This window comes from Chthoniobacter flavus Ellin428, from assembly GCF_000173075.1.
Taxonomy (GTDB): Bacteria; Verrucomicrobiota; Verrucomicrobiia; order Chthoniobacterales; family Chthoniobacteraceae; genus Chthoniobacter; species Chthoniobacter flavus.
In genome coordinates, this window is sequence record NZ_ABVL01000002.1 from 1 (window position 1) to 57,049 (window position 57,049).

The following is a 57,049-nucleotide window of genomic DNA, read 5'->3' on the forward strand; positions in this document are numbered from 1 at the left end:
TTGGGCGATCCGAGGCAACAGTTGGACGCGCTCGGAGGAACAACTCGCGCACCGCCAGCAACTCTGCACCCAATATCCCAAACTGGGCCGGGCCATGATGTTGCGCGAAACCTTCCAGGACGTGCTGGCCGGCGAAGATGCGGTGGCCCTGCGCTGGTGGGTGACTCGTGCCAGACGATCTCGATTGGTCCCCTTTCGCAAACTGGCCGACAGCGTCATGGAACATTGGGACGGGATCGTGGCTTTCCTGGAAACCCGTGTCACCAACGGCGTGATCGAGGCGATCAACGGTCTGCTCCAACTGGCCAAACGCATGGCTCGCGGCTTTCGTTCTTTCCGCAACTTCCGCCTCATGGCTCTGCTCAAAGCCGGCCGCCTCCAACTTCACCTCCCCTCCCTTTCACCCACTTAAAACAGCGAAGCGGCCATTTTAAAGATCACGCCGCGGTTGACGTTGCCGCCGGTGGTGGTCGTGCCGTAAAAGTTGCCATCGGAACCCTGCAGTAATCCTGCCTTCGGAGCCCCTCCATCATTGAGGACGCTCCCGTCCTTGAATTGGTGCAAAATGGTAATTACCCCCTGCGGAGTGATTCGGAAAACATTTCCATAGCCGGAGACGCCTGCATTGGAAGTAGTGCCATAGAAATTGCCGTCGCTGCCTTGAATGAGGGGAGCCTCTGGAAACTCGCCATCGTGGTCGACGTTGGCATCAGGAAAGGAATGCAACGTGGTGGTCGCACCTTGTGGCGTCATCACGAAGACGGTGCCACCACCAATCGGTCCGCTGTTGGAAGTGGTGCCGTAAAAATTCCCGTCGGAGCCTTGAATCAGGGAGGAGGGATGGCCGCCATCGTCCACTGGTGAGCCAAAGCTATGCAAAAAGGTGTAGACGCCTTGGGACGTGATCTTGAAAACGGCTCCGGTGCTTCCCGCGCCGCCCGCTTGGGTGGTTCCATAGAAATTGCCATCGGTCGCCAGACACAAAGGTCCGGAAGGAAGATTGCCATCCTTCGTGACGCCACTGTTTCCGAAGTCATGCAGAATCGTGACCACGCCCTGCGGTGTCATTTTGAAGATCGTTCCCGCATAGTTACCCAGCGCGTTGACGGTGCCTCCCTGATAGGTGGTTCCGTAGAAATTGCCGTCCGGGCCCTGCGTGATGCCCACGGGAGACGTCCCGTCCAAGGGAACACTGCCGTCACCGAAGTGATGCAGAATCGTGATCGCGCCCTGCGGTGTCATCTTGAAGATCGTGCCCTTGCCGGCACTTCCCCCATTTCCGGTGACGCCATAAAAATTGCCATCGCTCCCCAGGATGACCGCAGAAATGGGGCTGGAGCCGTCGTTGGTCACAGTACCGTCGGTGAAAGTATGCAGGACGGTCATCGGCGACGCGCCCAAAGTCTGGATCAGCGAGCGCAGGCTGGGCACGCCGCAGCCTGTGACCATGTCGTATCCTGGACCGGCGGCGAAACCGTTATTTCCGCTGGTGATGTCGCGGAAGTTATCCGTACCGAGCAGCGGGTATACTTTCGGCCCCATCGAGCCGAGCGGTGAAAGATTGGCATTGATGCGGACCTGGTTGAGGAGCGCGGCGAAACCGGCCCATGTCGGGCAACTCCAGCTCGTACCACCCGCTATGCGAGGCGCTCCGTTGAAATACACATACGCACCGGTGGTCGGATCGGCGACCGCGGCGACATCGGGAACCGCGCGTTTGGTGCCGGCAGGAAGGCCAGTGCCGGTTTGCCACGCTGGCCGGTCAAAATAAATGCTGGTGCCGCCGCCGCTCAGGGACCAGGCGGTTTCGGAAGCGACTGCGCCGCCGCCGTTGGTGAAAGCCAGGGTGGTGCCACCGACTGCGGTCACATTGGGATCCGTGGCCGGGGATTCCGCCTGGGTCGGCCCAGTACTGCCTTCCGATTGGTCCGGCGTGGAGCCACCGTCGCCGGTGGCGGCAAACACCGTCACGCCGGCGCTGGCCAGCTCCGTAAAGTACTGCGCATCGGTCTGCACCTGGCTGCTGGTGGTCACGGTTTCGCCGATGCCATAACTCAAGGATACCTGGTGAATTCCATATTCCGGGTGAGCGGTGACGTCGGCGTAGATTTGCTGGTAGGCTTGATCGACATGATTGAGCTGGAGATCCGTAGTCGCGTAGACGCGGACCTTTGCCGAAGGAGCGATGGAGCTGGCCCATTCCGTATCGAGCGTTTCCTCACCTGAGGGAGACGGCAGCGTGCCGGCTACGGCCTGGATGAAGCTGATGTTATCGAGGGTTTGGGTAATATGGTTCGCCGTCCAAAAGGCAGTGAGGTCGCTGGTTGCGGGGAAGGTGTCGATCACGATGGCGATCGTTTGTCCGGAGCCGGTGACATTGTTCGGGGTGAAAGTCCGATTGTAGGCGGTGAGCACCTCGTTCGGGCCATAGGGAGCCATGCCCGGAAAAGTGTAAGACGCCGGTTGCATCACCAGATGCTTGTGCGCTCGCAGATGGGGCTGCAGCCCGTGGATGCCTACGACGAGAGGAGCGATCCCGGACGGCACGCTGGGCGCACCGACGGCAGAGCTGAATTCATGGCCCTCGACGGCCACGCGGGCAAAGCGGGTATGAAGCGCGCCTTCAATTTGCCGCACCGTTCCGCGCGCGAATACTGCGAGGCGGTAGGAATCCTGGCCGGTGATTTCGAATCCCTGATCAGCGAGCCAGTGGATCACCTTCGCATAGTCGGCGGCGGAGGGATGATATTTCTTCGCCATCTCCGCGGGAGAAATGATTTCGCCGCGGGAAACGCGTGCCTGCAGGTCGGCGAAGTTCCGCATTTTCAGCGAGACTTCGAATTCGAGCCTGGCATCACTCTCTGCCTGGCTCAAGACCGTCCGCGCGATGAATGCCTTGCGCCGGTTCGGAGTTGCTCCCGCCGGGGTGGTCGGCACTTCCCGGATGCTGTCGGGAAGGGATGTGGTGCTGGGGACAGCAGCTTGGTCAGCCAACGGCTGGCCCAGCCAGAGGGCCATGACGAGCGTGCACAGCCCAGGCGACAGCCAACGGCAGAATTCGTTTCCGGTAGAGCGATTAAGAACGCCGTCCGACTTCCTTGAGACCTTGCAATGTTTCATTCGTAGTCCTTTTCGAGCGCGCCTTCTTACGCGAAATCGCGATAGACTCAAGAAATCTCGGAGCCTCGCCCTGCCGAAATGGTCCTGAGTTCGAACGTCTGATTCCCTCCCTTTGCTCCGGTGGGATGACCGTGCTGGCGGCCTAGAGCGAAAGAAAGTTCTTCAGCAGCTTTTTGCCTTCGAGGGTGAGGATGGACTCGGGATGGAATTGCACGCCGTGGATGGGAAACTCACGATGGCGCAGGCCCATGATTTCGCCTTCGGCGGTCTCGGCGTTGATTTCCAATACCGCCGGGAAGGTCTCGCGTTTGACGATCAGCGAATGATAGCGCGTGGCTTCGAAGGGGTTGGGCAGGCCGGCGAAGACGCCCGTTCCCTTGTGGAGAATCGGCGAGGTTTTGCCGTGCATGAGGCGGCCGGCGCGGATGACGTCGCCACCGAAAACGTGGCCGATGCATTGATGGCCGAGGCAGACGCCGAGCAGGGGAGTCGTGGGACCGAAGCGTTTGATGACTTCGTTGCTGATGCCCGCTTCATTCGGCGTGCAGGGGCCAGGCGAGATGCAGATGCGCTCGGGTTTGAGCGCGGCGATTTCGTCGAGGGTGATTTCGTCGTTTCGTTTGACGAGAAGATCGGCGCCCAACTCTCCGAAGTACTGCACCAGGTTATAGGTGAAGCTGTCGTAGTTATCGATGACGAGAAGCATGGGAAAGAAGGAGGTTCTTAATCCTTAATCCTTGTTCGTTAATCGTTAATCCTCAGGTTTGGCATCGGATGTTAAAGGCTAACAGACGGGATTAAGGATTAACGATTAAAGATTAGGATTAAGAGATCTGTTCGCCCGGGCGATAGCGGCCATCATACCCATGGCTTTGTTCACGCACTCCTGATGTTCGGACTCCGGTGATGAGTCGGCGACAATGCCGGCTCCGGCCTGCACATAGGCTTTGCCGTCCTTGAGGACAACGGTGCGCAAAGCGATGCAGGAGTCGCTATTGCCGTCGAAACCGAAATAGCCGACGGCGCCGGCGTAGACGCCGCGTTTGCTTTTCTCCAGTTGGTTGATGATCTGCATGGCACGGACCTTGGGCGAGCCGCTGACCGTTCCGGCGGGAAAGGTGGCCCGCATCACGTCGTAGGCGCTGCGATCGGGGCGCAGAGTGCCATGGACGTTGGAGACGATGTGCATGACGTGGCTGTATTTCTCGATCGTCATGAAGTCGCTGACCGTCACCGTGCCGAATTGCGCGGCGCGGCCGACGTCGTTGCGGGCAAGGTCGACGAGCATGAGATGCTCGGCCCGCTCCTTGGGATCGGCGAGGAGGTCTTTGGCGTTGGCGTCGTCCTCGGCGGCATTGGCCCCTCGGCGGCGGGTGCCGGCGATGGGACGAATGTCGATGCGGCCGTCGATGGCGCGGACGTGGACTTCGGGAGAACTACCCACGAGGGAAAATGCGCCCGCCTGCCCTGAGCCTGTCGAAGGGGCGAATTTCAGGCAGAACATGTAGGGCGACGGATTCACGAAACGCAGCGCGCGATAAAGCGTGAGCGGGTCGCCTTGATATTCGGTCTCGAAGCGCTGGGACGGAACAAATTGGAAGATATCCCCGGCACGGATGTATTCCATGCCGTCGCGGACCATCTGCATGTACTCGTCGCGCGTGGTATTCGCCGTCGGCGTGACCGGTTGCGGCTCGTGATCGACGAAGATCGGCGGGAGATGCGTGGGTTGGTTGAGCTTGGCCACGAGCGCAGTGATTTTCTCCGCGGCTTGCGCATAGGCGGCTTCGATATTGCCGTCGGCGACGAAGGCATTGGCGACGATCCGCAGACGGCGGGTGCGGTGATCGAAGATGATCAGCGTCTCCGCGAGAAAGAAGAAGCTCTCCGGGAGATTGAGCTCATCCTTCGGCGCGGCGGGAATGGTCGGTTCGAAGAACCGCACCATGTCGTAGCCGAGATAACCGACGGCACCGCCGGCGAAACGTGACTCCTCCAGCGCGGGCGAGGGGACGAAGGTGTAATGCTTCATCAGCGCCTCGAGCTCGTGCAGCGGGTCGCGCGTGGTCTCGAATTCGCGGACCTGGCCGTTATCGGTAATGCGAATCGTGCGACCGCGGCTCTCAAAGGTGATCCGCGGCTGACCGCCGACGAAGGAATAGCGGCCGGCCTGGTCGCTTTTCTCGACCGACTCGAAGAGGAACGAGTATCCGCCGTCGTCGATCTTCTGGAAAGCGGAGACCGGCGACTCGGCGTCGGCGATGAGTTCGGTGAAAATGGGAATCAGGTTCCCGCGTTTTGCCAACTCGCGAAATTCGGCGAGTGAGGGCTTGAGCGGCGTATTCATTTTGAGGCGTAAGTTTTTTCGGGATCGAAGAGTTTTTCTTCCGTGATCTCGAGCGGCGTACCTTCGGGCGAATAGGCCTGGAAAAAGCAGCTCTCGAAACCGGTGTGGCAGGCGCCGCCGATCTGCTCGACCTCGAAGAGGAGCGTGTCGGCGTCGCAATCGACGGCCCAGCGGACGACCTTCTGGGTGTGACCGCTGGTCTCGCCCTTGAGCCAGAACTTCTGTCGGGAGCGGCTCCAGTAGTTCATGAAGCCGGTCTGGAGCGTGGCCTCGAGCGAAGTCGCATTCATCCAGGCCATCATCAGCACCCGCTTGGTTTTCACGTCCTGAACAATGGCGGGGATGAGGCCGTCGGCGGTGTATTTCAGATTTGGGAGAGTCATGGTGTGAAAATGAAGGAAAGGTTAAAAAAGCGAAAAAAAAGCCCGACGATTCGGACTGGAATCATCGGGCGAAAGTTCGGCGCGCAGGTGGCGACGACCCGGTTCGCGCGGAGAGCGCGAGCCGTGGGCCCGTCTAGAGTTGCCACCAATGCAGAGTGAAATTCACGGGCTTCGTATAAGCGCGGCTTACAGGGGGCGCAAACACTTTTTTCCACCTCTGATTTTCTCATTCTTCAGAGCTACTGGCCAAAGGCACAAAAGTAGCTACACTTTAAGGCGACGTATGCTGAGCACTGCCAGTCCGCCGACACTATCATCTGAAGAGCAGGAGCAGATTCTGCAGACCATCGAAATGTTCGAGGTCATCACGCAGGCGAATCCGCAGGATTGCCAATCGATGGACATCCTGAAGGATGCGTACCAGCGTGTCGGGAAGCAGAAGGAAGCTCTGCAGGTCGCCCGCCGCCTGGCGGACACCTATGTGGAATTGGGCCAGTTTTCCGCCGCGATGCTCGAATATGAGGGCATCCTGCAAAAGGAGCCGGACAATGGGGAAGTGATCGTCGCCCTCGGCGATGTGGAGGAGAAGCTGCAGAAGAGCGGGCAACTGAAGCCTCCCGCCGCGATGGCCATGCCGTCCGCGCAGGCCACGCCTTCGGTGCTGCAGCCGCCGCCTGGGCTCGCTGGTGGTTTGCCTTCCGGCACGATCCCGCCTCCCTCTGGCATCAATCTCGATTTTCGCACTGTTTCTTCCGACGGCGGAACGCTGATGACCACGGCCGCGACGATGCGGCCCGAGGGCGGCCACAGCATGCGCCTGGCCGGTGGCCATGGAGAACAACTCAATATCAACATGGCGGACGACGGGAACGAGGCCCTCGCCAAGTTCCTGATCCAGCACCGGCTCGTCACCGAGGAAGTCGTGAGTTCGGCCCTCGAGCGCGTGCAGAAGAAGAACAAGGATCTCGCTCCGAACGTGGCGGCGACCTCGCTGGTCGATGAAATTTCCCGCCGCGGCGCGATTGAGCAGGAGGCACTACTGGCCAGCATCGTGGATCGCTCGAAGTTCGCCTACATCCCGCTCGAATACTACGACGTCGATCGTTCCGTCGTGAAGATGCTGCCGGAGAGTCTCAGTATCGGCCGGTTGATTGTCCCGTTCGATATCATCAGCCGCACGGTGATGATCGCGATGGCCAATCCTTTTGACTCTCTCGGCAAAGAGGCGGTGCAGCAACTCCTGGACTACAACGTGCAATGGCACCTGGCCTCACCGCAGGCCATTTTGAAGGCGCTGGGCGACACTTACCGGATTGAAAAATGAGCATTAAGTCTTTTGGCGAACGCATCGCGGATGTCTTGATCGAGGATGGGTTGCTCCTGCCCAGCCAGCTTGCCGAGGCCATGGACCTGCAGAAGAAGCAGGGCGGCCGGCTGCTCAAGCTGCTGACCGACAAGCAATACGTCACTGAGCAGGACATGGTCATCTCCATGGGCCGCTGCCTGGATGTTCCGCCGATCAATCTTTCCAAGGTCCGTGTCCCGGAGAACGTGCAGGAGCTTGTGCCGAAGGACATGGCGCGCATGTACAAGCTCGCTCCCGTGTGCAAACTCGGGAACAAGCTGTTCGTGGCGATGGCCGATCCGCTGAACGTGCTCGCGCTCGACGACCTGCGCCAGCGCACGAAGCTCGAGATCGTGCCGATGATCACGACGGAGCGCAGCGTGACCGAGGCGCTCAGCGGCGTGGGCAGTGCGGGCTCGCAGATGGACCAGGTGCTGAAGGAAGCCGCCAACCAGGCGCAGGCGGAGGCGAACGTCGAGGAGGTGAAGCAGAAGCGCGAGGAAATCGATCTCGACCGGCTCGCGGTGGAAAGCGAGGACGCGCCGGTGGTCAAGATCGTGAACCTCATCCTCGTGCAGGCGCTCAAGGAGAAGGCTTCGGATATTCACATCGAGCCCTTCGAGAAACAGCTCAAGCTGCGCTATCGCGTGGACGGCGCGCTCGTCGAAGCCAGTTCGCCGCCGAAGGCGCTGCAGTTGCCGATCGCCTCGCGTATCAAGATTCTCGCCGGCCTCGACATCGCCGAACGCCGTCTGCCGCAGGACGGTCGTTTCCGTATTCGTGTGTCGGGCAAGGAAGTCGATCTTCGTATCTCGGTTCTCCCGACGACCTATGGCGAGAAGATCGTTATCCGTCTCCTCGACAAGGGCGCACTTTCCGGTTCCATCGACCAGCTCGGCATGGACGAGTACACCCTCGGCATCTTCAGGAAGGCCGTCGACGCGCCGCACGGGATGATTCTCGTCACCGGCCCGACCGGTTCCGGCAAGACGACCACGCTGTATTCGGTGCTCAGTGAACTGAACAATCCAGAATACAACATCGTCACCGTCGAGGACCCGATCGAATACCAACTCTCGGGCATCAATCAGGTGGCGGTAAAGGCCGACATCGGCCTGAGCTTCGCCGACGCCCTGCGCTCGATTCTGCGTCAGGATCCGGACATCGTCATGATCGGTGAGATTCGTGACAACGAAACCGCCGACATCGCGGTGAAAGCCGCGCTCACCGGTCACCAGGTGCTGTCCACGCTCCACACGAACGACGCCGCAGGCGCCATTTCCCGTTTGGACGACATGGGCATCGAGCCGTTCCTCATTTCGTCTTCGGTGCTGCTCACCTGTGCGCAACGTCTGGTCCGCCGGGTGTGCCCGAACTGCCGTGAGGAGTTCCAGCCCGAGCCCGAATTGCTGGCCAAGCTGGAGATTCAGGACGACAACACGACCTTCTATCAAGGGGCGGGCTGCGACCGCTGTAAACGCCGTGGCTACGTAGGCCGCGCGGCTATTATCGAGGTGTTACCCGTCTCGGAAACCATCCGCCGCCTGATTATTAAACGTGCCTCGGCAGCAGTCATCAAAAATCAGGCCGTGAGTGAGGGAATGAAGACCCTACGTATGGTCGGGATTGACAAAGCCCGCGAGGGAGTTACGACGTTGGAGGAAATTCTGCGGGTAACCGCAGAAGACCACTAACGTCCTCATGGGGTTATTTGACCATCTTTTCAAAAGCAAAGCACCGGCCGGTGAAGAAAAGGTGGTAGGGCATGCCCTGGAGGGGGATGCCAAACCGACCGAGGGAGGGCCGCGTACGCCGACGCCCCAGAAGGCGGACCCTTCCGCCTTTCTGCATCCCAAGAACTACGTTCCGCGCGGGGCGCCCGGGCTGACGCCGGCTCCGCGCTCGGGAATTTCCAAGCCCGCCGATCGCAAACCGGTCGTGGCCTCGACCGTGGCACCGCCGCCGGCAGCGGACGAAATCGTGCTCACGCTGGGTGATGTCCTGTCGCGTATCCCCACGCAATTATTGAAGCCCGGGATGCATGACCCGAAACGGGAACTGCGCTTCAAGATCAACGACCTTTCCTCGGATATCGCTCGTGGCCGCGCCGCTGTCCCACTGTCGCGCATCTCGCAACTGGCTCCGGAGATTTTTGCCAAACAAGTCGGTCCGCACGAGGACATGGAAATCCGGTTGCCGCTGCAAAAGCTGGTCGAGCAGATCGGCCTGCTGCGTTCGCAGCCGAAGACCTCGGTAGTGGAAAAGGTCGAGCTCCCAGCCATTGCCGCGAGCGCGCCGCCGGCCGCGAAGCCGGTCGTGCCGATTGAGGTCCAGGTCGAGGCGACGAGAGTGGAACCGGTGGCGGCTGTTCCCACGCCTGTGGTGGTGCCGATGGGGACGGAATCGGTCGTGCGCGTAGTGACGCCACCACCTCCGCAAGCGCCGCCGATCGTTCTGGCCGAACCGGTCGCGGTGCAGAAACCGATCGAATTGAAAGCGGTAGTGGAGCAGGCGCCCGCGGCTCCCGTCATTCTTGGTCCGCCGCCTGCTGTGCAAATGACGCCGGTTTCGGTGACTCCCGAGCCGCCTGTCATCACTCCTATTCCCGTTCCGGTGTCTGTTCCCGAGCCTACGCCACTACCGCCGTCACTCGCTGAGGTGAAAGTGGCCGTCAAGCCGATCGAGCCGCCGGTCGTGTTCGAAAACGGGGAGATCTATGTCCCAGTCGCGCCCGCTCCGCCTGCGCCTGCGCTCGTTTCCTCGGTTCCTCTCGCACCCACTCCACCCCTGGCATCCGCTGCGCCGGTTGGACCACCGCCTGTGGTGATTGAGCCGCCGAAGGTCGCCGAGCCGCAGAAGATTGTCATCGACTGGGGTACGGATGTGCCGGCGAAAGCCGGGGAGCATGTGGATTCCGGCACGCCCGAGATCGAAATTGAGCAGCCCCTCGAGTCCTCTGGCGATGCGCCGAAGCTCGCGCCCATCGAGTCGCCGGATATCGATCCGGATGAGGAGAAGATTCACCTGAGCCTCGCCGCGATTCTCAAGCAATGCCCGCGGGAAATCATCGTGAGCGAACTGCCACAGGTGGATGACAGTGTTCGGATCACGCTGCCATTTGCGCCGATCGATCGTCAATTGATCAAAGGCCACGTGGAGATCAGCGCGCTTCGCTTCATCGTTGCGCTGCCGGAAATCTATCACAAATATTTCATCGCGAAGGTCGGCGTCAAAGTGCCGATTCCGCTCGAGGAAGTTTTCCAAAACCTGCCGTCGCCGAAGCAGGAACTCACACCGGTGAATCCCACGCCACCGCCCGTGGTGCTGGCCCCCGCCGCGCCGCCCGCTCCGGTGATTCCGGCCCCGCCGATCGCCGAAGTCGCACCGGCGCCGAAGGCGGAGGAACCGGTCGTTCCGCCCGCGTTGCCGGCGCCGGCCGTTGCGGCCGTCGAACCGAAACCGGAAGAGGCGCCCAAGCTTGGGGACGCGAAAGCGGTCGAATCGTCAACGCCGCCCATTGCTGTCGAGCCGCCGCCGTTGCCGGTCGTTCCGGCGGTCGCTGAGGAGGAAGCGGCACCCGACCTCGCCACGGAAACAGTTTTGCCGGCAGCGGATTTGCCCGAGCGTTTGACGGCGGAACAAGCGACCATGCCGTCCGTGCCGCCCGCGGTGGAAGTGACGCCCACTCCTGTCGAGCCGCCACCGATTCCCGCTGTGGCGGCAACTGCGGCTTCCGAGCCACCGCCGGTTGCGTTGGCGGCGGAATTTACGCCGCCGCCGTTGCCCGTTCAGCCGAGCGCGGTCAACGCGGCCCCGAGCAGCGATGCGCCGGCCAGGCTCGTTTTGCAGCCGCCGGTGTTCCGGCCGCATTTCGTTCCGCCGCCAATCTTTGGATTTACGCCTTCGTCTTCGCCTGCGCCGGAGCCGGAGCAGCCGGCGAAAGTCGAGCCGCCATCGGTGCTCGCTGGGCTGGCGGAATCGCCCGCCGCCGCGGCCACTCCCGCGAATGCGGCTACTGCGCCGGGGACTGTATCGGTTGTTGCAAAAGAAGAGACAGCCGCTGCTTCCGCACGGGAAGTCACGTCTCCAGCGGTGGCTCACGAGACCGGCGTTACGCCTGCTGAATCAACTCCGACGGCAATGCCTTCCGATTCCGAACCGAGCGCGGAACTGATTGCTCTTGCCGACGAACATAATGCGCCCGACATCGCGCATTTCTCCGACGAGCCCGTGCCTTTCGCGGATCTGGCGGAAAGCCTTGCCCACGAAACCACCTACGCCCCGGCATTGGCTGAGGTCGTGCATGTGGACATTCCCGGTGCGGAACCTTCAGCACCCAAGGCGTCCGCCGAAGCCTCCGGGAAAGCGGCCCCGGAAAAGCCCGCAGGCGAGGAAGAGCACCGTGAGTTGCCAATCGTGGAAGGCCTGGCGGTAACCGCCGTCGCGGCTACGATCGCCGAGCACGTCCCGCTGAATTTCCGTGAGACGGTGGCACCAATCGAAGAGCCCAAGGCATCCGAATCGACTGGACCACATGCCGGGACACCTGCGCCGGTCGAACTCAAGGCCGAAGAGCCCGTTGCCGCCGCGGAAGAAGTGCCTGCTCCCGCAGCCGTGCCGACCGAGGAAGAGCCCACTGCATCCACACCGACGGAGCCGTCCGCTGCCGCGACCCCGCCACCGCCGCCGCATCCGCTTTTCCCACTGCCGAAAATCCCGGCTGCGCCGGTGCATGTTGAAGTCCTTCCGCCGCCCTCGCTGCCACTCCGGCGCTTCGATCAAGACGCCGTGCAGGCGCTCTTCATGACCGAGGAAACGCTCGACCTGCCGAAGATCAGCCACCTCGCGGCGGCGCTGCCCGGCGTCTATGCGTGCGTCATCGCCACGCGCGACCAGGCCTCCACCGGCGGCACGTTGCCCGATGGCTTTGATTTGGCAGCGTTGCTCGGTCTTGCGCCGCGCGTCGGCGAAGCGGCCGGCCGCATGCCGATTGGGCAACTCAAGCACTTCACCCTTTACGGCGACGCATACTCGGTGAGTTTCTTCGAGCGCAATGGCCTGAGTCTTTGCGCCGTTCACCGCCCGCGTTCCTTCGTCCCCGGTGTCCGCGAAAAGCTGGTGGCGCTCGCCGACGAGCTCTCGCGGTAGAGTTTGCCGCCGTTTGGAGATACCTGCGTGCCTCTGCTATGATGCAGTGGAAACTTGGAGACTTGGAGTCCCCGGTGATTTCATTTAAGGTCATCCCTTGAGCAGATCGGATGGCCGTATGCCGCGGCCAACGCGTCTGCTGTTCTCCCCATGAAACCCTCCATCAATCCCATCGCGGGGCTCGGACTGGCGGCGTGGATGTTTGCCCTCGGGGGCAGTGCCGTAGCTGCCGAGTCACCGGAACCGAAGTTCACCGCCATCACGCTCGATGATCACATCCAGATCGGTTACGGCCTCGCCATTGCCGATGTGGATGGCGACGGCCATCCCGACATCCTGCTGGCGGACAAAAAGCAATTCGTCTGGTATCGCAATCCCGGCCCGAGTCAGGCGCGTGACCCCGCCGCCTGGCACAAGTACCTGCTCGCGGAAAATCTCACCGAAGACGACAACGTCTGCATCGCCGCGCAGGACATCGATGGCGACGGCAAGTGCGAGATCGCCGTCGGCGCGGCGTGGAAGCCGTCGGATACCGAGAAGAGCGGCGCGGTCTTTTATCTCATCCCGCCCGCGGATCGCACCCAACCGTGGACGCCGGTGAAATTTCCGGCGGTCGAGCCGACCACGCATCGGATGCGTTGGATCAAGGTGGCCGATGGCAAGTGGGGGCTGCTCGTGGCGCCGTTGCACGGGCGTGGCAACAAGAACGGCGAGGGCGCGCCGGCCAAAGTGTTGCTCTATCATCCACCCGCCGATCCGCGTGCGGAATGGCCCTCGGAAGTCGTCGCCGATACCTTTCACATGACGCACAATTTCGTGCGGCTCTCGGTCGCCTCAGCCGGCGGAAGAAACATGGCCGACCGCATTCTGCTCGGTGGCAAAGAAGGGCTCATGTCTTTCCGCCCAGGCAAAACGCAGTGGGAAGCCACGGCGCCGGTGATGGCTGGCGATTTGCCGGCTGGAGTGGGCGAAGTCCGCGTTGGTTCACTGGTCAATGGGGTGCAGTTCATCACCACCGTGGAGCCGATGCATGGCAACATGCTGGCGGTCTACCTGCCACAGAAAGCGGCCAATGGCGCCACTGTATTGAAGCGCCAGCTTTTGACTGACAAGCTGGTGGAAGGTCACGCTCTGGCCTGCGGCAATCTCCTCGGTGGATATCCGGGCGTGAGTGCTTCAGACCAAATCGCCGTCGGATGGCGCGGCAAAGGCGGGACGGTCGATACCCCGATCGGCGTCGCGGTTTGGGCGCCGCTTGATGCCAAAGGGGAGCAGTGGCGTGAGACCGTACTCGACCCGAACGGCATGGCCTGCGAGGATCTGCAAATCGCCGACCTCAACGGCAATGGTAAACTCGACATCATCGCCAGCGGTCGTCGGACGCACAACGTGAAGATCTATTTCAACGATACCGCACCGCCGCCGAGGCCTTGATGGCCGCTGATCGTGCGTAGCCGGATGAGCGGCTATTGAGCGAACGGCAGGAAGGGGGCTAGTGTGACCGAATGGCGCGCTCCGGAAGACGTAAATCCATCGACTTGGCAAGCGACAAAAAGGCGCGGCCTACGACTTCGTCAATGCACCGAGAATGCTTTCCGTGTCGTAGACGCAACCACCCCAAGTGCCGCCGCTGGCCTGTTGGAGCGCGGCCCAGATTCGGGTGTCGTCGGGCAGGTCGGGGTGAGGCGCCAGGGCGGGATGGGTAGCGCGTTGGTTGAGGATGGCCGCGCCCTCCTCCGGGGAGAAGGACCGGCCATCGCAGCCGATGAAATCGACTTCTCCTTCCATTGATATTCTGTTGATCATCAATGAAATAATATCGTTTTCACGGACTTTTCCTAATTGTCCTCCCGCCAGGGCTTCCGGTCCGATGTGACCGACACAGGCCCCCGTAGAAACTCCGGAAAAGCGGGCATCAGTGAGCAGCGCAACATGCTTGCCGAAGGGCAGCGCTTTTAACGCACTGGTGATTTGGTAAGTCTCTTCCATGCCAGTCCCTAATGGCCCAATTCCCGCCAGGACCATCACGTCGCCCGCTTGAATCTTGCCTTCGCGCAAAGCGGCGATGGCGGAGGCTTCGGACGTAAAAACCCGCGCGGAACCGGTGTGACGGTAAACGCCATCGGCACCGACCACGTCGGGCGAAATCGAGGTCGCCTTGATGACCGAACCCTGTGGCGCGAGGTTGCCCGTCGGGAAGACCAACGTGCCAGTGAGGCCGCGAGCGCGAGCCTGTTCGGGTGCCATGATGACGTCGTCCGGCGCCACGCCATCGCGCTCGGTGAGCAACGCACGGAAGCGTTCCCGGCGCGCACTTTTGTCCCACAGGTCGAGGTTCTCGCCGAGCGTCTTTCCGGTGGCCGTGAGGACACTGGTGTCGAGCAATCCGAGCGCTCGCAGGTGGAGCATGACTTCCGGAACGCCGCCCGCCAGATAGGCGCGGACCGTGGGATGGTACTGCGGGCCGTTGGGCAGGACATCGACCAGGCGCGGGGTGGCACGGTTGACGGCGATCCAATCCTGCACCGCCGGCCGAGGCAGACCGGCGGCGTGCGCGATGGCTGGGATGTGAAGCAGGAGATTGGTCGACCCGCCAAAGGCCGCGTGCACGGTCATGGCGTTGCGGATGGCGGCGGGAGTGAGAATGTCCCGGATGCGAATGCCGCGCTCGGCCAGATGCGAAACCGCCCGGGCGCTGCGGGTGGCGATTTCCCGCCACACGGCTGAGCCCGACGGAGCGAGGGCGCTGTGGGTCAGGGCGATACCGAGCGCCTCGGCGACGACTTGCGAAGTCGCCGCGGTGCCGAGGAATTGACAGCCGCCGCCGGGTGAGGCGCAGGCCCGGCAACCGAGCTCGGAGGCTTCCTTCAGCGAGAGCAGTCCGCGCGAAAAGCGGGCGCCGATCGTTTGCACGGCACCGGCGTCCTCGCCATCGCTTGGCGGGAGGGTGACGCCGCCGGGAACGATGATGCACGGCAAGTCGGGGGAACCGGCGAGGGCCATCATCATGGCGGGCAGTCCTTTGTCGCAGGTCGCTACGCCGAGGACGCCGGAGCGGCGCGGCAGGGAGCGGATGAGGCGGCGCAGGACGATCGCGGCATCGTTGCGATAGGGCAGCGAGTCGAACATGCCGGCGGTGCCTTGGGAGCGGCCATCGCAGGGATCGCTGACGGCGGCGGCAAACGGGGTCGCGCCGAGGGCGCGCAGTTCGCGGGCGGCGGCTTCGACCTGGAGCGAGATTTCCCAATGGCCGGTATGGAAGCCGAGGGCGATCGGTTTGCCGTCCGGCGCCCGTAGTCCGCCAGCGGTGCTGAGGATGAGGAACTGGCGGTCGTTGGCCCGCTCGGGTTCCCAGCCCATGCCGACATTTTGGGTCAGACCGAAGAGATCGCCGCTGGGGGCGGTGCGCAGGAGATCTTCGGTGAGCGGCAAGGCGCCGGCCGGTCCGGGGGCGCGGGTGCGCAATTCATAGATGGAGGGGTCGTCGGGAAAGAGGTCGTGGCCGGGCATGGATCGAGTGTTTGTAGCGCAAGGAAGACGAAGCCGCTACTGGGATGCGCGGGCGGGCGATGACAAATCGTAGATGGCAGATGGCGGAAAGCCCTGGTGCATGGCTCTATCAGACGAACCTATTCAGGACCGATCATCACTGTTAACCAACGGCACCGCTGTCACATCCGCTGCTGTTCGCTCCAAGGAGGCCTACGGTTTGCAGAACCAGCCGAACTCCATCCAGCGGGCGAACCATTCCTGAATTCGGGCGGCGCTTTGTGCGGGCAGCTCTTTGCTGCCGGCAAAAGCCGTCGCGCAGGCTTCGTCCAACGTCGCGCCGGAACGGAGGGCGATGAGCAGTTGGTAGGCTTCGGGATCGAGGCGCTTGTAGTAGACGGAGAAATTGACTCGATGGATGGCGAGATAGACGGGTGTGCGGCTGCGGCGGACGGTGACTACTTTGCGGCGTCGCGTGTGCGTGGCGGAGACGGCGTTGCTGACCGCGGCGATCTCGGTGCGCTTCAAGTTGCGCATCAACTCGTCCACTGGGTGATGCAACTCGAGTAGATTCAGATAAGGCTGGAGGCCGAGGTGGAGGCGGTCCGCGGGAGTCCGGGCGATTTGCTTCGCCGTGAAGACCGGCTTTTCCGGGTCATCGAAAGCGAGCGCGCGGGCCCATTCGACGCGGGCAACATCGAGCGCGAGCTCGACGCGTGGCCGGACAAATTCGGGGTGCGCTTCGAGAAATGAAACGAGGTGGGAGCCGAGGTTGCGCAAGGTCCAGGAGCGGGAGCCGTGAGCTTCGAGGTAAGCGACCGCGAGCTTGTCGAATTTGCGCTCACCGAGGACGGCGCGCAGGCCGCGAAAATCTTCGCCGAACGCGCCGAGGAGGCGCCACCAATACTGCTGGTTGTAGATCTGCAGCCGTTCGAAAGCGGTGAGGCGATCGTTGGGTTTGACCAGGCGCTCGGCGACCTCCGCGCCCGCGGCCCGCATGCCTTCGTCGGATTTCAGCGGGCGAAAAAGTGCGCTGGTGATGGCGCGCTGAAATTCGCGGAGAGGAGGTTGGGCCGGCATGGGAGAATGACGAATGCGGTGCGGGTCTATCGTCTGCGGCTAAGCGGCGATGGTGTTGGCGTGAGGGAGAAAGCGGTTCGCCTTGAGCGCCTCGGCGTGGACTTCGTCGAAGCTGGGAATGCGGTCGTCCCATTCGAGGAGTGTGGCGGTGCGGCCGATACGCTGAATGGCGTGGCCGTACAGTTTCCACACTGGATTGAGGACGGGATGATCGTGGGTATCGAGAATGTAGCGCTCGAATTTGGTGTGACCCGCGATGTGAATTTGCGCCACGCGTTCGGTGGGCACGGCGTCGAGATAGACGTATGGGTCGAAAACGTGGTTCTTCGAGGAGACGTAGATGTTATTCACGTCGAGCAGGATGCCGCAGTCGGCGCGCTCCACGACTTCGCTGAGAAATTCCCACTCGGTCATTTCCGAAGCATGAAACTCGGCGTAGCTGCTGACATTCTCGACGGCGACCGGAATGCCGAGGGTGTCCTGCACTTCGCGGATGTTCCGGGCCGTCCATTCGACCGCTTCCCAGCTGTAAGGCATGGGCAGAAGATCGTGGGTGAATCGGCCATCGACGCTGCCCCAGCAGAGGTGATCGCTCAGCCACGGGGTGCCCGTGCGCTTGACGAGCCTTTTGAGCCGGCGGAGATGATCGCGATTCGGTCGGGCGGCATTGCCGAAATACATCGAGACGCCATGCTGCACGACGCGGTACTGCTCGAGGATTTGGTCAAGGACGTGCAACGGTCGTCCGCCGTCGACCATGTAATTCTCCGAGATAATCTCAAACCAATCGACGACGGGTTTCTTCTCCAGGATATGCCCGTAGTGCGGAATGCGCAGACCGATCCCGATTCCGTATTCGGTGTGGGCGTTGAAGTGATTGGCGGGCATGGAAGGAAATGCGGAATGTCGAGTTCGGAACTCGGAATACGAAGGGAGCGAGTTGGGAGCAACTATTCCGCGCTCCGCATTCCGAATTCCGCATTCAGAGTGCGGGGCTCCGGCCTTTTGAGTGTGGCCGGAGCCCCGGAGAGAATTGACTAGCTCTTACTTGCCGTGGGTGGGCTTGCCGTCCTTGGTGGCGCAGCCGCCCTTGCCTTTGCAGGAGTTCTTGCCGGCGCAGCCGTTGTCCCCGCTCTTGCAGCCGCCCTTGCCCTTGCAGGAATTCTTGCCCGCGCAGTCATGGGTTTCGGCCTTCGTGTCGGCGAGGACGCCGGCGGTGGGCGCGGTGGCGTGGGTCGTGGTGTTGGTGGCGGCGTTGACCTGGGCGGTCAGGCCCCCGGAGAGAAGGCCCGCGATGGCGGCGCCGGCGAGCAGCGCTTTGCTGGAGGATTGCTTTTTCATTTCTGGTTTGGCTTTTGGTTTTGGTTTTGATGTGCCGGTCGCCCTCGATGATCTCGCGAGCGTCCGGCTTTGGTTTCCGCGTTTGTCGAACCGTGAGGACTCACAGCTCTACACCCGCAAAATTGGGTTTGGGATGTTATGCGTTGGCGGTCGTGGTTCCGGACGCAGCCCCGCGAAATTTTTTACCGAGCAGATAGTCGATGGAGAAAGCGCCCGGCCCGAAGGCGAACACGAGGACGCAGGCGAAGAGGAAGAGGAACGGGGTCGCCGCAAAAAACTTGTCGGTATCGCTGAAGATGGAATGAAGCGCTTCGCTGTCCGCCCGTGACGAAGGCCATACAAAAGCAGGAAGATGAGCGGGGATCGAATGAGGCGCGAGGCCAAGCCGAGGATGAGCAACAGACCACCGACGCATTCCGTAGTGCCGACGAGCGCCGCGCTGAATGAGGGAAAAGGGATATGTAACTCTCCGAAGAACGAACTGACTTTGCTCAAGTCGGAAAGCTTGCCTTTGCCGGTGAGAAAAAATTCCCAGCCCCAGTAGAGCCGGATGATGAGCAGCACCGGCGCTTGCAAATAAGAAGCGCCACGGACGAGCAAGGAATAGGCGCGGACGACGAAAGAGTTCGTGTTCATAGCTTGATGTTGCTCAGGACGACGAATGCCGCTGGCATTTGATTGCACGGACCGGAAAGTTTTTCGCGCATTGGGGGAGGCGTGAGGCGTGACAACCGAAAGGACGAGCATGCTAGCGGGTGGACCGAAGGACGGGAAGTATGAATTGCGTAACAAGCGGGTGGCGGATAAACGAAGATGCGATCAATACTGCGTCGCACTCTTCATTTTGGACGCACCCAGCGACATTTCTATTCCCACGACCGATGCCGAACGGTTGCAGAAAGGCTACCGCTACGCCCTGGCCTTGACGCATCATCCGGAAGACGCGCAGGATCTGGTGCACGAGGCGTGGCTGAATCTCTGTCGCCGATATGGGCAGGTGGAGTCAAATGCGGTGCTTTTCACGGCGGTGCGGAACTTGTTTGTCGATCAATGTCGACGAAAGAAGGTGGTTCAATTTGAGTCGCTTGATGAACCCGAGGCGCCGGATGTGCCGGAGATGGTCGACAGCGAACCCGGTGTGCAGGGCGATCTGGATACGTTGCTGGCGGCGCTCCGACCGGTGGAGCGCGAGGTGCTTTTCCTCCACTACTACGAAGGGCGGACGGCGGAGGAGATCGGGCAAATGAACAACCAGCCGCGCGGTACGGTGTTGAGCTTGTTGCATCGCGCGATCGCCAAGCTGCGCGAGGCTGCGACGCAGGACGAAGGAAAATCCCGATGCAATCAGTGGCTGCTTTTATTCGTATCTCTTTGGTAAATGTCTGATCTCCGCCAACAATTGCAAAAGCACTACGACGCGCAGTCGCTGCCGGCCGGGAAGGCGGAGGCGATTCTCGCCGAGGGACGTGCGGCGGCGGAAGGCGGGGAGAAAGTCGTTGAACTACCGGCGCGTCGCGTGACGTTCTGGCGGGCGTTGCCGGCCATCGCCGCGGCGATTCTGCTGTTGGGATCGCTGGCCCTCTGGTGGGCGCCGCAACGCGGAAAGATTTCGTATGCGCTCTTCGCACCGCGGGTAAGAGATTTCTTCAGCACGCCGCCGGAGTTGCCGAAACGGTCACAGAATCCCGAAGAGTTGCGGACGTGGTTGCTCGCGCAGGGAGCTCCGGCGGGTTTCCAGATTCCGGCGAAGCTGCGTTCGCTGAAGAGCTTTGGCTGCCAGGTGGTCAACGTGCACGGCAAGTCGGCCTATCTCACCTGCTTCTGGAGAGAGAAGAAGCCGCGCGTGGACGACGGGGAACTGGTCCACCTGCTCGTGGCGCGCCGGAAGGATTTCAAAGACGCGCCGCCTACCGGAGTGCCGCAATTCCGCACGGTGAAAGACTGGAGCTTCGCCGCGTGGACCGAGGGCGATGTCATCTACACCATGGCCGCGCACGCGCCGATGGAGACGCTGCAGAAGTTCGTCAGGAACGCTGGAGCGCGAGCGCCATTTGTCGCCCTGGCGAAGGTGCCGCAGGCAGTCAGTTCTTGAGCTTGTTGAGTTCGCCGACGACGACGTTCTGGGTAAGAATCTCGGGCAGAATGATGGGTTCGGCATTTCCGCCGGGATAGAGCAAGTAAGCAGGTACTCCTGCGCGATCGTATTTTTTGAGGATGTCCGAGATAGCCTGATCCTCATTGGTCCAGTCGGCTTTAAGCGTGAGCACGTTCTTTTGTTTGAATAGAGCGCGAACCGAATCGGCGTTGAGAATCACCTTCTCGTTGTATTGCAGTTCAGGCACCAGTCGGCAGTAAAATCGATAAAGACTGGCTGGCCCTTTTTCGTGGCCTCAGCGACGCGATCGTTGCTCCAGTGGCTGCCAGGCGATGCCACTACTTTTCTCTCCGCCGTAGCGATAGACAAGGAAGCTGACTGCCAAAAGGACGAGGATCGAAACCCAAGCCAAGGGTCGGTTGTCAAAAGAACCGTAAATCCAGCAAACCACGCCGAGCACGAGAAGGAACGCGCTGAGAACGGTGAGTGCGTCCAGGCCCGCTGCCTTGCCAAATACGCCGAGCAACCAGACGACCACGCCGAGCATGACGAAGCCCATGAATTGCTTAAGCAAGTTCATCCACCTGCCGGGCTTTGGAAGGAAACGCAACCAGGCCGGTTTTGCGGTTAGCAGAAAGTAAGGGAGGCTCATACCGCACGCGATGGCGGTGAAGATGAGATAAATGATGTGCGGCGGGGCAGCGAAGGCGGCGCCGAGAACCGGCCCCAAGAAGGGCGCAGTGCACGAGGTGCCCAACAGAGTCGTGAATACGCCGTGGAAAAATGCTCCACCTAAACCTTCCTTGCCAGAGAGTTCGCTGAGCTTCGAAGCGGCCCCGCCGGATAAGGCGATCTCGAAGACCCCGAGCAGATTCAGGCCGAAGAGAAAGACCAGCGCGATGAGCGCGATCAGGATGCCGGGGTGCTGATACTGGAAACCCCAGTTTACACCCACACCATTCATCCTCAGAACGGCGACGACCGTCGCTAGACCGAGAAAGAAAGCGAAGACGCCGCCTACAAAGGCCAGCCCAAGATGAAAGACGCGCCGCGGATGTTCGCCGGCTTGCTGGACGAAACCGAAAATTTTCAAAGCGATGACCGGCAACACGCAGGGCATCAGGTTGAGGATCAAACCGCCGAGGAAAGCGCTCCAGAGGATGGCGAGGAGACTGTTGTTGGAGGAAGCGGGAGCCGCGGAGGTGCTCGCGGGATTGGTGGCGTTAGTAGTGCCGGTAGTGTTGGTCGTCGCCGCCGGCTTGTCGGTGGTGGGAGCGGCAGTGGCAGAAGTGGCCGCAGTGCTATCGATGACCCAGCCTTCGCGGGGCGCGTCATCCTTGGCGGTTGCGATGACGCCGCGCCAGGGGAGATTGGGTTGACCGCCATTCTTCACTGGGAAGGTGATGGTGCGTGAGCCGTCCGCGGCGATCTCGCTGGCTTTCGGGTGATCGGGCGTCACGCCTTTCGGAGGCAGCGGGAAAAACTCAGCTTTGAATTCCTTCGGCAGCCCTTCGATGCGCAGTGAAAACTCGTCGGCTTTGCTGCGGTCCCATTTTACTGTGAATGGAACGGGAGTGGTCTTGGGCAATTGCGCGCGCCATTTCGTAAACAGATCGGCATTTGCCGGTTGGGGGGCGCCGGCATTCAAAGACAGTGCGAGGTGCGCGTTGACGGGAACGCACGTCTCGGGGTTGCAGGTCTGCGCCACCACGTGCGCCTTGATGACGATGGGGCCGGGAGGCAAATCGGCCGGAGGGGTGATCTCAGCGAAAAGGAGCGTCTCCTTGAGATAAACGTAGTTGAGAAAGTCCCCGGGAGCGGGGTGCGCCACGGGAATGGGCCATTGCAACGGGCCGGCCTTGAAGCCCGGCGGCAATTCCCAATCGATCCGCGTGGCCTGTCCAATGTCGCCGACGAATTGCCAGTAGACGTCCCACTCGGGATCGAGCTCGAAATGAGCGCCAACGGTGAATGGCTTGCCCGCCTGAATGGTTGTGGTATCGGCGACCAGGGTGAGTGTTCCCGCTTTCAACTTGGTCGTCTCTTGCTGAGCCTGCGTCACCCCCACGGCGAGGACCAGCCAACAAAGGGTGACGAACAGGAATTGCGGCAGGCGTTTCAAAATGGGCGAGGGCAACATGGCAGAGGACATAGGTGAAACGGCAGACGAAAATACGGCAATGAATGGCTTGGACCATACACTGGGCCTGCCGGTTCAACGGAATCGAATGATGTCATATGAATGGGCCGTCGGTCACAGTTGGGATGCGACCGACGACGGCGCGCCCGCAGCACGGGAGCGGTGGACTCGATGACACAACGAATCCACGTTGACTTTGATTGCAACCCGGCGCGCTATTTCGGCCACGCCGAACGGCCATTCGTCCGTCCGGAAAGGCGAGGCGGGAAGGCCGGTGTTGTTGATGAGATTGCACTCCGGATCATCGTCCCAAACCGTAGCGCACGGCGACGGGTTTCTGCACCTCCGGGCTGGAGACGACGACGTGGTCGCCCTGGATCTCCGCATCGGCCCAAACGAACTTGCGATCTTCACCGGGCAAGGGCGAAGCCCTTGAGTTTGCCCGCCATCGGCCGACTTCATGCCTTCGCCGTTGCGGAAGGTGAGCCGGGCACGCCCGTCTTCAATCTGGAAGCCGCTGGCCAGCGGGCCGGAAAACTCCTCGTCGCGGTAATAAACCGTCGCCTCCGCCCACAAGGCGAGCCGCAGGCCGACGTCCTGTTTGTCCGTCGGGTGAATGTTTTTGGAATCACCGATATCGATGGTCACCGCCATGCCGGTGTGCGGCACGTCCAGCGTCTCGAGCTGAGCTTCGCGCAGGCGCGCCCAATTGGTATCCGTGGGTTCTGCATGGCGCTGCATGAAGTTGGCGAGCTGCACGTAGAGGAACGGGAAATCCTCGATCTGCCATTCCTTGCGCCAGCTCCGGATCATCGTCGGGAACAGCTTCTTGTAGAGATCGGGCGCGCCGGCGTTCGCCTCGCCCTGATACCAAATGGTGCCGCGAATGGTGTAATGGACGAGCGGCGCGACCATGCCATTATAAAGGCAGCCCGGGCTGCCAAAGGCATCGCCACCGCGGGGCGGGCGCGGCGCCTTCGGCGCTGGCTTGCCGTCGGCCGGCGGGGTCTTGGTGGCTTCCTTCCACTCGGCAAGGTCTTTTTCGTATTTTTCCTTCGCTTGGGGATAGTTGGCGACGGCCTTTTCCCACGAGTCGAAGGCCGGCTTGAACGCTGGGTCCCGAGCGAGGATCGGCTTGGGTGTCCAGAATTCCGCGGGCGTGCCGCCCCACGAAGTGTGAATGATGCCAATCGGTTCCTTGAGCGTCTGATACAATCGCCGGGCGAAGAAATAGCCGACCGCCGAGAAGTGCGGGGATGTCTGCGGCGTGCAGATTTCCCATTTGCCGACGCAATCGTCCGCGGGTTCGGTCTTCGCCGATTTCTGCACGGTGAACATGCGGATCTGCGGGAAGTCCGCGGCCTTGATTTCCGCGTCGTGATCCTTGGCGCCACTCAGGGTGAACTCCATGTTCGACTGCCCCGAGGCGACCCACACTTCACCGACGAGCACGTTCTTGATGGCGAGCGTGTTCTTACCAGCCACAGTCATTTCACCGGATTGCCCGGCGGTGAGCCCCTGGAGTTTCAGGCCCCATTTACCTTTCTCATCCGCCGTGGCTTCGGCGGATTTGCCGGCAAATTTTACCGTCACTTTTTCACCCGGGTCCGCCCAGCCCCACACGCCCGCGGGCGTTTCCTGCTGGAGGATCATGTTGTCAGAGATGACAGCGGGCAGCTTGACGTCGGCCAAGGCCGGGCCGCCGAGGATCGATGTCGCGAGGATGAGCGTGGCGAGGTGGGGTTTCATGACTGGGTGGGAGTGGAAAATGACCGGATGACGAATGAACGAAGGTGGAGCGTTACTGCTATTGCTGGTTGCCGAGGAAGTTGGCTCCTTCGGCCTCGACTCGGAGGGTTTCCGGGAGGGCTTTCGGATCGACCTGGACGGCCAGAGTATGGACACCGGCGGTCAGCTCGGGCGTGGGGTTGGGCTCGGAGGCGACAGCCAGGGGCTGGCCGTCAAGCCAGGCTTTGGTCACGCCGGTGAGGGTGAAGCGGGTCTTGCCGGCGGCAGCAATCTGGAACTGCGCGGAGGCGATGACGCTGTTGCCGGCATTCGGCACGAGCTGGATCGCGGTGGCGAATTGCTCCTTCGGCAAGCGGCCGTCGACCATGGTGAATGCGGGGACGGCTTCGTCGATTTTCTCCGCATGTTCGGCTTGCTCGGCCTGGCTGCCTGGATAGAGGCGCCACATGCGCAGGATGCTGCCCTTGCTGGCATCGAACGGGCCGGGCCGGCCGAGTTGGGCGAGGAAGACGAAGAGCTCACGTTTCTCGGTGTTGTCGAGTGCGCCGGTCAAGCCGGGCGGCATGAGGCTGCCGACGAGGTCCTTCTTGACGATGTTTGCCTTGATCAGCGGAATTTCCGGCGCGGGACCGGGGCGGATGAATTGCTCCGTGGCGGTCTCGCGCGTCGGAATGCCCGTGAGCTGCGAGCCGTCCTTCATGGTGTAAGCAAAGGCGTGGAAACCTTCTTTCACTTTGGCGGCGGGGTCGAAGACACTCTCGACGATGTAATCGAGCGGGGCGCTGGCGCCGAGGCTGGAGAGATCGGGGCCGAGCTTTCCACCGGCGCCGCCGATGGAGTGGCATTGCACGCAGCCGATGCGGCGATAGACGAGTTCGCCCTGCGCGGGATCGGAGCCGAGCTGGATCTGCTTCACCATGCCCGCAATTTGCGAGGCCATGTCCTGCGGCGTGGCCGCGGCTTTACCTCCGGCGGCTTCGATTGCCGTGGCGAGCAGGGCGCCGGCATGGCCTTTTTCGCGCGCGGCTTTCAAGGCGGAGGAGAGCACCGGGGTGGGTAATTCCTTGGACCACGCGGCGTCATCGAATTTCGCCTTCAATGCGTCGATGCCCCCCTGGACGCCGAGCAACTGCCGCCAGGCCGGGAGCGCTTCCGCGTCATTCGGGGCGTCGTGCATCACGGACTGCACCTGTGCGATGGCGTCGTGCAGCTTGAGGCCCGCGAGCGCGCCGAGTGCGGTGCGGCGGATGCCAAACGATTGTTCGGCCGAGCAGAGATTCGTGAGGGTGGTGACGGCTTCCGCGCCACCCAGCGCGCGCAGGCCGGCGATGGCGGCGACGCGCTGCGGACCCTTGGCCGACTTGTCGCCAGCCACCGCAGTGAGGAAGGTGGGCGCGTCCGGCGTCTTCCAGAATCCAGCAAGCTGGAGCAGAGTGGTGCGCAATTTTTCCGGCGCGGCTTCGTAGAGCTTTTCAATGGCGAGTTCGCCATCGGGACGCACCCCGCGGTCGCGCGCGGCGGCGAGCAGCGCGTCGAGGATGCGTTGGGCATCGGCCTCGGAGAGGTTCGGAATCTTCACGCGGGAAACATCGCGGCCCGGGCAGCACTCGGGACCGTAGAAAAGGATGTAGGCAGCGAAGAGTTTCGCGAGTTCCTGCGGACCACCGGCGCGGCCGACGAGGTCGATCCACGGCCCCTTGGTGAAGTCGAGCTTCTCGTCGCCGATGATCTTGGCGAGTGCGGAACCAGCGAGCGCGGGGTCGATGGAATTGAGCCCGTACTCGAGTTGCTTCTCGCGGCCCTGGAGTGCCCAGGTGCCATTGACGATCGCTTCGGTCCACGGCTTGGCGAGATCATTGATCGAAAGCCATGTGGCGTAATCGAGGAACGGATCGGCGCCCGCGTTGTTCACTGCCACGTTAAGCACGAGAGTCGCGCTATCCGCCGTGGGAATCGCACCGAGCACGCGTACGGCGCCGAGGCGCACGCGCGGGTGCGGATGCTCGACATAAGCTTCGAGCATGGAGAGCAGTTGCGCGCGGAAGGCGGCGCGCTTTTCCGGGCGATCGGCAAAGACCGTCTCGGCGGTAGCGGCTTGTGAAAGCAGAAGCGAAAGCGTCTGCGCGATTTGTTCGCCGGAGAGACCGGAGATGGATTCGCGGACTTGCTGGGCGTTGATGGAGTGGGCCAGCGGGATGAAGGCGTCGAGATGGATGCCGTAGTAAGCGGAGCGCAGGAGATTGAGCTGCGCGTAACGATTTGCATCGGGCTGGCCGCGGAGGAATTCGCGGCTGGCGCTCTCGATTTGCGAAGCGGGCTTCATGGCCAGCACACGCAGGGCCTGCTCGCGCTGCCAGAGGTTCTGCGGCCCCTCAGGCTTGGCGAAGAGCGAGAAGATCGCATCGGTGCTCTGCTTGGTGAGATCCTCCCACTGCATGAGCGGCCCATTCTTCATCGTGATGCGCCAGATGCGGCCGTGCGTGTGGTCGCGCCGCGGATCGCGGAAGTCGACTTCGCCGTGATTGATGACCGGGTTGCTCCAGTCGGCGACATAGAGCGCGCCGTCTGGCCCGAGCTTCACATCGATTGGGCGGAACGTGACGTCGCTCGTGCGGACCACATCGGGCATTTCTTTCGTGGTATAGCCGGCCTGCGCGGGCGCGCTTTTCGCGAGATCGGAAATTCCGAAGCGCACGATGCGGTGAGCCCGGAAGTCACAGGTGATTGCGTTGCCCTGCCAGTCCGCTGGGAAGTGAGGTGAGTGGATCAGCTCGAGGCCGGCGAATTTCGGATAGCTGCCGGGGCTGATGCTTTGCATCGTTCGGCGGGCGCCTTCCGAGGGGGCAAAGATCGAGCCCGGAAAACTCCACGTGAGCCCAGTCGAGCCCGCGCCATCGGTTTGAAAACTCTGGCCCCATTCGTCGAACTGGTGTCCCACGAATTCCACAATCCCCGGTCGAAGACTTCCAATTTCTCCGTTCTCGGATCCCAGGCGAGGACCCCGCCGGCATTCAGCCGCACCACGCCCCACGGTGTTTCCGTATGCGTGTGAATGTAGATGCTTTGGTCCATATAGAGCCGGCCATCCGGACCCCACTTGAGCGTGTGCAGGATGTGGTGCGTGTCCTCCGTGCCAAAGCCGGAGAGCACGATGTGGCGCTGGTCGGCCTTGCCGGAGCCCTTGGTGTCCTCGAAATAGAGGAGTTCAGTCGATTGGCCGACGAAGCAGCCGTAACGTTGCGGCTTGCCGGGGGCAGTCGGCAACGCGGTGGGCGCCACGCCGGTGGGCAGCAGCAGGCCATCGGCGAAGACAGTGCTCTTGGTCGCCTTGCCCGTGTGATCGGGATCTCCGATGATGATGATCTTGTCGGTCGCTTCGCCGCCGGGCGCGATCATCGGGTAGAGCGAACTGCTCGCCACCCACAAACGGCCCTGCGGATCCCAATTCATTTCCGTGGGTTTGAAGAGCAGGGGATTCTCCGCCCAGAGCTCGATCTGCAGACCGTTATCGAGATTGAAGTCCGGCGCCGGCAGCGGCGGCACCGGTTCGGCGTCCTTGGTCGCGGGAATCGGCGCGGGCTGGATCGGTTTGCCGCTGGCGATGGCCTCGGCATTGGTCTGCTTGATCTTGTCGATCTTCGCATCGGCCGCGTCGATCAGCGGATCAAACTCGGGAATTTCCTTCGCATTCTGTCCCTGCTCGTGCTTGCGGAAGCCGAAGAGGTAAGTCGAGTTCGCCGGCCGCCAGCGATAGAAGAAGAGAGCGTTCTTGTGGATGACCGCGGCGCGCAGCGCGCTCGGAGTCTGCACGACCTGACCCGAGGGACCGACGGGTTCCGCGGATTTGTTCCGTTCCCAGCCGAGCTGATCTCCGATATCCAGCGCCCAGGTCTGGTAACCGCTGTTCGTCAGATGAATGCCGTTCTCGGTCTGCGGCACGGGATGTTCGCCGAACTGCGCGAAAACCGCGCCGCGCTTCTGCGCGAGATCCTTGATCACATTGGAATACTGCTCGATCAGCTTGTTGTGGACCGACGGGTCGGGCAGGCCCGGCTTGAACTTGCGCAAGTCCTCGTGGTGAATGGGGGCGAGCAGGACGAAACGCACTCCCGCACCGCCGTTCGCCTTGTTCATCTCCACGATCGTGTCCATGAGCTGGCCGAGCTCGCGTTCGAAACGAGCGGCACTCATCGGCTCGGTGCCGTAGCGGACGGGATCGGGGTTGAGCGTGGGATCACCGGAGTGATCGGTGATTTCCTGCAAGCTCGCCGCCATGCCGTAGCCGAGGAAAACGACCGTCGGTTTGACGAGGTCGAGCTGTTCCTTCAGCCGATCGAAGCCCTTGGCCGCCGGGTCGAAGCTGGCGCGCGACCAGCCGAGCGGGGTATCCGCGGAGAAGGCGAGATTGCGCACGACGAAATGGCGGTCGGGGAACTGCTCGTGCATCCGCGTCTCGAGGTAGCCATAGGTGCCTTCGCGTTCGAGGAGGGTGTCGCCGAGGAAGAGGACGTGGTCCCCATCCTTGATTTCGAAAGGTTCGGCGGCGCGGAGTGATGCGAAGCCGAGGACTAAAGTGAGAAGACAAATCAGGGTACGCATGAAACTGGAAAAGAGATAGGAAGGGCTGCCGGGGAAATCAATGAAGGGGCAACTGTCTTAGGCGCGTCGACGCCAGCTGTCCCGCCCTTTTTCAAACAAGACGATGAAGAACATGCCGGCAATGAAGCCGCCGATGTGGGCCGCGTAGGCCACGCCGCTGGTCTGGACGCCGTGCGTGTGGGAGGCGAGAATCTGGGAGGCGATCTGGAGGCCGATCCAAACGAGAAAGAACATCCACGCCGGAATTTCCATGAGGCGGATGAACGGTCCCAGCGGGACGAGAGTGAGCACCCGCGCTCTCGGATGATGCAGGAGATAGGCGCCGAGAATACCGCTGATCGCACCGCTGGCGCCGACGAGAGGGATTTTCGAGTGTGGGTCGACGATGGTAAAGGAGAGCGTGGCCGCCACTCCGCAGAGCAGATAGAAGAGGAGGTAACGAATGGCGCCGCAATTATCCTCGACGTTCCGCCCGAAGATCCACAGGAACCACATATTGCCGATGAGATGCATCCAGCCGCCGTGCATGAACATGGAGGTGAAGACATAATACCAGGTCGTGGAGGACTTGGTCGTGAGTTCCTCGGGCAGAAAGCCGGCCATGGCGACCGAGTCTTCGAGGCCCACGCGGAGCTGCCAGCCGGCAAAGACGGCCACATTCGCGAGGATGAGGAGGAGGGTGATGATCGGGAAACTGCGGGTCGACTGGTCGTCGCGAAGCGGAAGCATGGGAGGGCGGAAGCGAGTCTAGACGCACAGACATGGAGCGGCAAAGCCCCAACCAACGAGCCTGGGCAAATACCCGAAGTTTAAAAAACCTTCCGTCTTTTTGGCCGGGTCAGCGCCGATCGCTGTCCCTCTTCCCAAATGAGTTGATCAAGACCAGGCCGGCGATGAAGCCGCCGATGTGCGCGGCGTAGGCGACTCCACCGCCCTCGATGTTGTGAGCGCGGGCGGCGAGGATCTGTGAGACCACTTGCAAGACGATCCAGTAGAGGAGGAAGAACAAGCCCGGAATATTTCTGATCCAGATATACGGAAAGAAGACGAGGGTTTTGATTTGGGCATCGGGACGCTGCAGAAAATACGCCCCGAGCACGCCGCTGATCGCACCACTGGCGCCGACGAGGGGAACCTCGCCTTGAGGCGCAACCAAGGTGAAGGCGAGCACCGCCGCTACTCCGGAAAGCAGATATAGGAAGAGATATCCGACGGCGCCACAATGTTCCTCGATGTCATCCCCGAAAATCCAGAGGAACCACATATTGCCGAGGAGATGCGCCCACCCGCCGTGCATGAACATCGAAGTGAAAACGTAACGCCAGCACCAGACGCTGACCGGGTTCTTGGTGAATTCGTGCGGCAGAAAGCCGGCCTGCCTGACGGATTCATCGAGACCGAGACGGAGCTGCCAGCAAGCGAAGACCAGGATATTCGCCACGATGAGCAGAACGGTCATGATCGGGAACCGTTGGGGCGAGCGGTAGTCTGCACGGTCGTCGTAGAGCGGAATCATGGGAAAGCGGATCTGGTGCAGATACCGACGCCCGGAGCTGACTTCCATCACGCCACTCTGCATGGTTCCTTGTTGCAGAATGCGTGCCGTTTGCGACCTGAACGCGGAACTGGAGCAACTTTCGGATTATGTTTTCGAATCAGCGCTGGAGGGAAGCGCCCCGTCGCTTCCGTATCCGCGGCTGTGAAATAAATTTCCGCTTCCCCCGTGTGTCATTCTTGAGCGGAGTGCCCCGGTGGCGAGGTGGCGGGGCACGGAGTCGAAGAATCCGGCCGCTTCACCAGAGACTATCGCTGGTTGTTCGGCGGGGTTCTTCGACTGCGCTCCGGTCGTTACACTCCCTCCACTCCGCTCAGAATGACCGCGAGGGGGGGCGGTTCATTTATTAGACGTCGCAGATGCGCACGCCGTCGGCGAGGGAGGCGACTTTGTCTTCGTGCGCCGGGATGAATTCCTGGCCGACGTAACCTTTGTAGTCGAGATCGAGCAAGGCCTGCATGATCGCCGGGTAATTGAGCTCCTGCGTGCCGTCGATTTCATTGCGACCGGGCACGCCGGCGGTATGCACGTGGGCTACATATTCCTTGTGCTGGCGGAGGCGGCTGATGACATCGCCGTGCATGATCTGCACGTGATAGATATCGAAGAGCACCCGGCAGTGCGGTGAACCGATCTGCCGGCAAATCTCGACGGTGCGCTCCATGGAGTCGCAGAAATAATCGGGATGGCCCTTCATGGTCACATTGACCCGCGAATTCAGCATCTCGATGCAGAGCGTCACTTTCTTCTTCTCAGCGAGAGGGAGCACTTCCTTGAGCCCCGCGACCATGTTGGCGATGCCTTCCTCGTCGCTCAATCCACGACGGAAACCGGAGAACGTGATGACCCGCTCCACCCCCGCGGCCGCGCACTGCTCGATGCGCTCACGCAGCATGGCGCTGCATTCCGCCCACTCCTCGCGATGCGCAAAACCCTTGGCGAAGCCGTGCGAACTGGCGATGGCGATGTGCATGCCGAGTTCCTTGATGAGCGGCCAATGCATCGGATCGATGAGCTCCACCGAAGCGAGCCCGAGCGCGGCGCTGTGATGCACGAGTTCCTCCGGCGGCATGGGTTTGAAGCACCACGGCACGACCGATTGCTGGATGCGGCCATTCTTCACGCGAAAGAGGCCAGCCGCGGCGGAGACCGGCGCGGCCAGGGTTTTGTCGGTTTCCAAAGGCAGGGACGGTATGGTGTTTTGCCCGCGAGCAGTGAGGCCGAGCGCGGCGACGGCGGCAGTCTTGATAGCGGTACGGCGGGTCTGGGAGGACATGGGGGAAGAATCGCTTCCGATGGGCGTGCTGGCAAGTTGGGGATTGCATGCCGGGCGCAGCGGGCAAATATCTCGCCCGCTATGTTTCCCCGCGCCCTTGCCCTTTCGTTGTGCTTCGCCGTCTCGTTATTTGCCAAGGATGGCGACGGCGGAGCGTCCGCGCCAAAGTCCCGCGACAAGCCGAACATCGTCTTCATTCTCTGCGACGATCTCGGCGTGAACGATCTCTCCTGCTACGGCCGCAAGGATCAGCAGACGCCGAATCTCGACCGACTGGCCGGCGAGGGAATGCGCTTCACCTGCGCGTATTGCGCTTCGCCCATTTGCTCGGCTTCCCGGGCGGCGATCATGACGGGCAAGGCGCCGGGCCGGGTGCACATCACGAATTTCCTGCCGGGCCGCGCCGATGCGCCCTCGCAGAAATTCATTCAGCCGGAGATCGAAGGCCAGCTCCCGTTGGAAGAAAACACGATCGCCAAAGCGCTTCACGGCGCGGGTTATGTCTCGGCGTGCATCGGGAAGTGGCATTTGGGCGGCAAAGGCTTCCTGCCGACCAACCAAGGCTTCGACTACGCTTTCGCCGGCCACGCGAATACCAAGCCGAGCGCGACCGAAGGCGGGAAAGGGGAATATGAGCTGACGGCCGAGGCCGAGCGCTGGCTGGAGAAGAACAAGGATCATCCTTTCTTCCTCTATCTCGCGCACAATTCGCCGCACGTGCCGCTCGCCGCCAAGCCGGAACTCATCGAGAAACACAAGGACGCGTGGAATCCGATCTACGCCGCGATGATCGAGTCGCTCGACGATTGTGTCGGCCGCATCATGAAGAAGGTCGATGAACTCGGCCTCACCGAAAAGACGATCTTCATCTTTACCAGCGACAATGGCGGTCTGCATGTCTACGAACTGCCGAATACGCCTTCGACCTACAATGCGCCCTTCCGCGCAGGGAAGGGCTACCTGGAGGAAGGTGGATTGCGCGAACCGCTCATCGTGCGCTGGCCGGGAAAGATCAAAGCCGGCGCGACGAATGAGACGCCGGTGGTGCTCTATGATTTCATGCCCACCTTGATGACCGCCGCCGGGCTCGATGTGGCGCACACCGTCGGACCGCTGGATGGCGTGAACATTCTGCCGCTGCTCACCGGAGGCACCATTCCGCCGCGCACTCTCTACTGGCATTTCCCAAATTACACGAACCAAGGCAGCAAGCCGGCGGGAGCGATTCGCGATGGCGAGTGGAAATTGATCCAGGACGACGAAACAGGAAATCTCGAGCTCTACAACATCGCGGCCGATCCCGGAGAGAAGAACGACCTGGCCAAGAGCCAGTCCGCGCGGGTGTCGGAACTGCAGGGCAAGCTCGCCGCGTGGCGGAAATCGATCGGCGCGCAGATGGGCACGGCGAATCCGAATTTCGATTCGGCGTTTCACAAGCGGCTCTATGAAGACGTCGATACCACCCGCCTGGAGCCCGGCCCGAGCGCCGCAGCGCTGCGGGAAAAGCTCACCCCCTGGCGCGAAGGCATGGACGACGCTGTGAAAGGCCACAAGCCGATCGTGACCCCGGCGACCGGAGACATCCGGCTCTTTGCCAAGGACGCGACCGTGCACGGCACGACCGCGCGTTACGAACCGCTCCCTTATAAGAATACCATCGGCTTCTGGACCAAGCCGGAGGATTGGGTGAGCTGGGATTTCGAAGTGCCGAAAGCGGGCAAATACGAAGTGGAAGTGCAGCAGGGCTGCGGCAGTTCCGGTGGTTCGGAAGTGGCCGTGGAAGTCGCAGGGCAGACACTGAAATTCACCGTCGATGCCACGGGGAACTTCCAGAGTTTCATCCAGCGCGTAATCGGCGTCGTGGATCTCGGCGAAGGCAAACAAACCATCGCCGTGAAGCCGCAGAACAAAGTCGGCGCCGCGGTAATGGACCTGCGGCGCGTTGTGTTGCGCCCGGCGGTGACGGCGCCACAATAGACGCATTGCCATGGGTGAGAGGCATCAGTAACACGATCGTCCGTAGCCGCGCTGGCCACGTAGCGGCCCACACGACATGCCTCGCCACGAGCAGTTTCCGCATTTTGCCAAGCGAAAAACAGCGAAACGCATTTTTCGGGGCGCGCCGCTTGACCCGACCCCGAGGCACGCTAGTGTCGCCGTTCGCCCGACCCCGCGTGAAGCACCACAAACCCACTCATGAGTGCGGCGTTTTCGCCGTTTTTGGACATCCGAATGCCGCAGTACTAACCTACTACGGCCTGTTCGCCCTGCAGCACCGGGGCCAGGAAAGCGCGGGCATCGTCACCGCCACTGGCCCGAATACGCCCTTCGTCCGCCATGTGGACATGGGTCTCGTCTCCCAGGTTTTCAAAGCCGAAGACCTCGACCGCCTGAAGGGCACACGGGCCATCGGCCATGTGCGCTACTCCACCACGGGGTCGAGCACTTTGCTCAACGCCCAACCGCTCATGTTCAGCACCGGTCGCGGGCAGATCGCCATCGGCCACAACGGCAACCTCGTCAACGCCGCCGTGCTGCGCGATGAACTCGAGCGCCGCGGGTCCATTTTCCAGACCACCGTCGATAGCGAGATCATCCTGCACCTGCTCGCCCAGCCGAATGGCACCAGCAGCGTGCTTGCCGGGTTGCGGCGCATTCAGGGTGCTTATTCGCTGGTCATCATGGGCGAGCGCGAGATCATCGGGGTGCGCGATCCGTTCGGCTTCCGGCCGTTGTCGCTCGGCAAGTTGGAGGGCGCCTGGGTGCTCTCCAGCGAAACCTGCGCGTTTGATCTCATCCACGCCGAGTTCGTCCGCGAGATCGAACCGGGTGAAGTCGTGATCATCGACGAGAACGGGGTGCGTTCCGAGTTTCCTTTCCGGCAGGAGCGTCGGGCCTTCTGCATGTTCGAGTACGTCTACTTCGCACGTCCGGACTCGATCATCAGCGATATCAATGTCGCCCGTGTCCGCACCGCCATGGGACGCGAACTGGCGCGGTTGCACCCGGTCGAGGCCGATCTCGTCGTGCCCGTGCCGGACTCCGGCAACTACGCGGCACTCGGTTTCGCCGAGGAGCTGAACATTCCTTACAATCACGCCTTCGTCCGCAATCACTACATCGGGCGGACCTTCCTGCAGCCGACGCAACTCATCCGTGACTTCAATGTGCGCGTGAAGCTGAACCTCATCAAGGAAGCCGTGCACGGCAAACGCGTGGTCGTGGTCGATGACTCGATCGTTCGCGGCACCACTGCGCGGGCTCGTGTGGTGAATTTGCGCGAGGCCGGTGCGAAGGAAGTGCACATGCGCATTTCCTGCCCGCCGCACCGGCACGCCTGCCATTACGGCATCGATTTCCCCGATCCGGAGAAGCTCATCGCCAATCAGCACACACTGGAAAAAATTCGGGACTACCTTGGTGCGGACAGCATCGGTTATCTCGATGTGCCCGGCATGGTGCGCGCCACTGGCCAGGACGAGAGCAAGTTCTGCCTCGCGTGCTTCAACGGCAAATACCCGGTGCCGGTCGATCCGAACGTCGATAAGTTCATCATGGAACGCCGGGCCAATCGTTCCGATCTGCTCGTGAAGGACGATCATCCCGAGCTGTTCGATGCCGTAAACGAGTAAGTTGTCTTTAGTGGTAAGTTCCTAGTATTTAGTCCCGCGATGCCCAAATCTCCGAAATCCGCCAACCCCACTGCGAAATCCAAGAAAGCCTACGCCGCTGCCGGCGTGGATGTGGATCTCGGTAACCGCGTGAAGAGCGGCATCCATGCGATGGTCAAAGGCACGCACGGCGCTGAGGTGCTCGGCAAGATCGGCGGCTTCGGCGGCCTCTTCCGCGCCAATTTCAAGGGGATGAAAGATCCCGTGCTCGTCTCCAGCGTGGATGGCGTGGGCACAAAGCTGAAGCTGGCCTTTGCCGCCAACAAGCACGACACCGTCGGGCAGGACCTGGTCAATCATTGCGTCAATGACATCGCTGTCGTCGGCGCACGTCCGCTGTTCTTCCTCGATTACATCGGCGCCGAGCGCCTCGACCCGCCGGTGTTTCAGCAACTCATCAAGGGCTTTGCCAAGGCCTGCAAGGAAGCCGGTTGTGCGCTCATCGGCGGCGAAACCGCGCAGATGCCCGGGATGTATCAACAAGGCGAATACGATCTCGCCGGCACCATCGTCGGTGTCGTCGATCGCAAGCTCGCGCTCGACGGTTCACGCACCAAAGTTGGCGACGTGATCATCGGCCTCGCCTCGAATGGCCTGCATACGAACGGCTATTCGCTGGCCCGCAAAGTCCTCTTCGAAAAGATGGGTCTGCACGTGGATAGCATGCTGCCCGGCGTTGCCAAGACCCTCGGCGACGAACTGCTGCGCGTGCACAAGAATTATCAACCGCTGCTCGCCAAGCTCCCGCAAGGCATGATCAAGGGCCTCGCCCACATCACTGGCGGCGGATTGATCGACAACCTTCCGCGCGTCCTCCCGAAGACCACCGACGCTGTTATCGACACGAAGACGTGGAAAGTCCCTGCGATCTTCGAGCACATCCGCGAAGGCGGCAGCATCGACCGCACGGAGATGTATCAAGTCTTCAACATGGGCATCGGCATGACCGTCGTCGTCTCCGCTGCCGACCGCGAAAAAGCGCTCAAGCTGACCAAGGGCAAAGTCATCGGCCGGATCGAAAAGGGCAGCGGCGTGGTGCGGTTGGAGTTTTAGCGAGAAAGGGGCGGGTGCCTCCACGCGGTGCGGCTGTCTTGCCCCCGGCCAGCGGTTCGGGTAGAATGCATCCATGCCAACCGTACCGATCTCATTGAGCGAGGAGAATCAGCATTTCGTTGAAGAAGCGGTGAAGTCCGGCCGCTTTACTTCGGAGAGCCAGGTTGTCGCCGAAGCGCTCGAAGAGTTGCGCCTCCGGGAAGCCATTCGTAATGCCAGAGTTAACGATCTCCGCGCTAAAGTGCAGGTCGGTGTGGACCAGGCAGAGCGAGGGGAATTCGTCGAATTCACGGCTGAAGACATCAAGGCCGAAGGGCGTCGCAAGCTGGGTAAGCAGTAAGTGAGGCGAACGGCGAATGCTTCGAATCCTTCGCACGCCAGCTTCGCGCAGCGATTACGAGGAGATCTGGACCTATATTGCGGTGCATGATCTCGCGGCGGCCGATCGGCTGGTTGATCAGTTTGATGCTGCATTGCGTGTAATCGCTCTGAGCCCACGAATCGGGCGCAAAGTAGATGATCTGTCGCCTGGACTTCGTAGCTTTCCGATTGGGAATTACCTGATTTTCTATCGCCTCTCTGGTGATGCTCTCGAAGTGATTCGTTTGGTGCATGGGGCGCGAGATATCACTCCGGAGTACTTTGTAGACTAAAGGAATGCTGCCCTATGAGGGGCGTCAGCGACGTTGGCCTTTGTTCCGCGATCCTGATGATAGGATTTTCGCTCGCGGATGGGAATTGTATGGCACGGAAGACTGTGCGCACCCTTCGGTAATTTCGATTCACATCGCATGCATTGGGTCCTGCAAGCAAGCTTCCTGTCGGAACCCGGACGCAGTGCATTGATCGCCGCTCTTGAGCGTTTTGGAATCAGCTACTCCGTGCACAAGGTGGTGCCAAAGGAGGGTGATCTCATTCCCGAACCGGAGTTGAAGCACAAGAACGTCATCTGTTTTGGCTCGTATTCGTTGCGCCCTGCGGTGCTCCGAAATCAATGGTCGCCGGGATTGTTCGACGTCCTCGACCAGGACTTCGAAACGCAACGCGAGCATTGGGGTGCGCACATGCTGAACTTCGACTCCGTGGTTTCCAGCGTGCGGGACGCGGCATTTACCACGGAAAGCATGTTCGTTCGGCCGGTGAACGACTCGAAATATTTCTCCGGGCGTATCTTCACCGCACAAGAGTTCGGAGCCTGGCAGCGTTCCATTTGCCAACCGGAGGCCGATCGCAGGACCAGTCTTGCACCGCAAACGCGTATTCAGCTAGCCCCGCTGGTCACGATCCACGCTGAATACCGCTTTTGGATCGTGAAGAACGAAATCATCACGCAGTCGCTTTATAGACTGGGCGGAAAGGCCACGCCCGCCCGTGAGGTGGATGAGAAGTTTGCTTCCTTTGTGAACGAGCGCATTCGCCAATGGACGCCTCATGAGACATTCGTCATCGATGTGTGCGATACGCCCGGCGGAATTAAAATCGTCGAAGTGAATACGCTGAACTGCTCGGCGAGCTATGCGGCGGATGTTCAGCGGCTTGTCCTGGCATTGGAGCAAGCGTATTCGCAATAGCTCGCTCCTTCGCCCCTCGTGAATCCAGCCTGCTCGTCTATTCTCTCGCAGACGGAGAGCGAGAAGGATTCGTAAATCGACGCGGTTGCACATATCTGGGAGGGGGGCTTCCCGTCAAATCCATCTATGAAAGTTCTTCGGCTCTCCTTCTTCCTTTTCCTCGCCGTGACCTGGAATTGCCTCGCGCAAGACAAGGAATCCCGCCGGCCGTGGCAGGAAGTGCGGGATCAGCAACCCGCGGGTGTGCATCTGACGATGACATTGCCGAAGACGCATTACCACCTGGGCGAGGTCATCACTGCCACTCTGAAGTTTTCGAATGAAACAGCGGCAGTCTATCATCTTGCCGGCCCTTCCGGTGGGCGAAGCGGCCGGGTGCAGGATGTCGCTTTTCGAGCGAAGGCGGAGGACGGTTCGTTCGTCAGCGATCCGTTGCAGTGGTATCTCGAAAATCATTTTTTGATGGGCGGGGGCGGGGGGACGGCGAAACGTCTTGGTGATTGGGAGTTCAGTCTCGCGGCGAATCAATGGCTGCAGTTCGACAAGCCGGGCACCTATCAACTCTATGCGTGGACCTCGTGCCTTGCCGTCGGCGAACGCTATAAAGGCGGCGGCAAGCTGCCGATTCGCGCCGAGTTGGTCTCCGATCCGGTGACGATCACCATCGAGCCAATGACCGCAGGGGAGGAGAAGAAGATCATTGATGAAGCCGTTCAGGTCTTAAATGCTCCGCGCCAGCCCGGACGTTTCGACCCGGCTTTCGATGCCATGGAGCGGCTGCGATTTCTCCAGACCCCAGCGGCGAGCGATGTATTGCTGCAGTACGTTGATGCGCCCTATAGCGGTGAGGCGTGGTTCGCGTTCTTTGGCCGCCCAAACTACGCCGCCGCCGCTGCACATATTCTCGCTCTCGTCCAGGAAGGCCGGCTCGGACTGAGTGAGGGCCTGCTCTACCTTTATAGCACGCTCAAGAGTGGCAGTTTCCGCGATCTGCTTGTCGAGGGCTCTGGCCAGCGCCCTGATCTCGCCGCGCGCGAAGAACTCTACCTCGCAGCTCGGCAAGTGATCGAGCGGGGCGGCTCGAGCCCTGCGTTTTTCGCCGACCTGTTCTCCTGGTATCAGCGAAACCCGAAGGACCTGGAGATTCGATCTCTCCTCATCCGGCGGCAACTGGAGTTGCCGCAGAAACAAATCGACCTGGCTTTCGGCGATGAGCCATGGAGAATGCGAGAGGAAGGCCTGCTCCGGGAAAAGGACTTTCTCCCGCTCATTCGAGAACTGGCCAAACCCGGGAAGCATTCCCCTAACGCTCTGGAAGCCCTCGCCAAACTGGCTCCAGAGGAGGCGAAACCCGTCATTGTGGAGGACATCCGGTTGAATCGTCCTGTCTATCAGCCACCACCCAATGTCGACCCCGGAAATCGCGATTTCCGCGGTCTCGCTGCGCTGCCTGATCGCGAACTGCCGGAGCTCGACGCCCCATTGCGTGAGAGACTGGCGCGGGATTCGCAGGATGGTCCCGGTCTCGAGGCGACCATGCTGCTGGTCGATCGTTACGCCACCAAGGCGCTGTTGCCGGATGTGCTGCGTTTCTTCCATGGAAAAGAAGGGCACTGGCAATGCGTGCTGCAAGCCGCGACGCTGCGCTATTGGATCCGCTGCGACCGCATGGCCGGTCTCGAATCGCTGGAACGGGCACTCGGCAAAAATGGTCCGAACGATACGGGGTGCTATCGGATGGTTCTCACGGATGTGCTGGGAAAGAATTGGGTCGACGAGGCGACGCCTCTCGTGCTGCGAGCTTTGAACAATGACGATCCGGAAGTCGTTCGCGACGCGGTCAGGCTGCTCGAAGCGCATGGGGGACCGGAAACGGTCGAAATGATCATCGCGAAGATCGAGGCGGCTGCCGCGGATCTTCCCGAAGACTCCAAGCGGCGCGACCAGCGGCTCCCGCTGTCGCGGAGTCTGATCCGGAGTCTTCTCGATAACAAACGCTGGACTCTCACGCACGCTCAGCTCGAACGATTGCAAAAGCTCACAACGGAACGGATGCTTCAGGACCAATTGAAGCGCATGCTGCAGCAATCGGATAAATGAAATTGGAGGAATAGCTCGGACGCCTTGTGACACAGCTATGACATGCCGCCGATTTTACACTCATGAGGTGAGCATCAAAGGTGGCGGCATGATTCCACAAATCACCGCCGCTCAATTCGCCGAACAAGTTACCGCTAGCAAGATTCCCGTTCTCGTAGATTTCTTCTCGGACCATTGTCACTTCTGCCAGGAGTTACTCCCCGTCCTTGCGGACGTCGCCACGGAACAAACGGAGTCGCTGCGGATTTTCAAATTCGATGCAGGCGCGGAGCCCGAGTTTGCGGCGCGCTTCGGCATTCGTGCCGTGCCGAATCTTGTGCTCTTCCAAAACGGCGGGCCGGTCGGCCAACGGAGTGGCTTTTCGCCGAAACGCGATCTGCTCGCCTGGATTGGCTCCGCTTTGCGGCCCTCTATCGCGGTCCGGTAGCCGACTACTTCGCCGGGGGCAGATGGTGCTGCTCCCAGTCGCGCTTGCCCTCGAGGACGTAGAGCCACTGGGTGGCGGCGCCGATCAAATGAGCATAGCCGCCGGTGTCGGAGTAATCGTCCCGGGATTTACCGGGGAGGAAGCTGCCCGTGCCCAAGCCTGTCGGGATGTAACCGTATTGATCGAAGATCGCTTCCCATGTCCGCAGGCCGCCGCAGAGTTCGTGACGCAACCAGCCTTCGACGCCGGCGGAGGTTTTCCAGAAACCGGGTTTCTCCTGTGGGTTGGCCTTGTCGAGCAACGGCAACGATTTTTCGCCGAGTTCCGCAAGTTGCTTTTCCCACAGGCCGGGATGGGCCTGCAGCGCCTCGATGCCCCAACCGCAGCAGATCATATTCTGTGGGCCGAACGCGAGCCGATCGGGCGCGGTCCCTTACCCGGGCCTTTGCGTTCGGAACGGAGGTCCACAGGCTTGCCGTCGACGAATTTGTAGGGATGCAGATCGAATACCGAGATGCCCGGTGGAGTAGGGGAATCGTCGGAATAAAGCCGATAGAGCTGCGGTTCGGTGAGCGCGTCAAATGCCGTCTTCCACGCGACTGGTTCGGTGAGCGTACCGCTTTTGGCGATCTGATCGTAATAACGATACTCCACATCATCCGCGAAGGCCGGAACGGGAGCGGGTTCGCCCGGTTTGAAATCGGACGTCGCGCGGAGGAAATGATTCTTGCCCTTGCGCACGCTGTCCCAGCTATCGGCGCCGAGATGCTTCCACAGCTCGGCGTCGTCATTGCTGAGTGCGGCCGCCGCGATCACCGCGGGAATGGATGACGCGCCATGCCGTGTGCGACATTCCTGCAAGTGCCTCGCTGCCTCCGCGATTTCGTCGGCGAGCTTCTTGTCGGCGGGATCGGTGGAGTCGTGGAAGAGCAGCCACGTCACCTCCAGCATCACCGCCAGGTCCTGCGCCAGATGCGACGACGATCCGAGTGAATAGCCGGATAGACGTCCCTCGGGATTCGGCTTTCCGGCCAGCTCATTGCGGGCGGGAAAATCGATGGCATCCGGTTGCTTGCGCGCTACCTGCCCGAGAATGTCGAGGGAGACTGACGTACCATCATCCCACCAGTAAGGGACGAAACCCTTTTCGCGCCCCTGCAGCAGCCATTCCTTGGAACCCGACCAGCCGCGTTCGTGACCGGCCGGTGCGTCGTTCCGCTCCGAGGTGAAGAGCTCATCGGAGTGGTTGAGCATCTGGAGATAGAAGGGCAACTGCCACTTCGTGAGCACCTCCTTGTAGAATGGGTCGCCGGTCGCGCGGTAGGCATTGACCATCGCCACGGCGAACCACGCGCCATCGTGCATCGTGTCCAGCGCCTCGCCCTCGGGCCACTGACCGGGCGTGCCTTTTTTGGTCGTGTCGAGATACTCGTAGATGATGCCTCGCTGCGGCGAATGCGCGTCGCGCTTGAGATGATTGTTCAGCACGTATTCCGCGAGACGCTTCATGAAGGCGCGTGTCTCGTCGGCGGTCATCGGCGGTTTCGCGGCGGCCTTTTCGACCCATGGGCCACGGTCGAGATCCGCGGCGAGAAGCGGGCAGGATAAAGCCGAGGCGATGAGGATTCTGGGGAGGAGTTTCATCGTCACAACAATCCGCGGGGTGGATTTCGCTTAGCCGGCATTCGCCCGGGAGAACGGAAGAAGGATTGAATCCGCGGCGCGCCCCGCCGATAAGCGAACAAGCCATGACCATCACCGATCACGAATTCGTCGATCTTCCCACGCCGACGGGTCCGATGCGGACCCATGTTTTCCGGCCAGCCGCGCTGGGTCGGTATCCAGGCATCCTGTTGTTCTCGGAAATCTTTCAAGTCACCGGTCCGATCCGCCGGACGGCCGCGCTGCTCGCGGGGAATGGCTTCGTCGTAGCGGCGCCGGAAATCTACCACGAGTACGAGCCGGCCGGTACGGCGCTGGCCTACGACAGTGCCGGAGCGGACCGCGGCAATGAGCTCAAGACCACGAAGTCCGTTGAGGCTTACGACGCCGATGCTCGAGCCGTGTTGCAGTATCTCGCGTCGCATCCAGCATCGACCGGCAAGCTCGGAGTCATGGGCATTTGCATTGGCGGACATCTCGCTTTCCGCGCGGCGATGAATCCCGGAGTCCTGGCGACGACCTGCTTCTACGCCACCGATATTCACAAGCGCAGCCTCGGCGCCGGAATGAACGACAACTCGCTCGACCGCATCCCGGAGATCCAGGGGGAATTGCTCATGATTTGGGGCCGCCAGGATCCCCACGTGCCGCTGGAGGGGCGCCTGAAGATTCATGCCGCGCTTGAGGCCGCCGGCACGTTTTTCCAATGGCACGAATTCAATGCGGCACACGCCTTCATCCGCGATGAAGGGCCGCGTTACAATCCGGTGCTCGCACAGCAATGCTATGGCCTGGCCATCGAACTGTACAAGCGCCGTCTCGGGGAAGGGGATGTCTTCGTCACTGCCGCGGAAACCCACCACTGATTTCTCAACCCCATCCACCCATGAGCCAGCCCGCCGTCTCCATTCATCCTTACTTCAAAGTTCATCCCGGCAAACTCGAAGCCGCCCGCGCGCTGCTGCCGAAGTTCGTCGAGAAAACGACCTCGGAGCCGGGTTGTGTTTTCTATGAATTCACGATCCATGGCGACGTCGTCTTCTGCCGCGAAGCTTATACCAACGCGGAAGGGGCGCTGGCCCATTTGCAAAATGTGGGGGATATCCTCGCGGAGATGCTGAAGTTGTCCGACCTAATTCGCCTGGAGCTGCATGGGCCGGAGCAGGAACTCGAGAAACTTCAGGGCCCACTCGCTGATCTCAAGCCCGAGTGGTTCGTCTACGAAACCGGTTTGCGAAAATAGACGTTTACAAACTGCTGGGCCCTGGGCGCACTCCTTGCTGGTAGGAAAGGATTCCCATGTCCAGTTCTCTCCCGCTTTCCCCCGAGCAAACCGCCCGCTTTCGGAGCGACGGCTTTCTGGCGCTGGAGGCGATTGCGCCAGCGGAGGAGGTGGAGCAGTTGCGCCGCATTTTCGATCGGCTTTTCGAGAAAGGCGCCGGCTGGAAAAAGGGCGCGCAGTTTGATTTGGCGGGCACTGATGATGGGAAGGGGCCGGCCAGGTTGCCGCAGATATTGAATCCCGTGGAATTCGCGCCCGAATTGCGAGAGACGCAGTTTCGTGCGAACGCACTGGCCATTGCCCGGCAATTGCTCGGGCCGGAAACCGAGCCATGGTTTGAGCATGCGATCCTGAAACCGCCGCACTTCGGCGCCGCCACGCCATGGCATCAGGACGAAGCGCATCGCGACGACCCGGGCACGGATTACGAGCAGATCAGCATCTGGATGCCCTTGCAGGAGGCGACGGAAGTCAATGGTTGTATGCGCTATATCGCCGGCAGTCATCTGGGGCCGGTGCTCGAGCATCATTCGCCGAATAACGATCCGCGTGTGACCGCGCTGGAATGTATCGGCCCCTTTCAACCGGAGCATGCGACGCATTGCCCGTTACCGCCGGGCGGGGCAGCGATCCACCATTGCCGCACGCTCCACGGAGCGGGGCCGAATCAATCGGACCAGCCGCGCCGCGCTTACATCCTGGCCTTTCGCGGGCCCACGCGGCCGAATCCGGAATTCCGCGGCTATCCGTGGAATACCGAAAAGCGCACTGCCGCGAATGAACGCCGCGTCTCGTGGAAAAATCGCGGCGGCGCCATCGGTCGGGCGGCAAGGAGCGCGGGCGAGGTGGTTCGGCGAACGCTGCGCCGAGTGGGTGGGCGGGTAGGGCGCTGGCTGCGCTGAGCGCAGGCGCGCCGCGATGTCTTAGTCCTTGTGCAGTGCCAGGGCGACAGCGGCATCCAGGCTCAACGCCCGGCCTTCGAGGCGGGCTTGCTCCACGGCGGGGCCACGGAAATCAGTGGCTGCGGCGAGCACGGACCGCATCGCGGGGTGATCAGCGGCTTGCGGGACGAGTCCGCTGCGGCTCCGTTGCGCTTCTCCCGCGCCGAAGAGACGCGCGGCGCGATCGTATTGTCGTTCGGCCACGGCCAGCGTGGCCAGGGCTTCCAGCGGATAGGATGCGCCCCAGCGGTTGCCGAGTTCGAGGCCGATCCGCAGGCAATTCGTGAGATGCGTGTGCGCATCGGCAAAGCGGCCGAGCACCGTGGCGTTCACCCCCACGTTCCAGGCAAGAATGATCCCCAGCCAGGCATCGCCGATCTGTTGGTAATACGAGAGGCCTTGCTCCTCCAGTGCAAAGGCGCCGGCGAAGTCGCCCTCGTTAGCCGCGGTGACGCCGCGGATATGCTGGATGTGCGCCAGAAGCCGCGGGTCATTTAGCGGCGCCGCGACGGCGGATGCTTCGTCGAGCAATGCTTTGGCCTTCACCGGATCCCTGTCCTCCAACGCGTGAAAACCGAGATCGGCCAGCGCTTGCGCGACGCCGCGGTTGTCGCCGAGTTCACGGAAGATTTCCAGCGCCTCGGTATGCAGCGCGACGGTGGCGGGCATGTCATCGGCAATCCAGGAAAGTCGGCCGGCCGCGGCCAGGGCGCGGGCGCGGAGAAGATCGCGCGCCGCAGCATCGGGATGTGCGAGCAGCTTGGTGAAATGCTCCCGCGCTTCTTTGAAAAGCCCGCGCACTTCGACGAAGCGCTGCATGGCGGTCATGAGCCGTAAGCCTTTCGTCACCTCGCCGGGCAGTTCCTCGCTGGTCTCGATGCTGAAGCGGAAATTCACGTCCTCATGCTCCGCGCGCTCGAGCCATTCCTTCTGCTGCGGGCCGCGCAATTGCGGGGAAATCTTCTCCGCATAAGCCGCGAAGTAAGCCAGGTGGCGGGCGCGAAAGGTATCCGCCTCGCCAGCCGCCACGAGTTTCTCATTCGCGTAATCCCAGATCGACTCCAGCATGTAATAGCGAGCGGTCGAGGACGGCCCTTTCTCGACATAGACCAGCGATTTGTCCACGAGCTGGGTGAGCAGGTCCACGATCTGCCAGGATTCCAGCACGGTGTCCGAGCAGACGGCCTCGATGGATTCCAGCGTGCGGCCGCGGGCGAAAACGGAGAGGCGGCGCAAGAGGACCCGTTCGGATTCGCTCAGCAGATCGTGGCTCCAGTCGATGAGGGAGCGCAGGGTCTGCTGGCGCGGAACGGCCGTGCGACTGCCGGTGGTGAGCAGGTGAAAGCGGTCGTCGAGACGCTCGACGATCTGCTGGAGCGTGAGGACGCGAATGCGCGCGGCGGCCAGCTCGATGGCCAGCGCGATGCCGTCGAGCCGCCAGCAGATTTGCGCGATGGTCACGATGTTTTCATTCGTCGCCTGGAAGGACGGGCGGGCGAGCGTCGCGCGATCGATGAAGAGGCGTACGGCTTCGTATTCGGAGAGGCGTTCGAAGGCGTCCGGCCCATCGCCGAGATCACGCCAATGGTTGGGCAGGGAGAGGGGCGGCAGCGGCCACGCCGTTTCGCCGGCGATGCTCAACGGCTCGCGGCTGCTGGCTAGGATGCGAAGCTGCGGGCAGGAGCGCAGCAGAGTCTCGGCGAGGCGCGCGCAGGCGGCGACGACGTGTTCGCAGTTGTCGAAGATGAGCAGGAGCTGTCTATTGCGCAGGAAACTGGTCAGCGTCGCGACCAACGAACGTTCCGGTTCCTGGCGCAGGTCGAGCGCCGCGGCGACCGCCTCGATGACCAGCGCGCCATCCTCGATGGTGCCGAATTCCACGAACCACACGCCATCGTGGTATTGCTCGAGTGATTCCGCGCCGACTTGCAGCGAGAGCCGGGTCTTGCCCGTGCCGCCACTGCCGGTGAGCGTAAGCAGACGCGTGCTGCTGAGCAGGCGTTTCACCTCGGCGAGTTCGCGTTCGCGGCCGATGAAGCTGGTGAGCTGGACGGGGAGATTGTTCGGCACGCTTTCCAGCGAGCGCAGCGCGGGAAATTGCGAGGGCAGATCGGGCGCGAGGAGTTGGAAGAGATGCTCGGGGCGGGCGAGATCGCGCAGACGATGCTCACCGAGAGCGCGTAACTGGATGCCAGGGGGGAAGTGGTCGCGCACCAGTTCTTCGGTCGGCAGCGAAAACAGCACCTGTCCGCCGTGCGCCGACGCAAGGATGCGCGCCACGCGGTTGAGCGACTGGCCGAAGTAATCGCCATCGCGATGTTCCGCCGCGCCGGTATGGAGCGCCATGCGCACTTTTAATTCGTCGATTCCTTCCCATGTGGTCGCGCGCAGTGCGCGTTGCGCCTGCAATGCCCCCAGAAGTGCCTGCAACGCCGTGTCGAACGCCACGCAAAAAGCGTCCCCGACCGTTTTGAAAACATACCCACCCTCGGACTCGAAGGCCGTGCGCAGCATTTTGTCGTGCGCGGCGAGAGCCACCCGCATGGCGTCGGGATGCTGCTCCCACTTCTTGGAGCTGCCTTCGATATCGGAGAATAGAAACGTGATGGTGCCCGTCGGCAGCGTCGACATGGTGGTGAATGTGTCCGAGCCTCATGCGTCGCGCAATAGCGTTCCGGATGCGCGAAAAATTGTGACACAAAGGACGGCGACGCTAAGAAATGAATCCTGTTACCGCGAATGAACACGAATTGACGCGAATGGACGGAGATAGAAGTTGCAAACCTCCTCTTATTCGCGCTCATTCGCGTCCATTCGCGGTTTAACCGTAATCTGGAGGCTTCCCTTCCAATTCGCCGGCCTCAAAAGCCAAAACCGGCTTGATTCGTGTCGCCGTCCAGCGACGTTTCCAGCGAATGACGCCAATGTCGCCCGCTCACCGCACGCTGTTCCAGCGTTGCGGAGCCATAATTCTCTTTGTCGGTATCTGCCTCGGCGCCTTGATTTACTGGTCGGCGCCACCCGCGACCGACGGGACGGTGTATGCCGACTCGGCGCTGGCTCCGGACGATTCGCGCCGTTATGCCCACGATACGGAAGTCTACTTCGGCAAGACTGGCGCGCTGGCGGATAAATGGACCCGCACAGTCTCTTCCTGGAGTCAGCCGAAGCCGCTCGCCATCATCGTTATCGTCGTTTCAGGCCTGCTGGCCGGCGGATGTTTTCTGGCAGCACGGAGACCAGAGCTCAAGGGGCGGTGAGCTTGCGGCCGGTGCTGAAGATTTGGAACACGTGAGGGTAGGCGCGGAGATCGAACTGCGGCATGAGGAGTCCGCCGCCGGTGTTGTGCTCGTCGTAATCGCTCTGGCCGCCGCCGGGGCCGGAAAGGAGCGAGGATTGCACCGGGAAATAAGTGGCAATGGTCGGATGGCCTGCGCTGTCCCGTTTGAGTGTGCCGTTTTCGAGCGAGTCGAACTCAAAAGCAAGCGTGCCGTCGTGCATCAGCTTGCGGGAACCGGGAGTGACCAGCAGGAAAAAGTGGCCGTGATCCGCAGCGAGACTGGAGCCATCCAGCCAACTGTAGCCGAGCGCTTTCGCATCGTCGCGCGTGACCAGCGTGTGCACGAATTCCCAGGTCCTGGCATGGTCGCGAGAGCGCAGGAGCACGATCTTGTCCGGGCCGAGAAACCACATCGCTCCGAGACTCAGGTAGAGGCTGCCGTCGTGGCAGAGCGAACCCATCTCCGAATAAGTCACCTGATGGCTCAGATCGGGACTCAGCGCGTTGACATCGACTTGCGTGTGATGATACGGCGCCGGTGGATTCCGGCCGGCGCCGAAGAGCGGCACCTCTTCCGACCAAGGCCCCGCCGGGTCGTGCGCCGTGCGCATCGCGATCCAACCGTAGGCAAACATCCGGTCCTTTTGCGGGCTCCAGAAATATTTGTGCACGAAGAGCTTCCAGTCGCCTTCCGGGGCGCCATCGTCGCGGACCAAGGTGGAAACCTCGTAGCGCCAGACGCCGTCCAGCTTTCGGCCATCGCCGAGATCGAGCGTGCCATCGGCTGAGGTATTGATGCGACCGACGTAGGTCCAGGTGCGGCCGTGATCAGTCGTGCGCGCCAGGCAGGTGTGCACGTATTTGCCAGCCGGCCTGTAATTGCCGGTGACGGATGAATAGAGCAGCCAACCGACGGAGCCATCGCGGCTGTATTCGATGCTCGGGTCGTAGATGCCGTAACTGTCGGGCTCGACGGGCGCGCCCTCGATGATCAACAGTCGATAGCTGGTTTCGCCTTGCTGCTGCTTGAGCGGCGCGACGGGACCTTTGGCCGGGTTTGGCTCGGTAATGCGGAAGTAGAGGAAGATTCCGACAACGATCAGCGCGAGCCCGCCGACGAGCCAAAGGCATGTGCGGATGAGTTTACGTCCCATGTTCGGCGGCTTTCATCCGCGGGCAATGTTGGGGGGATGCGCGGCGAATGTGTCAGGGCTTCTTCTTGCCGTCGCGCAGCTCGCTGATGAGTTGATCCAGTTGGCGTTCGGCCTCCAAGGGTTTGCCCTGTTGCACGAGCTGCTGGATGGCGCCGACCTGTTTCACGATCCCATCCGGGGGCGCGCCCCCAGCAGCCTTCTCCTCGACCGCAGCCTTGAGTTGCTGGAATTTCTTTTGCAGCCGCTCGGGAAGGCCTTCTCGTGGATCGTTGGCGGCCGCCTGCTGTGGCATTTGCGCGCGCAGTTGGCGGGCCTTATCGACCTGCTCGGGGGTGAGCTTGCTGCGCAGGGTCAACATGAGGTGGACTTGCAGGAGCTTCATCTCATTTTCCTGGGTCAGCATCGCCCGAAGCTTATCCTCGGTTAGGGCAACATCGGGCTTCGCCTGATGGAGCGCTTCCTGAAAGGCCTTGGCGCGATCTTCGAGCTGCCCTTTGAGGTTTTCGAACTTTGGCTGCACATCCTGGACGATCGCCTGGATATCCTGGAGCTGGGATTCATTTAGGCCCGAGCGTTTCGCGCTGGTTCAGGAGGAAGTCGGGTGGGAAGAGTTCGCTTTCGAGCGGATTTTCGGCTGACGCGGAATGCAGGACCGCGAGCAGGGCGGCGGTGAGGAGGGATAGGGCGGTTTTCATGGTTGGTCGAGGTGCTGGATGGGTGGGATGAGGAAGTCGGTCGGCGATTGCCAGGCGGAGAGATCGTGTTGCGCCGCCATGGTCTTTTGCAGAGCGGCGTCGATGGCATCGAGTTGTTGCGCAAGGAGCTCGGGCTGCCGCTGGCGTGGCGCCGGATGGGGATGTGTGTGCTGCCATGCTGCGATCGCCAGGGCGAGCGCCACCACGCTCCCCGACACCCAGCCCCACCACAGCGTCGACCTTTCGGACTGACCGCCCGGCGGCGTTTCGAGACTGCGCGTGCGCATGGCGTGGAACGAAGGCGCGTTTTGGCGGTCCACCTTGCGCTGGCGGGTGAAACGGCTATCCAGTTCGTCGTCTGGCATCGGCTCATTCATGGATGGCTCTCCGGGCTTGAAGAAATTCGCGCAACCGCTTTTTCCCTCGGTCGTAATGCTGGCGGGCAGATCCGATGGAGACCTGCATCACCTCGGCTGCTTCGCTGAGGCTCAAGCGTTGATAGAAAGTGAGGTGCAGCACTTCGCGCTGGCGCTCGGAAAGTTCGCGCAAGGCGGCGGCCAGTGCCTGCAATTCGAAATCGTCCGCGGCCGGTTCCGCCACTGTTTCCTGCGCATCGGGTTGGGCGCGCCAGCGGTCCAAAAAGGCCAGCCACCGGCGGGAGCGGCGCGCTTCCTCGAGCGCGGTAAAGCGGATCACGCCAAACCACCAGGTCTTGAAAGAGGAACGCCCGTCGAACCGCACCGTCCCGCGCAAGGCCTTGGCATACGCCGCCTGCAACACATCCTGGCCTCGATGCCAATTGCCCACGGCGCAACTCACCGCCCACCCGAAGGCGTCGGGATGCAGGGTTTCGAGTTGGGAGAGGATCTCGGCGTGGTCCATTTTTCATGGGCGTGAGTGAGTGACACGCGGAGGCTGTTTGTATGACAGATTTATCGGCAGAACATCCAACGGCCAATAACCAACGACGCAAGCGCGCTACGGTAGCGTCTCTTCCATTGGATGTTCGATGTTGGGTGTTGGGTGTTGGATGTTCCGCCTTTCCTCCCTTTGAGACTTGCCGGAATGCTTCAGGAGCGCTTTGGTATCGACCCTCTTTTTTCCCATGAAAGTCTCACTAAACTGGCTCCGCGAACTCGTTGAACTCCCCGCGACGGTGCCCCAACTCGTCGATCTCCTCACGCTGGCAGGCGTGGAAGTGGAAGGCGTGGAAACGCACGGGGTGAATATCCCGAATGTCGTCGTGGCGCAGATTCGCGAAAGCGTGCAGCACCCGAATGCCGATCGCTTGAGCGTGTGCCAGGTGGATGATGGCAGCGGTACCCCGCGGCAGATCGTCTGCGGAGCGAAAAATTACAAGGTGGGCGACAAGGTGCCGCTGGCCCTGCCCGGCGCCGTGCTGGGACCGGATTTCAAGATCAAGGTCGGCAAACTGCGCGGCGTGGAATCGCAGGGCATGATGTGCAGCGCTGAAGAACTCGGGATGCCCAAGGGAGAAGATGGCCTGCTGATCCTGTCTCCCGAGGCGAAGGTCGGCGCACCGCTCTCCGAGCTTTTCCCGGGAGATACCGTGCTCGATCTCGAAATCACGCCGAATCGGGCCGACCTGCTCAGCCACGTGGGGCATCGCGCGGGAGATCGCGGCGCTGACTGGCAAGACCTTCACCGTGCCACGGAGCACCGTGAAGCCGGAAGGCTTCGGCACGAATGCGGTCAATGTGGAACCCGCCGGCTGCCAACTCTACACCGCACTGGAAATTTCCAATGTGCAGGTGAGGCCGAGTCCGGATTGGCTGCGCCGCAAGCTCGAGTCCGTCGGCCTGCGCCCGATCAATAACATCGTCGATATCACCAATTACGTGATGTTCGAGCTCGGTCAGCCGCTGCACGCTTTCGACGCCGATCGCCTCGATGGCGACATTCGCGTGCGCGTCGGTGCGGAGGGCGAAGAATTCGTCGCGCTCGACGGCAAGACCTACAAGCTCTCGCCGCAGCACATCGTCATCGCCGATGAAAAGCGCGCGCTCGCGCTCGGTGGTGTGATGGGCGGCGAAGGCAGTGGCGTGACCGAGACCACCCACAATATCATCCTCGAAAGCGCGCATTTCGATGGGCCAACGATCCGCCGCACTTCGCGGACTCTCGGACTGGCCAGCGACTCCAGCTATCGCTTCGAGCGAGGCGTGGATATCGACGGCGTGATTCTCGCCTCACAACGTGCGGCCGGGCTCATTCTCGAGATCGCCGGCGGCACGATTGGCGACCTCGGCATCGGCCACGGTCCCGACTCGCGCGTGGCTTTCGATCCCGCGGCGGTGCTGCACGAAAACGACGGCACCGTCTTCACGCATACGGTGGCCTTGCGTCCGCAGCGGGTCGCCTTGCTCCTCGGTCTGGAGCTTCCGGAAGCGCGGATCGACGCCATTCTCACCGGTTTTGGTTTGCAGAAAGCGGAGGGCGGCTGGGAGATCCCGTCGTTCCGTCCAGACCTGCAGCGCGAGATCGATTTGATCGAGGAAATCGCCCGCGTGGTCGGCATCGAAGCCGTACCCGCGCGAGCGCAGGCGCAATTTGCTCCGGCCTCCGCGACCGATCGTGCCTACGACCGTGCCATGAGCCTGCGCCGCAATCTGGTCGCGCAAGGGTTCGCCGAGGCCCGCACGCTCATGCTCATTGGCGAAGCGATGCCCGGCCTCGGTCTGTTGCACGATCTTCCGGAAAATCGTCGCCGGGTGAAAAATCCGATGAACGACGAGCAGGTCATCCTGCGTCCGGGCCTGCTGCCCGGCTTGCTGCAGGCGTTGCGCGACAACGTGCGGGCGGGCGCGAAGATGGTCCGCTTGTGCGAAGTCGGTCGCGTTTTCTCCGCGCAGGGCGCTGAGGAATCGACGCACCTGGCGCTCGTCATGAGCGGTCCCGGTGCCGAGCGTTCGTGGCGCGCAGGCGAGGGGAGTGAAGTGGATTTCTTCCAGCTCAAGGGCGTGGTCACCGCGCTCCTCGGCGCGCAGACGACTTTCGCCGCGGATGAAAATTCCGCGCTCGCGCTGGCCCTCGCGATTCATGTTGATGGCAAGCCCGTCGGCTTCGCCGGTCAGCTCTGGCCGAAGGATGCGCGGAGTATCGACGCGACCTCGCCGGTGCTCTTCGCGGAGATCGATCTGGGCGCATTGCCCGCGCTCTCGACAGTGAAGAAGTATCGCGAGATTCCCCGCTTTCCGGCGACGGCCCGTGACATCGCCCTCCTCGCGCCGCTCCAACTCGCGCACGCGCAGATCGAGCAGACGCTGCGCGGCGCCAACGAACCGCTCCTCGCCGATGTCGAACTTTTCGACGTTTTCGCCGATCCGAGCGGTGCGCGCATTCCCGCGGACAAAAAATCGCTGGCATATTCGTTGACATATCGCAGCACCGAAAGGACACTCACCGCCGACGAAGTGAACGCGGCGCATACACGGTTGAAGGAGCGCCTGAAAACTGCGCTCGCTGTGACGCTCCGCGAATGATCTTTCCCAATTTTTAGCAGAGTCAGTGCAGAGCGATGGCCCGTTTCCAAGGGTTGTTGTTCTACCAGATTCTTTGCCGCTTTGCCCTGCTGTGTTCGACCAAAGGGTGGAAATCCCGATCCGGTAATTAACATATGCTCAGGAGGCCGGGGTGGGCGAGTTTAGGTCATGCCTTTTTAGGAAGACCGAAGCCCGTCCCAGGTCATCCGCCCGTTAACCTTAGGGGGAACGTGGAACTCCGTCTCGACGGCATGAGTGGGGCATCCTCTGAAGGCGCTCCGGAAAGGCGACTGCTGATTGTCGCTCCGGAGCGCTTTCAATTTTTTCGCATCACTGCTTGATCGCCGGCGTGCTCTTGAGTTGGTCCGGCAGTGTCGCCAGCTTCGCGCGCTGGCGGCAGCAATTCCGTTCGCTGCTCGGAAAAGTCGTCGATCTGCTTCTTCAAGTCATCGGCGTGTGGATCGTCGCCTGCCTTGCTCAGCACGGCTTTGTGCGCGTCGATCTTCTCCTGCCAGGCCGGCGATTCACGGTCGAGTTCGGCGAGTTTCGAGGCGATCGAAGTGCGCAGGTCAAACTCCTGTGCGCCCGGTCCCGCTGAGCGGTCCGAAGCGAGAATGGCCGCCAGTTGCTTTTCCTTGCTGGCCACGAAATTGCGCAATTCCTCGTTGTATTGACGGCGCGCTGCGACCTGCTGGCGCAGGCCGGAGATTTGCGAATCCAAAGCGCTCGGCTTGGTCGATGCCGCGGCAGCGTCTGGCTTTGCGGCCCCCGTCGGCGCAGCGGCGGATGGATTGGCGGCGGGCTCCGTCCCAGTGGTGGCAGCGCCGGACTTCCGCGTCACGGGCTGTTGAGCGTTGGGATCGGTGTGGGTGAGCTTGACGTCGCCGCAGGCAGCGAGCGAACCCATGAAGACCGCGGTCCAGAACGCTTGCGTGAGCCGGGAGAAGGATCGAGAGGTCATTTTCGCGTGAGACGGTTTTGCTCGAAGAGAACGGAACGGGCGAGCGAAATATGCGCCGTGTTGCCGGCGCACCATTATTGGATGTCGGGTAGTTCGAACCAAAAAGTGCTGCCTTTGCCCATGGCGCTGACCACCCCGATGGCGCCACCGTGGGCCTCGATCACCAACCGGCAAAAGGTCAAACCAAGACCGGTTCCCGTGCGCGTCGTTGCGCATTCGACCTGGCCGAACTTCTCGAAAATCCGACGATGATATTCGGGAGAGATGCCGGGCCCATTGTCGATGACACTGACCCGGACGCGATCGTTCCGGCGCTCCAGGCGAACGCGGATCTCTCCTGCCGGTTTGGTGAACTTGAGGGCGTTGCCGAGCAGATTTTGCAGGACCCGAAAGATCAGGTCGCGGTCAATCGACAGCCGCAGGTTTTCGCTCTCCGGCTCGATCAAGACGCGCCGTTTGCCGCCGATACCCGCCAGCATATCGGCGGCCTCGCGGGCCAGGGCGACGAGGTCGCAATCGCACCGATGCAGTTGTAATTCACCCGCCTCGATCTTGCTCACGTCGAGCAGCGAATTGATCATCGAAAGGATCTGATCGAGCGACCCCTGGGAAAGTTCGATCATCTTCTGGATCTCCGGCGACAGCTTGTCGGCTTCGAGGGCGAGAAGTTCATAGGTGCCAAAGATCCCCGTCAATGGCGAGCGAAGGTCATGCACGATCATCTGGGTGAGATTGTCGCGCAATTCCTGCAGACGTCGCAGTTCCTCGTTGTTCCGCTGCAATTCCCGGTTGCGCACCGCGAGGTCGAGCTGCAGCCGGCGCAACTTGAGGTGCGCGGCCACGCGGGCATCGACCTCCTCGAATTGAAACGGCTTGGTGATGTAATCCAGTCCACCCACGCCGAAGGCGAGCACCTTGTCCATCGTCTCGTTGAGCGCGCTGATGAACAGCACCGGCACATCGCGCGTCCGCTCGTCCCGCTTGAGTTGCGTGCAGACTTCGTAGCCGTCCAATTCCGGCATGTTGATATCGAGCAGGATGAGATCGGGAGGCGCATTCTTCGCGGCCAGGAGAGCCAGCTTGCCGCTGGGAACGGGCCGCACTTTGTAGCCCCGTTCCTTCAGCATCCCCGTCAGCAGTTGCAAGTTCGCCGGTGTGTCGTCCACCACGAGGATGTCAGGCGCGTCAGCTGGCAACGAATCCTCATTCATGTCTCTACGTTTTGCGGTTCGAGTACCGAAAGCAAGCTCTGATAGTCAAAGCGTTCAACCCACCCGCGAAGTTCGGCGGCCACGTCCGATGCCGCCGGTCCCGCCTCGCCGAGGAGGGCGAGCATCTGGTCGAAATCGGCGCGCACCGCCGCGGCACGCAGCCGGGAGCGGAGCTCGGCCGGCAGGGCGTTTTCCACCTGCTCGCGGGAAAGGCGAATGCTCCCATTCGGCGCTGTAGCTTCTGCATCTTCTGCATGGACGAACCCGGCGCCGGTTAGCCGTCCAATCTTTTCAAATAACTCCGCTTCCCGGAATGGCTTGCCCAGAAAGTCATCGCTCCCCGCGTCGATGACTTCGCGGCGATTTTCCTCAAAAGCGCTGGCCGTGATTGTAATGATGGCCACTTCCTTGCCGTCAGATAGCGCGCGCATTTGGCGAATCGCCTCGTCGCCGCTGAGGACAGGCATCCGCAGGTCGATGAGCACCAGCCGGGGCCGCCACGCGGCAAACACTTTCACTGCCTGGGCCCCATCCGCGACGGAGCGCGTGCGGAAGCCGAGCGGCTGGAGCAGTTGTTCAAGAAAGAGGCGATTCTCCGCTTTATCATCCGCGATGAGGACCCGCATTCCGTCGCTGGCCGCATCCAAGTGGAGCACCCGCCGCTGGTCGGCACGAGCGCGGACCGCTGCGGCTTCGCCCTCCTCGACCTGCACTTCGACAGAAAACGTCGTCCCACGTCCCCGAATGCTCTCCACGCCGATGTCTCCTCCCATGAGCCGGGCAAACCTCCGGCTGATGGCCAGTCCGAGCCCCGTGCCGCCGCCGGTCCGCAGCCCGCTTTCGGTTTGCTCAAACTCGCGGAAAAGCCGTGGCATGTCTTCGTCCGCGATTCCCGGCCCGGTATCCTCGACTTCAGCGTGCAGCCGCAGCGATTGCCCGCCGATCGGCGTGGCCTTCACTCGTACCGCGATCCCGCCTTGCTCGGTGAATTTCGCCGCGTTGCCGATGAGATTGGTAAAAATCTGCCGCAGCTTGCCTTCGTCCGCCTTCACGTATTGCGGGAGGTCGGTCGCACGCTCGATGGAAAAATGCAGGCGTCGCGCATCTGTGCGCAGGCGGAACATCCGGTCCAGGTCATCGAGCAGCGCATGCAGGTCGAAGTTGCTGGAATGCACCGTCACGCGCCCGGCTTCGATTTTCGACATTTCCAGGACGTCATTGATCAAAGTCAGAAGATGTTCGCCGCTACGATTGATGGTATCGAGATTCTGCCGTTGCACTGCCGTCAGCGCGGTGTCGCGCAAGAGGAGCTGGGAAAAGCCGAGGATCGCATTCATCGGCGTGCGGATCTCGTGCGACATATTCGCCAGGAAGGCGCTCTTGGCCTGGTTGGCCGCCTCGGCGGCGCTCTTTGCCACGGCGAGTTGCTCCTCGAGCGACTTGCGTTCCGTGATGTCCATGATGCTGCCGTTCCACAAGGTGCTCCCGTCCGGGCGCCGTTGCGGCTCGGACTCCGCTCGAATCCACCAACGCCGTCCATCCGGCTGCTGAATGCGCAGGTCCTGTTCGTAGCGAGTCATTCGCTCGGCGGACTCGTTGGCCTGCACGACGAGTGCGGTCAGGTCGTCCGGATGAATCACCGCCCAAACGGTCTCGACATCGCGCACGGCGTCCGCGCTGCTCACTCCCAGCATGTCCCCCATCCCTTCGCTGCAAAACTCGAAGGCGAATGAGCCGTCGGTGCGACGAACGAATTGATAGACCGCGCCGGGGATACGATTGGTCACTTCTCGCAAGCGGCGTTCGGCCTGCTCCAGTTCGGACGTGCGGCGGCGGACCGTTTCCTCGAGCTGCTCTTCGTTGCGCCGCAA

Annotated in this window: 47 protein-coding genes, 1 other RNA gene and 3 pseudogenes (1 of these 51 cut by a window edge); 23 read left to right on the forward strand and 28 right to left on the reverse strand. The window is 61.7% G+C overall.

Annotated features, from left to right (window positions below; genetic code table 11):
• On the forward strand, positions 1–412 hold a 412-nt coding region (locus tag CFE428DRAFT_RS02860; protein WP_042724321.1), incomplete at its 5' end, for a transposase.
• On the opposite strand, the gene CFE428DRAFT_RS02865 is transcribed toward CFE428DRAFT_RS02860, so the two are convergent.
• From CFE428DRAFT_RS02865 to hisI, 4 genes are all read right to left on the reverse strand, one after another.
• The gene (locus CFE428DRAFT_RS02865) at positions 409–3,018 is read right to left on the reverse strand and encodes a choice-of-anchor tandem repeat GloVer-containing protein (protein WP_042724322.1); all 2,610 of its coding nucleotides are present in this window, start codon (positions 3,016–3,018) and stop codon (positions 409–411) included. The two genes, CFE428DRAFT_RS02860 and CFE428DRAFT_RS02865, sit on opposite strands and share 4 nt — an antisense overlap.
• Before the next feature lie 244 nt (positions 3,019–3,262).
• On the reverse strand, positions 3,263–3,826 hold the full coding sequence (locus CFE428DRAFT_RS02870; protein WP_006977925.1) for an anthranilate synthase component II: 564 nt from the start codon (positions 3,824–3,826) through the stop codon (positions 3,263–3,265).
• A 105-nt stretch (positions 3,827–3,931) separates the two neighbouring features.
• Positions 3,932–5,467 carry an anthranilate synthase component I gene (trpE, locus tag CFE428DRAFT_RS02875; RefSeq protein WP_006977926.1) on the reverse strand — a complete coding sequence of 512 codons (1,536 nt, stop codon included), beginning with the start codon at positions 5,465–5,467 and terminating at the stop codon, positions 3,932–3,934.
• Positions 5,464–5,850, reverse strand: a complete 387-nt coding sequence (hisI, locus tag CFE428DRAFT_RS02880; protein ID WP_006977927.1) for a phosphoribosyl-AMP cyclohydrolase — start codon at positions 5,848–5,850, stop codon at positions 5,464–5,466. Before hisI ends, trpE begins: the two co-directional genes overlap by 4 nt.
• Positions 5,851–6,133: 283 nt before the next feature.
• Between hisI and CFE428DRAFT_RS02885 the strand changes: the two genes are divergently transcribed.
• The 4 genes from CFE428DRAFT_RS02885 to CFE428DRAFT_RS02905 all read left to right on the forward strand — a co-directional run bounded on the left by CFE428DRAFT_RS02885 (position 6,134) and on the right by CFE428DRAFT_RS02905 (position 13,777).
• The gene (locus tag CFE428DRAFT_RS02885) at positions 6,134–7,174 is read left to right on the forward strand and encodes a GspE/PulE/PilB domain-containing protein (protein WP_006977928.1); all 1,041 of its coding nucleotides are present in this window, start codon (positions 6,134–6,136) and stop codon (positions 7,172–7,174) included.
• Complete coding sequence (locus tag CFE428DRAFT_RS02890; RefSeq protein ID WP_006977929.1) at positions 7,171–8,889, forward strand: GspE/PulE family protein; 1,719 nt, start codon at positions 7,171–7,173, stop codon at positions 8,887–8,889. Before CFE428DRAFT_RS02885 ends, CFE428DRAFT_RS02890 begins: the two co-directional genes overlap by 4 nt.
• A gap of 7 nt (positions 8,890–8,896) precedes the next feature.
• On the forward strand, positions 8,897–12,343 hold the full coding sequence (locus tag CFE428DRAFT_RS02900; protein ID WP_006977930.1) for a hypothetical protein: 3,447 nt from the start codon (positions 8,897–8,899) through the stop codon (positions 12,341–12,343).
• Positions 12,344–12,493: 150 nt separating this feature from the next.
• On the forward strand, positions 12,494–13,777 hold the full coding sequence (locus CFE428DRAFT_RS02905; protein ID WP_006977931.1) for an FG-GAP repeat domain-containing protein: 1,284 nt from the start codon (positions 12,494–12,496) through the stop codon (positions 13,775–13,777).
• Positions 13,778–13,906: 129 nt separating this feature from the next.
• On the opposite strand, the gene CFE428DRAFT_RS02910 is transcribed toward CFE428DRAFT_RS02905, so the two are convergent.
• The 4 genes from CFE428DRAFT_RS02910 to CFE428DRAFT_RS02925 all read right to left on the reverse strand — a co-directional run bounded on the left by CFE428DRAFT_RS02910 (position 13,907) and on the right by CFE428DRAFT_RS02925 (position 18,253).
• A complete protein-coding gene (locus CFE428DRAFT_RS02910) occupies positions 13,907–15,853 on the reverse strand; it encodes a YjhG/YagF family D-xylonate dehydratase (protein ID WP_006977932.1) in 1,947 nt (648 codons plus the stop codon).
• Positions 15,854–16,045: 192 nt separating this feature from the next.
• Complete coding sequence (locus tag CFE428DRAFT_RS02915; protein WP_006977933.1) at positions 16,046–16,912, reverse strand: HvfC/BufC N-terminal domain-containing protein; 867 nt, start codon at positions 16,910–16,912, stop codon at positions 16,046–16,048.
• Between the two features lie 39 nt (positions 16,913–16,951).
• Positions 16,952–17,800: an MNIO family bufferin maturase gene (bufB, locus tag CFE428DRAFT_RS02920; RefSeq protein ID WP_006977934.1), complete on the reverse strand. Its 849-nt coding sequence runs from the start codon at positions 17,798–17,800 to the stop codon at positions 16,952–16,954.
• Between the two features lie 156 nt (positions 17,801–17,956).
• Positions 17,957–18,253 (reverse strand): hypothetical protein, encoded by a 297-nt coding sequence (locus CFE428DRAFT_RS02925; protein ID WP_006977935.1) that lies wholly within the window; start codon positions 18,251–18,253, stop codon positions 17,957–17,959.
• Positions 18,254–18,260: 7 nt separating this feature from the next.
• On the opposite strand from CFE428DRAFT_RS02925, the gene CFE428DRAFT_RS39490 reads away from it, so the two are divergent.
• A complete protein-coding gene (locus CFE428DRAFT_RS39490) occupies positions 18,261–18,581 on the forward strand; it encodes a hypothetical protein (RefSeq protein ID WP_042724325.1) in 321 nt (106 codons plus the stop codon).
• A 71-nt stretch (positions 18,582–18,652) separates the two neighbouring features.
• On the opposite strand, the pseudogene CFE428DRAFT_RS40885 reads toward CFE428DRAFT_RS39490, so the two are convergent.
• Positions 18,653–19,000: pseudogene (locus CFE428DRAFT_RS40885) on the reverse strand (DoxX family protein); the annotation flags it as partial.
• Between the two features lie 97 nt (positions 19,001–19,097).
• On the opposite strand from CFE428DRAFT_RS40885, the gene CFE428DRAFT_RS02935 reads away from it, so the two are divergent.
• Entirely contained in the window at positions 19,098–19,631 is a 534-nt protein-coding gene (locus tag CFE428DRAFT_RS02935) for an RNA polymerase sigma factor (RefSeq protein ID WP_157447410.1), read from the forward strand.
• On the forward strand, positions 19,632–20,345 hold the full coding sequence (locus CFE428DRAFT_RS02940) for a hypothetical protein (protein ID WP_006977937.1): 714 nt from the start codon (positions 19,632–19,634) through the stop codon (positions 20,343–20,345).
• On the opposite strand, the pseudogene CFE428DRAFT_RS02945 reads toward CFE428DRAFT_RS02940, so the two are convergent.
• From CFE428DRAFT_RS02945 to CFE428DRAFT_RS02980, 8 genes and pseudogenes are all read right to left on the reverse strand, one after another.
• Positions 20,335–20,687: pseudogene (locus CFE428DRAFT_RS02945) on the reverse strand (thioredoxin family protein). The gene CFE428DRAFT_RS02940 and the pseudogene CFE428DRAFT_RS02945 sit on opposite strands and share 11 nt — an antisense overlap.
• On the reverse strand, positions 20,644–22,488 hold the full coding sequence (locus CFE428DRAFT_RS02950; RefSeq protein WP_006977939.1) for a cytochrome c biogenesis protein CcdA: 1,845 nt from the start codon (positions 22,486–22,488) through the stop codon (positions 20,644–20,646). The pseudogene CFE428DRAFT_RS02945 and the gene CFE428DRAFT_RS02950 overlap by 44 nt, the downstream one beginning before the upstream one ends.
• Before the next feature lie 114 nt (positions 22,489–22,602).
• Positions 22,603–24,237: a sialate O-acetylesterase gene (locus CFE428DRAFT_RS02955; RefSeq protein WP_006977940.1), complete on the reverse strand. Its 1,635-nt coding sequence runs from the start codon at positions 24,235–24,237 to the stop codon at positions 22,603–22,605.
• Positions 24,238–24,295: 58 nt separating this feature from the next.
• Positions 24,296–27,055, reverse strand: a complete 2,760-nt coding sequence (locus tag CFE428DRAFT_RS02960; RefSeq protein ID WP_006977941.1) for a DUF7133 domain-containing protein — start codon at positions 27,053–27,055, stop codon at positions 24,296–24,298.
• Entirely contained in the window at positions 27,004–28,836 is a 1,833-nt protein-coding gene (locus CFE428DRAFT_RS02965; protein WP_006977942.1) for a PVC-type heme-binding CxxCH protein, read from the reverse strand. Before CFE428DRAFT_RS02965 ends, CFE428DRAFT_RS02960 begins: the two co-directional genes overlap by 52 nt.
• A 57-nt stretch (positions 28,837–28,893) precedes the next feature.
• Positions 28,894–29,565 carry a rhomboid family intramembrane serine protease gene (locus CFE428DRAFT_RS02970; RefSeq protein WP_006977943.1) on the reverse strand — a complete coding sequence of 224 codons (672 nt, stop codon included), beginning with the start codon at positions 29,563–29,565 and terminating at the stop codon, positions 28,894–28,896.
• Positions 29,566–29,674: 109 nt separating this feature from the next.
• Positions 29,675–30,352, reverse strand: a complete 678-nt coding sequence (locus CFE428DRAFT_RS02975) for a rhomboid family intramembrane serine protease (protein ID WP_042724405.1) — start codon at positions 30,350–30,352, stop codon at positions 29,675–29,677.
• 385 nt (positions 30,353–30,737) lie between these two features.
• A complete protein-coding gene (locus CFE428DRAFT_RS02980; RefSeq protein WP_006977945.1) occupies positions 30,738–31,667 on the reverse strand; it encodes a hydroxypyruvate isomerase family protein in 930 nt (309 codons plus the stop codon).
• 81 nt (positions 31,668–31,748) lie between these two features.
• Between CFE428DRAFT_RS02980 and CFE428DRAFT_RS02985 the strand changes: the two genes are divergently transcribed.
• The 8 genes from CFE428DRAFT_RS02985 to CFE428DRAFT_RS03020 all read left to right on the forward strand — a co-directional run bounded on the left by CFE428DRAFT_RS02985 (position 31,749) and on the right by CFE428DRAFT_RS03020 (position 40,489).
• Positions 31,749–33,644: a sulfatase-like hydrolase/transferase gene (locus CFE428DRAFT_RS02985; RefSeq protein WP_006977946.1), complete on the forward strand. Its 1,896-nt coding sequence runs from the start codon at positions 31,749–31,751 to the stop codon at positions 33,642–33,644.
• 197 nt (positions 33,645–33,841) lie between these two features.
• The gene (gene purF / locus CFE428DRAFT_RS02990) at positions 33,842–35,299 is read left to right on the forward strand and encodes an amidophosphoribosyltransferase (RefSeq protein ID WP_006977947.1); all 1,458 of its coding nucleotides are present in this window, start codon (positions 33,842–33,844) and stop codon (positions 35,297–35,299) included.
• 39 nt (positions 35,300–35,338) lie between these two features.
• Entirely contained in the window at positions 35,339–36,391 is a 1,053-nt protein-coding gene (gene purM, locus CFE428DRAFT_RS02995; protein ID WP_006977948.1) for a phosphoribosylformylglycinamidine cyclo-ligase, read from the forward strand.
• 73 nt (positions 36,392–36,464) lie between these two features.
• On the forward strand, positions 36,465–36,731 hold the full coding sequence (locus CFE428DRAFT_RS03000) for a ribbon-helix-helix domain-containing protein (protein WP_006977949.1): 267 nt from the start codon (positions 36,465–36,467) through the stop codon (positions 36,729–36,731).
• A gap of 16 nt (positions 36,732–36,747) precedes the next feature.
• Positions 36,748–37,044: a type II toxin-antitoxin system RelE/ParE family toxin gene (locus CFE428DRAFT_RS03005; protein WP_042724328.1), complete on the forward strand. Its 297-nt coding sequence runs from the start codon at positions 36,748–36,750 to the stop codon at positions 37,042–37,044.
• Positions 37,045–37,182: 138 nt separating this feature from the next.
• On the forward strand, positions 37,183–37,962 hold the full coding sequence (locus CFE428DRAFT_RS03010; protein WP_006977950.1) for an ATP-grasp domain-containing protein: 780 nt from the start codon (positions 37,183–37,185) through the stop codon (positions 37,960–37,962).
• 126 nt (positions 37,963–38,088) lie between these two features.
• Positions 38,089–40,062 (forward strand): hypothetical protein, encoded by a 1,974-nt coding sequence (locus tag CFE428DRAFT_RS03015; RefSeq protein WP_006977951.1) that lies wholly within the window; start codon positions 38,089–38,091, stop codon positions 40,060–40,062.
• Between the two features lie 88 nt (positions 40,063–40,150).
• Positions 40,151–40,489 carry a thioredoxin family protein gene (locus CFE428DRAFT_RS03020; protein ID WP_042724406.1) on the forward strand — a complete coding sequence of 113 codons (339 nt, stop codon included), beginning with the start codon at positions 40,151–40,153 and terminating at the stop codon, positions 40,487–40,489.
• 4 nt (positions 40,490–40,493) lie between these two features.
• Here the strand turns inward: CFE428DRAFT_RS03020 and CFE428DRAFT_RS03025 are convergent, their stop codons facing one another.
• Positions 40,494–40,883, reverse strand: coding sequence for a hypothetical protein (locus CFE428DRAFT_RS03025; RefSeq protein WP_006977953.1), 390 nt, complete (start codon positions 40,881–40,883; stop codon positions 40,494–40,496).
• A complete protein-coding gene (locus CFE428DRAFT_RS03030; RefSeq protein ID WP_006977954.1) occupies positions 40,880–42,133 on the reverse strand; it encodes a sigma-70 family RNA polymerase sigma factor in 1,254 nt (417 codons plus the stop codon). Before CFE428DRAFT_RS03030 ends, CFE428DRAFT_RS03025 begins: the two co-directional genes overlap by 4 nt.
• Positions 42,134–42,237: 104 nt before the next feature.
• Between CFE428DRAFT_RS03030 and CFE428DRAFT_RS03035 the strand changes: the two genes are divergently transcribed.
• From CFE428DRAFT_RS03035 to CFE428DRAFT_RS03045, 3 genes are read left to right on the forward strand one after another with little or no spacing between them, the layout of a single operon-like run.
• Positions 42,238–43,017, forward strand: coding sequence for a dienelactone hydrolase family protein (locus CFE428DRAFT_RS03035; protein ID WP_006977955.1), 780 nt, complete (start codon positions 42,238–42,240; stop codon positions 43,015–43,017).
• A 20-nt stretch (positions 43,018–43,037) separates the two neighbouring features.
• On the forward strand, positions 43,038–43,394 hold the full coding sequence (locus tag CFE428DRAFT_RS03040) for a putative quinol monooxygenase (protein ID WP_006977956.1): 357 nt from the start codon (positions 43,038–43,040) through the stop codon (positions 43,392–43,394).
• A gap of 56 nt (positions 43,395–43,450) precedes the next feature.
• Positions 43,451–44,335: a phytanoyl-CoA dioxygenase family protein gene (locus tag CFE428DRAFT_RS03045; protein WP_006977957.1), complete on the forward strand. Its 885-nt coding sequence runs from the start codon at positions 43,451–43,453 to the stop codon at positions 44,333–44,335.
• A gap of 21 nt (positions 44,336–44,356) precedes the next feature.
• Here CFE428DRAFT_RS03045 and CFE428DRAFT_RS03050 read toward each other — a convergent pair whose 3' ends face one another.
• A complete protein-coding gene (locus CFE428DRAFT_RS03050) occupies positions 44,357–47,005 on the reverse strand; it encodes an ATP-binding protein (RefSeq protein WP_006977958.1) in 2,649 nt (882 codons plus the stop codon).
• 293 nt (positions 47,006–47,298) lie between these two features.
• On the opposite strand from CFE428DRAFT_RS03050, the gene CFE428DRAFT_RS03055 reads away from it, so the two are divergent.
• Positions 47,299–47,634, forward strand: coding sequence for a hypothetical protein (locus CFE428DRAFT_RS03055; protein ID WP_006977959.1), 336 nt, complete (start codon positions 47,299–47,301; stop codon positions 47,632–47,634).
• On the opposite strand, the gene CFE428DRAFT_RS03060 is transcribed toward CFE428DRAFT_RS03055, so the two are convergent.
• The 5 genes from CFE428DRAFT_RS03060 to CFE428DRAFT_RS03075 are packed head-to-tail and all read right to left on the reverse strand — an operon-like array spanning position 47,621 to position 50,385.
• A complete protein-coding gene (locus CFE428DRAFT_RS03060; RefSeq protein ID WP_006977960.1) occupies positions 47,621–48,808 on the reverse strand; it encodes a hypothetical protein in 1,188 nt (395 codons plus the stop codon). The two genes, CFE428DRAFT_RS03055 and CFE428DRAFT_RS03060, sit on opposite strands and share 14 nt — an antisense overlap.
• 52 nt (positions 48,809–48,860) lie before the next feature.
• The gene (locus CFE428DRAFT_RS03065; protein WP_006977961.1) at positions 48,861–49,328 is read right to left on the reverse strand and encodes a hypothetical protein; all 468 of its coding nucleotides are present in this window, start codon (positions 49,326–49,328) and stop codon (positions 48,861–48,863) included.
• Positions 49,329–49,365: 37 nt separating this feature from the next.
• The gene (locus tag CFE428DRAFT_RS36915; protein WP_006977962.1) at positions 49,366–49,503 is read right to left on the reverse strand and encodes a hypothetical protein; all 138 of its coding nucleotides are present in this window, start codon (positions 49,501–49,503) and stop codon (positions 49,366–49,368) included.
• Positions 49,500–49,868, reverse strand: a complete 369-nt coding sequence (locus tag CFE428DRAFT_RS03070) for a hypothetical protein (protein WP_131989047.1) — start codon at positions 49,866–49,868, stop codon at positions 49,500–49,502. Before CFE428DRAFT_RS03070 ends, CFE428DRAFT_RS36915 begins: the two co-directional genes overlap by 4 nt.
• 4 nt (positions 49,869–49,872) lie before the next feature.
• Positions 49,873–50,385, reverse strand: coding sequence for an RNA polymerase sigma factor (locus tag CFE428DRAFT_RS03075; RefSeq protein ID WP_006977964.1), 513 nt, complete (start codon positions 50,383–50,385; stop codon positions 49,873–49,875).
• Between the two features lie 223 nt (positions 50,386–50,608).
• Here CFE428DRAFT_RS03075 and ytpR point away from each other — a divergent pair.
• The 3 genes and pseudogenes from ytpR to ssrS form a co-directional block, all read left to right on the forward strand.
• A pseudogene (gene ytpR, locus CFE428DRAFT_RS39495) lies at positions 50,609–50,986 on the forward strand (YtpR family tRNA-binding protein); the annotation flags it as partial.
• A 184-nt stretch (positions 50,987–51,170) separates the two neighbouring features.
• Positions 51,171–53,006, forward strand: coding sequence for a phenylalanine--tRNA ligase subunit beta (gene pheT / locus CFE428DRAFT_RS03080; protein WP_237705429.1), 1,836 nt, complete (start codon positions 51,171–51,173; stop codon positions 53,004–53,006).
• 80 nt (positions 53,007–53,086) lie between these two features.
• A non-coding RNA gene (ssrS, locus tag CFE428DRAFT_RS34945) (6S RNA) lies at positions 53,087–53,272 on the forward strand.
• 50 nt (positions 53,273–53,322) lie between these two features.
• Here the strand turns inward: ssrS and CFE428DRAFT_RS03085 are convergent.
• From CFE428DRAFT_RS03085 to CFE428DRAFT_RS32855, 3 genes are all read right to left on the reverse strand, one after another.
• Positions 53,323–53,967, reverse strand: a complete 645-nt coding sequence (locus CFE428DRAFT_RS03085) for a hypothetical protein (RefSeq protein WP_006977967.1) — start codon at positions 53,965–53,967, stop codon at positions 53,323–53,325.
• Between the two features lie 74 nt (positions 53,968–54,041).
• Complete coding sequence (locus tag CFE428DRAFT_RS03090) at positions 54,042–55,178, reverse strand: hybrid sensor histidine kinase/response regulator (protein ID WP_006977968.1); 1,137 nt, start codon at positions 55,176–55,178, stop codon at positions 54,042–54,044.
• Positions 55,175–57,049, reverse strand: partial view of a PAS domain S-box protein gene (locus tag CFE428DRAFT_RS32855; protein ID WP_162145224.1) — the 3' portion only. It continues 1,677 nt past the right edge of the window; only the last 1,875 of its 3,552 coding nucleotides appear in the window; the start codon falls outside the window, past its right edge; it ends in the stop codon at positions 55,175–55,177. The genes CFE428DRAFT_RS03090 and CFE428DRAFT_RS32855 overlap by 4 nt, the downstream gene beginning before the upstream one ends.

Bases quoted from the DNA above. Each gene is read 5' to 3' on its own strand.
- CFE428DRAFT_RS02865 (WP_042724322.1), bottom strand. From the start codon at position 3,018: ATGGCCCTCTGGCTGGGCCAGCCGTTGGCTGACCAAGCTGCTGTCCCC.
- CFE428DRAFT_RS02870 (WP_006977925.1), bottom strand. From the start codon at position 3,826: ATGCTTCTCGTCATCGATAACTACGACAGCTTCACCTATAACCTGGTG.
- trpE (WP_006977926.1), bottom strand. From the start codon at position 5,467: ATGAATACGCCGCTCAAGCCCTCACTCGCCGAATTTCGCGAGTTGGCA.
- hisI (WP_006977927.1), bottom strand. From the start codon at position 5,850: ATGACTCTCCCAAATCTGAAATACACCGCCGACGGCCTCATCCCCGCC.
- CFE428DRAFT_RS02885 (WP_006977928.1), top strand. From the start codon at position 6,134: ATGCTGAGCACTGCCAGTCCGCCGACACTATCATCTGAAGAGCAGGAG.
- CFE428DRAFT_RS02890 (WP_006977929.1), top strand. From the start codon at position 7,171: ATGAGCATTAAGTCTTTTGGCGAACGCATCGCGGATGTCTTGATCGAG.
- CFE428DRAFT_RS02900 (WP_006977930.1), top strand. From the start codon at position 8,897: ATGGGGTTATTTGACCATCTTTTCAAAAGCAAAGCACCGGCCGGTGAA.
- CFE428DRAFT_RS02905 (WP_006977931.1), top strand. From the start codon at position 12,494: ATGAAACCCTCCATCAATCCCATCGCGGGGCTCGGACTGGCGGCGTGG.
- CFE428DRAFT_RS02910 (WP_006977932.1), bottom strand. From the start codon at position 15,853: ATGCCCGGCCACGACCTCTTTCCCGACGACCCCTCCATCTATGAATTG.
- CFE428DRAFT_RS02915 (WP_006977933.1), bottom strand. From the start codon at position 16,912: ATGCCGGCCCAACCTCCTCTCCGCGAATTTCAGCGCGCCATCACCAGC.
- bufB (WP_006977934.1), bottom strand. From the start codon at position 17,800: ATGCCCGCCAATCACTTCAACGCCCACACCGAATACGGAATCGGGATC.
- CFE428DRAFT_RS02925 (WP_006977935.1), bottom strand. From the start codon at position 18,253: ATGAAAAAGCAATCCTCCAGCAAAGCGCTGCTCGCCGGCGCCGCCATC.
- CFE428DRAFT_RS02940 (WP_006977937.1), top strand. From the start codon at position 19,632: ATGTCTGATCTCCGCCAACAATTGCAAAAGCACTACGACGCGCAGTCG.
- CFE428DRAFT_RS02950 (WP_006977939.1), bottom strand. From the start codon at position 22,488: ATGTTGCCCTCGCCCATTTTGAAACGCCTGCCGCAATTCCTGTTCGTC.
- CFE428DRAFT_RS02955 (WP_006977940.1), bottom strand. From the start codon at position 24,237: ATGAAACCCCACCTCGCCACGCTCATCCTCGCGACATCGATCCTCGGC.
- CFE428DRAFT_RS02960 (WP_006977941.1), bottom strand. From the start codon at position 27,055: ATGCAAAGCATCAGCCCCGGCAGCTATCCGAAATTCGCCGGCCTCGAG.
- CFE428DRAFT_RS02965 (WP_006977942.1), bottom strand. From the start codon at position 28,836: ATGCGTACCCTGATTTGTCTTCTCACTTTAGTCCTCGGCTTCGCATCA.
- CFE428DRAFT_RS02970 (WP_006977943.1), bottom strand. From the start codon at position 29,565: ATGCTTCCGCTTCGCGACGACCAGTCGACCCGCAGTTTCCCGATCATC.
- CFE428DRAFT_RS02975 (WP_042724405.1), bottom strand. From the start codon at position 30,352: ATGATTCCGCTCTACGACGACCGTGCAGACTACCGCTCGCCCCAACGG.
- CFE428DRAFT_RS02980 (WP_006977945.1), bottom strand. From the start codon at position 31,667: ATGTCCTCCCAGACCCGCCGTACCGCTATCAAGACTGCCGCCGTCGCC.
- CFE428DRAFT_RS02985 (WP_006977946.1), top strand. From the start codon at position 31,749: ATGTTTCCCCGCGCCCTTGCCCTTTCGTTGTGCTTCGCCGTCTCGTTA.
- purM (WP_006977948.1), top strand. From the start codon at position 35,339: ATGCCCAAATCTCCGAAATCCGCCAACCCCACTGCGAAATCCAAGAAA.
- CFE428DRAFT_RS03000 (WP_006977949.1), top strand. From the start codon at position 36,465: ATGCCAACCGTACCGATCTCATTGAGCGAGGAGAATCAGCATTTCGTT.
- CFE428DRAFT_RS03005 (WP_042724328.1), top strand. From the start codon at position 36,748: ATGCTTCGAATCCTTCGCACGCCAGCTTCGCGCAGCGATTACGAGGAG.
- CFE428DRAFT_RS03010 (WP_006977950.1), top strand. From the start codon at position 37,183: ATGCATTGGGTCCTGCAAGCAAGCTTCCTGTCGGAACCCGGACGCAGT.
- CFE428DRAFT_RS03015 (WP_006977951.1), top strand. From the start codon at position 38,089: ATGAAAGTTCTTCGGCTCTCCTTCTTCCTTTTCCTCGCCGTGACCTGG.
- CFE428DRAFT_RS03020 (WP_042724406.1), top strand. From the start codon at position 40,151: ATGATTCCACAAATCACCGCCGCTCAATTCGCCGAACAAGTTACCGCT.
- CFE428DRAFT_RS03025 (WP_006977953.1), bottom strand. From the start codon at position 40,883: ATGATCTGCTGCGGTTGGGGCATCGAGGCGCTGCAGGCCCATCCCGGC.
- CFE428DRAFT_RS03030 (WP_006977954.1), bottom strand. From the start codon at position 42,133: ATGAAACTCCTCCCCAGAATCCTCATCGCCTCGGCTTTATCCTGCCCG.
- CFE428DRAFT_RS03035 (WP_006977955.1), top strand. From the start codon at position 42,238: ATGACCATCACCGATCACGAATTCGTCGATCTTCCCACGCCGACGGGT.
- CFE428DRAFT_RS03040 (WP_006977956.1), top strand. From the start codon at position 43,038: ATGAGCCAGCCCGCCGTCTCCATTCATCCTTACTTCAAAGTTCATCCC.
- CFE428DRAFT_RS03045 (WP_006977957.1), top strand. From the start codon at position 43,451: ATGTCCAGTTCTCTCCCGCTTTCCCCCGAGCAAACCGCCCGCTTTCGG.
- CFE428DRAFT_RS03050 (WP_006977958.1), bottom strand. From the start codon at position 47,005: ATGTCGACGCTGCCGACGGGCACCATCACGTTTCTATTCTCCGATATC.
- CFE428DRAFT_RS03055 (WP_006977959.1), top strand. From the start codon at position 47,299: ATGTCGCCCGCTCACCGCACGCTGTTCCAGCGTTGCGGAGCCATAATT.
- CFE428DRAFT_RS03060 (WP_006977960.1), bottom strand. From the start codon at position 48,808: ATGGGACGTAAACTCATCCGCACATGCCTTTGGCTCGTCGGCGGGCTC.
- CFE428DRAFT_RS36915 (WP_006977962.1), bottom strand. From the start codon at position 49,503: ATGAAAACCGCCCTATCCCTCCTCACCGCCGCCCTGCTCGCGGTCCTG.
- CFE428DRAFT_RS03070 (WP_131989047.1), bottom strand. From the start codon at position 49,868: ATGCCAGACGACGAACTGGATAGCCGTTTCACCCGCCAGCGCAAGGTG.
- CFE428DRAFT_RS03075 (WP_006977964.1), bottom strand. From the start codon at position 50,385: ATGGACCACGCCGAGATCCTCTCCCAACTCGAAACCCTGCATCCCGAC.
- CFE428DRAFT_RS03085 (WP_006977967.1), bottom strand. From the start codon at position 53,967: ATGACCTCTCGATCCTTCTCCCGGCTCACGCAAGCGTTCTGGACCGCG.
- CFE428DRAFT_RS03090 (WP_006977968.1), bottom strand. From the start codon at position 55,178: ATGAATGAGGATTCGTTGCCAGCTGACGCGCCTGACATCCTCGTGGTG.